Raw genomic sequence first — 56,818 nt, forward strand, 5'->3', positions numbered from 1 at the left:
GGCCGCTGGAGCCGGATCGTGCCGATGCCGTCGCCGATCTCCAGCTTCACGAACTCGCTCACGCGCACTGCCTCCTGATCGATCGTTCAAGTGCCGACAGCGTAAGCCTTGCTGCGCTGGGTAAGTATGGTGGCACCCGCGGAAGGAGGGACCATGGTCACGTACTACCGCGACCGCGACGTGCTGGTCACGTCGGCCGGGGTGCGGGCCGGCGGGCAGGACTACCGGCTGGGCGATTTCGTCCGGGTCTGGCACGAGCGCGGGCGCCGGCAGTGGAAGGCCGTCGCCGGGCGCGGCGTGCTCGGCCTCGCCATGGTGACCCCGCTCGTCGTCGGCGCGCTCGGCGTGGTCGTCGCGCTGGTCATCGACGCCTCGATCGCCACCACGATCGCCCTGGTCGGGGGCAGCATCCTCGTCGGCCTCGCCGCCGCGCCGCTGGCTGACGTGCTGCTCGAGCTGGTCGACCGCTCCTACGACCGGGGCAGCCGGCGGCTGGAGATCTGGGCCGACGTGCGCGGCACCCGGACTTTGCTCGTCCGGACGGAGGACGCGCAGCGCTTCGGGCAGATCTACCGGGCGCTTCAGCGAGCCCTCGACCACAGCGCCGTGCCGCGGTGAGGTCGGCCCGCGCCCTGGCCGGCCTGCTCGCGACCTCGGGTGTGCTGCATTTCGCGCAGCCGCGGCCGTTCGACGGCATCGTGCCCCGGTCGCTGCCCGGCAGCCCGCGCACCTGGACCTACCTCAGCGGTGCCGCCGAGCTGGCCGTCGCCGCTGCGGTGGCCCATCCCCGCACCCGGCGCCTCGGCGGGCTGGCCGCGGCCGGACTCTTCGCCGCCGTGTTCCCCGCCAACGTCAAGATGGCCGTCGACTGGCGGCACGCCTCCCCGGCCCGGCGAGCGATCGCGTACGGCCGGCTGCCGCTGCAGGTGCCCCTGGTGCTGTGGGGCCTGCGCGTCGCGCGTCAGGCGTAGCGGGCGTACAAAGCGTCGATGTCGGCACGGGCCGGCAGGGAGTTCGACGCGCCGACCTTGCGCACGCACGCGGCTCCGGCGGCGTTCGCCCAGCGCACCGCGGCCGCCAGGTCCCGCCCCTCACCCCACGCCACGGCCAGGGCGCCGGTGAAGGCGTCACCCGCCGCGGTGCTGTCCGCCACCTCCACGGGGAAGGCCGGGATGCGGTCGTCGTGGCCGTCGCGGTCGGCGTACCAGGAGCCGCGGGAGCCCAGCGTCAGCACGACCCGGGGGACCAGGGCCAGCAGGGCGGGCAGGTCGGGCTCGGGCGTTCCGGTGATGGCCGTCGCCTCGCCCTCGTTGACGACGAGCAGGTCGATGACCTCGAGCAGCTCCGGCGCCAGCACCCGGGCGGGAGCCGCGTTGAGGATCACCCGGGTGCCGCCCGCCCGGGCGGCCCGTGCCGCGGCGAGGACGGTGTCGGCGGGGATCTCCTGCTGGCACAGCAGCACGTCGCTGTCGGCGATGACCGTCGTCTCGGCCGCGCTCAGGCCGGCGAAGGTGTTGTTGGCGCCGGGGCTCACGAGGATGGAGTTCTCGCCCGTACGGTCGACCATGATGACCGCGACCCCGGACGAGCCGTAGCTGGTCCGCATGTTCCCGGTGTCCACTCCCGAGGCGTTCAGCCGGGCCTTGATGGTCACGCCGAACGCGTCGGAACCGATGGCGCCGAGCATCGTGCAGGCACCGCCCGCGCGGGCCGCGGCGATCGCCTGGTTGGCGCCCTTGCCGCCCGGCGTCATCACGAAGTCGTCGCCGAGCACGGTCTCCCCCGGGCGGGGCAGCCGCTCGGCCAGCCCGACGAGGTCCATGTTGGCGCTGCCCGCGACCACGATGCGCGGCGCCGACGGTTCGGCCATGTCGTGCTCCTCAGGCGGCCCGGGCCGTGTACCGGTCGCCCGTACGCTGCACCACGAGCGGCAGGCCGAACGTCTTGGACAGGTTGTCGTCGCTCAACGTCTCCCCGAGCAGCCCGGCGGCGACCACGGCTCCCTCGCGCAGCAGCATCGCGTGGGTGAAGCCCGGCGGGATCTCCTCGACGTGGTGGGTCACCAGCACCATCGCCGGGGCGTCCGGGTCCTCGGCGAGCTCGGTCAGCCGGCCCAGCAGGTCCTCGCGGCCGCCGAGGTCGAGACCCGCGGTCGGCTCGTCGAGCAGCATCAGCTCGGGGTCGGTCATCAGCGCCCGGGCGATCTGGGTCCGCTTGCGCTCGCCCTCGGACAGCGTGCCGAACTCGCGGTCGAGCAGCGCGCCCATCCCCAGCTGGTGCAGCAGCACGCGGGCGCGCGCCTCGTCTTGCGGGTCGTAGCTCTCGCGCCACCGCCCGACCACCGACCAGGCGGCGGTGACCACGACGTCGAGCACGCGCTCGTTCGGCGGCACCCGGTCGGCGAGCTGGCCGGTGGTGATGCCGACCCGGGTACGCAGCTCGCTGATGTCCGTGCGGCCGAGCCGCTCCCCCAGCACCCACGCGACCCCGCGGGACGGGTGCATCCGCGCGGAGGCGAGGTTGAGCAGCGTCGTCTTCCCGGCGCCGTTCGGGCCCAGGATCACCCACCGCTCGTCCAGCTCGACCTGCCACGAGACGCTCCGCAGCAGGAAGTTGCCGCCGCGGATGACGCTCACCCGGTCGAAGGAGATGACGGTGTCGTCGTCAGGGGGTGTGGGGGTCTCTGCCTCGAGCACGCACCCATCCAACCACGCAGGCTCCGAGCCGCCCGACGGCCCGCCGGGGCTCAGCCCGTGGTGGAACCGAACACCTCGTCGCGTACGGCGTCCAGCGCGGTCAGCAGGGCGCCGTTGAGGATCGGCTCCACGGCCACCTCGCTGATCACGACCCGCGGCGCGACCAGCGTGATCGAGGCGACCTCGGCCTCGACCCGCTCGGCGAGCGCGGCGCCGCCGGCCTGGCTCACCTCGCCCGCGAGCACCACCAGCGGCGGGTCGAGCACGACGCAGGTGGCGGCCACGCCGAGCGCGAGCCGCCGGGCCAGCTCGTCCAGCACCGGCTCGCCCGCCTCCCCGGCCTCGGCCGCCGCGCGCACCACGTCGGCCGACTCGGCGCCGCGGAAGCCGTACTGCTTGCCGATCGCCTTCGCGGCGTCCGAGGCGACCAGGGTCTGGAAGGCGCCCTTCACACCCCGCTTCGACGCGTTGTGCGGCACCTCGGCGCCGGCGACGGGCAGGTAGCCGATCTCGCCCGCGGCCCCGGTGCTGCCCTGGTGCAGCTTGCCGCCGATGACGGTGGCGAGGCCCACGCCCCGCCCCACCCAGATGAGCACGAAGTCGTCGACGCCCTTCGCGGCGCCCGTGTGCTGCTCGGCGATGGCGGCCAGGTTGACGTCGTTGCCGAACACGACCGGCGTGCTGAGGTCCTTGCGCAGCTCGGCGAGCAGGCCGCGGTGCCACCTCGGCAGGTCGAACGCGAAGGAGACCTCGCTGGTCTGCGGGTCGACCAGGCCGGGGGTGCCGAGCACGACGCGGCGGATCGACTCGAGGTCGGTGCCCGCCTCGGTGGCCGCCTGCATCACGGCGCCGTGCACCGCCCGTACGGGATCATCGCTGTCCGCCGTGGACTGTTCGCTGCGTCCCACGATCTCGCCGGTGATGTCGGCACACGCTGCGATCACCCGATCGGGCAGCACCTCGACGCCGATCACATGCGCGCTGCCGGGAGTGACCGCGTAGAGCTGGGCGTTGGGACCCCGGCCGCCGGCCTGCTCCCCCACGCGCCGGACCAGCCCGCGTTCCTCGAGCCGCTCGACCAGCTGCGAGGCGGTGACCTTGCTCAGGCCGGTCAGCTCGCCGAGCTGCGCCCGGGTCAGCGGCCCCCTGGCGAGCAGCAGTTCCAGCGCGGCGCGGTCGTTGAGCGCACGCAGCAGCCGGGGGGTGCCCGGAAGGCGGGTGGCGGCCATAACTACGTCCCCTAGTATTTAGGATTGTTTCCCATTACGGTGTTCGCCCACATCACGTAGCCGCAGCGTAACGGCCGCCTCACAGACTGACCGCGCGGCGCGTCCGATCGACACCCAGCGATCATGGCAGCCGGCCGCGGAACGATACAGTGGCTGAACCGAGGAAGGAAACCATGCCGATCGACCCGGGTCTCCGCCGCCTCGCCCTGGGCACCCTGCTTGCGGCTTTTGCGGGGGAATCGGCGCCCGAGTGGGCGGCCGCGCTGCTCGCGGAGGGCCTCGCCGGCCACACCCTCTTCGGGACGAACGTCGCGGACGGGGACCAACTGGCCCGCCTCACGGCCGAGCTGCGAACGGTACGGCCGGACGCCCTGCTCGCCATCGACGAGGAGGGCGGCGACGTGACCCGCCTCGCCCACCGCACGGGCAGCCCGTACCCGGGAAACGCCGCCCTGGGCGCGATAGACGACCCGCAGCTCACCCACGCGGTCTACACCGCGATCGGCACCGAGCTGGCCGCCGCGGGCATCAACCTCGACCTCGCCCCGACCGTCGACGTCAACACCGCCGAAGACAACCCCGTCATCGGTACGCGCTCCTTCGGCGCCGACCCGGCCCTCGTAGCCCGGCACGCGGCCGCCGCGACGCAGGGGCTTCAGACGACGGGGGTCGCCGCGTGCGCCAAGCACTTCCCGGGCCACGGCGCCACGACGACCGACTCGCACCTCGCGCTGCCGACCGTCGACGTACCGCTGAGAACGCTGCGCGAACGCGACCTGCCACCGTTCGCGGCAGTGATCGCCGCCGGCACCCGGTCGATCATGACAGCGCACATCAGGGTGCCGGTCCTGACCGGCGACGGCCCCGCGACCTTCAGCCCCGCAGCGCTGCACGACCTGCTGCGCAAGGAGTACGCCTTCCAGGGCGCGATCATCACGGACGCGCTGGAGATGGCGGGCGCCCAGGGGGCGGCGGGCGGGATCGGGCCGGCCGCCGTGCGGGCGTTGGCGGCCGGGGCGGACCTGCTCTGCATCGGCGCTCGGGTGGACCGTCAGCTGGTCGAGCAGGTGGCCGCCGAGATCGTGGCCGGGCTGGGCGACGGCCGGCTCGACCCGCCCCGGCTGGAGGACGCGGCGGCGCGCACGGCCGAGCTGGCAGCCTGGACGCGCCAGGCGGCCATGAACCGGAACGCCGGGGAGTCGGACAGCGGGACGACACTGGGATATGCGGCCGCTCGGCGGGCGCTGCGGATCGAGGGTTCGCCGGCCGGCTGGGCCGATCCGCTCGTCGTGCGGCTCGCGTCGGGGCACTCGATCGCCGAGGGGCGGGTGCCGTGGGGCCTGGCCCCGCATCTCAACGGCACGGAGCACATCACCGTCGTCGCGGCGGACACGTCGGCGGAAGGACTGGCGGAGCAGGCCGGGGCGCGGCCGATCGTCGTCGTCGGCCGGCACGCCCATCGCAGCGCGGCGGCGCGGGGGCTGATCGAGGCGCTTGCGGCACGCCATAATGTGGCCGTAGTGGAGATGGGCTGGCCGTCGAGGTGGCGGCCCGCCGGTGCACGGGCCTTCCTGATCACGTACGGCGCCAGCCATGCCAGCGGTCGCGCGGCGGCGGAGGCGCTGGGCCTGGCGCGCTGAACCCCACCGAGAGCTGAGGCAGCGACGGGCCGCCACCCGCCGCTGCCTCTTCCTTTGTGCTCCACGTCTCTCTTGAACACGTTCAACAACGGGTCTACATTGAGGCCGACATCAGTTGAACATGTTCAAGAAGGGGCGGAGGCTCATGGACCACAAGGTGTGGATGTACCTGGTCTACCTGGTGACCAGCGTGGGGCTGACGATCTGGGTCGCCACGACGCTGTCGCGCAACGGGCTGGTCTTCCTCGAGGACGTCTTCGCCGACAGCCGCCTCGCCAAAGCGGTCAACCACCTGCTCGTCATGGGGTTCTACCTGCTCAACCTCGGCTACGTGGCGGTGGCGATGCGCTCGGGAGCCCGGATCCCGGACGCCGCCCGGGCGCTGGAGACGCTCTCCTACAAGATCGGGTTCGTGCTGCTGGTGCTCGGGGTGCTGCACGTTCTGAACGTGTTCTTCCTGGGCCGGTACCGGCGCGGACGGCTGCGCCAGCAGCAGACGATGCCGCCGCTGCCGCCCGCGGGACGGTTGCCGATGTACCCGCCCGGCCCGGGACCGATGGGCCCGACCGGCGGCGCCGGCGCGGCGACCGGACGCGGAGCCAACGGACCGCACGCGACCGCGCCGGGCGCAACCGGACCGGGCGCAGCAGGACCCGGCGCGACCGGACCCGGAGCCACAGGAGCGGGCGCAACAGGACCCGGCCTGGCGGGACCCGGCGCCGGCGGCAGCTCGTTGTGGCCGGGGCAGGGCTTGAGCGGGCCGGTTCCGCCGCCGGCACGGGCATGAGCGAGGACGCCGATCCGGCCGGTTCCGGGGCCGGCCGGGTCGGGTTCCTCACCGTGCTCTTCGACGCCGGGTGCCCGATCTGCCGGGCGGCGCACCGGTGGCTCGAGAACCGGGCTCAGCTCGTACCGTTGGTGTTCGTGCCGGCCGGTTCCGCGGAGGCCCGGACGCGCTTTCCCGGGCTGGACCACGCGGCAACGTTGCGGGATATCACGGTCATCGCGGACAACGGACTGGTGTACGTCTCCGACGGCGCCTGGCTGGCCTGCCTGTGGGCGCTGGCGGACTACCGGGGCATGGCGGAGCGGCTCAGCACCCCGGCCCTGCTACCCGCGGCGCGGCGGTTCATCGCGGCGGCGGCTGCCGTCCGGGAGTCGATGCGCCCGGAAGACTACGGTGGCGGGTGTGACGACCGCTGCCGCTGACTCCGCCGACGAACCCGGCACCGATGTCGCCCCGGCCACCGCCGACGTCGCATCGGCCGCCGCCGACGAACGCCCGGCGACCCGCGGTGGGACCGGCTCGCGCGGCGGCCCCACCGAGGGTGGCGATGAACGCCCGCGTCGTGCGCGCGGCGAGCAGACCCGGCAGCTCATCCTCGAGACGGCCCTGCGGCTGTTCCGGGAGCGCGGCTACACCGAGACCACCATGCGGGCCATCGCCAAGGAGGCCGGCGTCGCGGTCGGGAACGCGTACTACTACTTCGACTCCAAGGAACACCTGATCCAGGGGTTCTACGACCGCAACCAGGCCGCCCATCGCGTCGCCGCCGAGCCGGTGCTGACCCGCGAGAAGGACTTCGCCGCGCGGTTGCGGGGGGTGCTGCATGCCGGGATCGACGTGAACGAGCCGTACCACTCGTTCGCGGCCACGTTCTTCAAGAGCGCGGCCGAGCCGTCGTCGCCGTTGAGCCCCTTCTCGCGGGAGTCGTCGCCGGCCCGGGAAGCCGCCATCGCGATCTTCCGGGACGTGGTGGAGGGGTCGTCGGCGAAGATCGATCCCGAGCTGCGCAAGGAGCTGCCGGAGCTGCTGTGGCTCGGCTGGATGGGCGTGGTGCTCTTCTGGGTGTACGACCGCTCGCCCGGGCAGCGCCGCACCCGGCGCCTGATCGACGGGATCGTGCCGCTCATCGACCGGCTCGTGGGCCTGTCCCGGCTGCGCGTGCTCCGGCCCGCCTTGCGGCAGATCCTGGCGCTGATCGACTCGATCCAACGCGATGACTGATCACGCTGCGCGACCATACAACAATCACGCAGCGTGCCTTCATGATCGCCTCAGCGACTGCAGACAGGCCGATAGCTCCCAGGCGATACCCGACTGTCCGGATCCGACGCCCGATCTCGGCAGGCCGAACGGTTGATTCCCGTACGCTGCGCTTCCGCTGTCCGCTGATCATCACGTAGCGTCATGTCCGCAGGTGGATCTGGGGATGCCGCCGCGGCACTTCGGGCTTCGGGACCAGTCCGAAAACGTTGCGGCGGTACAGATGGTGAGCCGGGCGCCCCGGAGGTTTCGGGAGCAACCGATGGGATCAAGCGCCCGGCTCACACTGCGTTCACGGCGTGGCGCGGAAGCGGCGCAGACGCAGGCTGTTCGCCACCACGAAGATCGAGCTGAGCGCCATCGCCGCGCCCGCGATCATCGGGTTGAGCAGGCCCGTCGCCGCCAGCGGGAGCGCCGCCACGTTGTAGGCGAAGGCCCAGAACAGGTTGCCGTGGATGATCTGCACCGTGCGGCGGGCCAGGCGTACGGCGTCGACCGCCGCCGTCAGGTCGTCGCGCATGAGCGTCAGGTCCGAGGCCTCGATCGCGACGTCCGTGCCCGCGCCCATCGCCACGCCCAGGTCGGCCTGGGCGAGTGCGGCCGCGTCGTTCACGCCGTCGCCGACCATCGCCACCGCGCGGCCGTCCGCCTGGAGCTGCTTGACCGCGTCGACCTTGCCGGCAGGCAGCACGCCGGCGACCACCTCGGCGATGCCCACCTCGGCGGCGACGCGTTCCGCCACCGGTTGGGCGTCGCCGGTCACCAGGACCGGGCGCAGGCCGAGGCGGCGCAGGCGGGCGATGGCGGCGGCGCTTGTCGGGCGTACCGGATCGGTCAGGGCCAGCCGGCCCCGCAGCGTGCCGTCGGCGCGTACCTCGACCCACGTCTGAGCGGTGTCGCCCGTGCCGCGCGAGATCTCGATCGTCGCGCCGTCCACCGTGCCGCGGACGCCGACACCCGCCGTGGCCCGGAAGTCCGTCACGGTGGGTAGCGGGCCCTGCTCGGCCGCCGCGCGGGCGATCGCGCGGCCCAGGGGATGCTCGGAGGCGGCCTCGACGGCGCCCGCGAGCCGCAGCAGCTCCGCGGCGTCGTGGCCCGGCTCCGGCACGACGTCGGTCACGGCCATCACCCCGGTCGTCACCGTGCCGGTCTTGTCCAGCACGACCGTGTCGATCCGCCGCGCCGACTCGAGCGCCTCGACGCCGCGGATCAGGATGCCGAGCTGGGCGCCGCGGCCCGTGCCGACCAGCAGGGCCGTCGGCGTGGCCAGGCCGAGGGCGCAAGGGCAGGCGATGATCAGTACGGCCACCGCAGCCGTGAACGCCGCCGTCGTCCCCCGCCCGGCGCCGAGCCAGTAGCCCAGCGTGCCCGCCGCCAGGGCGATGACCACGGGCACGAAGACGCCGGAGATCCGGTCGGCGAGGCGTTGCACGGCCGCCTTGCCGTCCTGTGCCTCCTCCACGAGCCGGGCCATCTGCGCGAGCTGGGTGTCCGCCCCCACGCGGGTGGCACGGACGATCAGCCGGCCGCCCGCGTTGACCGTGCCGCCGGTGACCGCATCGCCCACGGTCACCTCCACCGGCACCGACTCGCCGGTGATCAGGCTCTGGTCGAGGGCCGAGGCGCCGTCCACCACCTCGCCGTCCGTGGCGACCTTCTCGCCCGGGCGCACCTGGAAGAGGTCGCCCACCTGGAGCTGGTCGGCCGGGATCTCGCGGCCGTCGGGCAGGGTGACCGAGCGGGCGCCGAGCTCGAGCAGCGACCGCAGGGCGTCGCCGGCGCGCCGCTTCGCCCGCGCCTCGGCGTATCGGCCGGCGAGCAGGAACGTCGTCACGCCCGCGGCTGCCTCGAGGTAGATGGCGTCACCGTCGGACCCCGCTCGCAGCTCGAACGCGTGCGTCATGCCCGGCATGCCGGCGTCGCCGAGGAACAGCGCCCACACCGACCAGAGGAACGCGGCGAGGGTGCCGAGCGAGACCAGCGTGTCCATGCTCGCGGCGCCGTGCCGCAGGTTCACCAGCGCCGAGCGGTGGAAGGGCCAGCCGCCGTACGCGACGACGGGCGCCGCCAGTGTCAGCGACAGCCATTGCCAGTAGTCGAACTGCCAGGCCGGGACCATCGCCAGCAGCACGACCGGCACGGTGAGCGCGGCCGAGACGAGCAGGCGGGTCCGCAGCGGGTCGGCCGGCGGGTTCGCCGGGGCTTCCTCCTCGGCCCGCGGCTCGGCGGCGGTGTAACCGGTCTTCTCCACCACGGCGATCAGGTCTGCCGCGGTCAGGCCGGCCGGAACCGTGGCGCGGGCCTTCTCGGTCGCGTAGTTGACCGTGGCGGTGACCCCGTCGAGCCGGTTGAGCTTCTTCTCGATGCGGTTGGCGCAGGCCGCGCACGTCATGCCGCCGATGTCGAGCTCGATCTGCCGGGTCATGCCGACCATCATATACCCCATGGGGGTACCCGGCGACTAAGGTGACGATCCATGCACCCCCTGCGGCGGGCCCGGGCCGCCACCTCCGTGATCTTCGCCGTGCACGGGGCCGCGACCGGCACTTTCGCCGCCCGCGTGCCGTGGATCGCCGACCACGTCGGCACCGGCGCGGGCGGCCTGGGCGTGGCGCTGCTCATGCCCGGTATCGGCGCGCTGCTCGCGATGCCGCTCTCCGGCCGGCTCGCCCACCGGTACGACCTGCGCAGCCTCACCCGCGTCCTGATCCTGCTCTGGTGTGCCGCCCTGATCCTGCCCGCGCTGCCCACGTCGATCGTCGTCCTCTACCTGGTGCTGGTGGCGTACGGTGCGGCGGCCGGCCTCGCCGACGTGGCGATGAACGCGCAGGCCGTCGTCATCGAGGAACGGTACGGCCGGTCGGTGATGTCCAGCTTCCACGGCTTCTGGAGCGTCGGCGGCCTGGCGGGCTCGGCGGTCGCCGCGCTGGCCGCCCGTGCCGGCCTGGACGCCCGGGTCCACTTCGTCATCACGGCAGCGGTGCTGGCAGTCGTCACGCTGGTCGCCGCGCACTGGCTGCTGCCGCACCGGCCGGAGCCCGAGACCGACGCCCCGCCCGCGTTCGCGCTGCCATCGCGCGCGGTGCTCCCCATCGGCCTCGTGGCGCTGTGCGCGGTCTTCGCCGAGGGCGCCGGCCTGGACTGGTCGGCGGTGTACGTCCGCGACGTGCTCGGCAACGCCGCCAGCACCGCGGCGCTGACCGTCTCCGTGTTCTCGGTCAGCATGGCGCTGGCCCGCTTCGCCGGCGACCGGGTCATCCACCGCCTGGGTCCGGTGGCCACGGTCCGCCTCGCGGCGGCCGCGGCGAGCGTCGGCGCCCTCGTCGTGGTCCTCGCCGACGACCCGCTGCTGGTCATCCCCGGCTTCGGGCTGCTCGGCGTGGGGATCGCCGTCGTGGTGCCGCTGGTGTTCGCGACGGCCGGGCGCATCGGCGAGCACCCCGGGCGCAGCCTGGCGGGGGTGGCCGGAATCGCGTACGGGAGCGGCCTGGTGGCCCCCGGCGTCATCGGCGGAGTCGCCCACCTGTCGTCGTTGACGGTCTCGTTCGTGCTCGTCGCGGCGCTCACCGTCGTGATGGGCCTGGGCGCGCCCGTGCTGCGCCCGGATCCGGTACGGCAAGGGTGACGAAATGCCAGGATAAGGACATCGGCGGCACCGGGAGGGCGGAACCATGAGGGCGACGGCGATCGACAGGTCCGTGGCGGTGGCGATCGACGAGGGACAGGGCCGGCCCATCCTGGTGCTCCACGGCGGCATGGGCGACAGCACGGCGTGGTCCCGGGTCACCGACCGGCTGCGCGGACGCTTCCGCACCGTACGGCTGCACCGCCGCCAGTACCGCCTCGACCTGCCCCGCCCGATCACCATGGCGGACGAGGTGGAGCACGTGACCGCGGTCGCCGCGGAGCTCGACCGTCCGGTGCTCGTCGGGCACTCCTCGGGCGGGGTGCTGGCCCTGGAGGCGCTGCTCGCCGAGCCGGAGTCGTACGCGGGAGCCGTCCTGTACGAACCACCGGTCGTGATCGGCGAACCCCTCGACGCCGGCCCGGCCCGCGCGGCTCTCGCCGAAGGGAAGCCCGGCAAGGCGCTCACCGTCTTCCTGCGGGACGTGGTCGGCATGGCACCGGCCGCGTCGACGGTGGCCGGCATGATCGTGGGCCACAGCCGCTACCGCGACCGCGTGATCCGGCAGCTCGACGACAGCGACGCCATCGACGCCCTGGGCAACCGGCTCCCGCTGTACGCCAAGCTCGACGTGCCGATCCTGCTCATCGGGGGCGACCGGTCGCCGCGGCACCTGGCCGAACGGCTGGACGCGCTGGAACGGACGCTGCCCCGGACCCGGCGGCTGCTGATGCATGGACAGGGGCACAACGCTGAACGTCAGGCCCCGGACCGGCTCGCGGCGGCCATCGCGAAGTTCATGGACGAGCAGTGACGACGCGGTCCGGCCGCCCGGTTCGCATCCCCGCCATGGCCACGGGCTTCGTGCTGACCACAGCCGGCCTGATCGCCGGCCGGCTGATGGCGTAGCCGGGCGAGGGTGGCCGGGACCGGACCCGGCCACCCTGATCGACTCAGCTCGCCGCGGACGTCTTCACCAGCGTGCGGATCTGGCGCAGCAGCACCGACAGGGCCGCCAGGTCGGCCGGTGTCTCGTCCACGTTGCCCATGGCGTTGCCCGCCCGGGCGATCGAGGCGGCGTTGACCTGCTCCCACTCCGCGACCCGCTCCTCCGGTGACGCCTCCGCCGACGTCGACTGCAGCACCTCCGCGGTGAGTGCCGCCAGGGCCGCGTACAGGTCGTAGCGCAGCGCCATGCGGGCCAGGGTCTGCCAGCGGTCGCCGCGCGGCAGGCGGGAGATGTGGGAGAGCAGCAGGTCGATGTGGAAACGCTCGGAGAGGACGAAGTAGACGTCGGCCACCTCGGTCGCGTCCCTGCCCGTCGCCTTGGCGGTCTCCAGGATGTCCAGGACACCGAAGCCGTAGACCACGCGGGCGACCCCGCGGGCCAGCTCCTCGGGGATGCCGTGCTCCCCCAGCATCTCCACGAACGTCTCGACCTCGCGGCGCTCGCCGCCCACGACGACCTGTTGCAGCTGCGGGAGGAGGGCGCCGACGCCGGGACGCAGGCGCTCGATCTCGCCCGCCACGTCGATCGGCGAGCGGCGGTTGCTGACCAGCCAGCGGACCGCGCGGTCGAGCAGGCGGCGGGTCTCCAGGTAGACCAGCGTCTGCGAGGAGGTCGGCACCTCGTTGTCGAGCCGTTCCGCGCCCTCCCAGAGCTCGCGCAGGCCGAACACGTCGCGGATGACCACGTACGCCCGGATGACGTCGGCGGCCGAGGCGCCGCTCTCCTCCATGGCCCGGAAGACGAACGACGTGCCGCCCCGGTTGACCACCTCGTTGACCAGGGCCGTCGAGATGATCTCGCGGCGCAGCCGGTGGCCGGCCATGCGGGCGGCGAACCGGTCCCGCAGCGGCGTCGGGAAGTAGCGGGCCAGCACCCCGTTCGTCCACTCCTCGTCGACGATGACGTCGGCGAGGACCTGGCGTTCGAGCGAGATCTTCACGTACGCGAGGAGCACCGCGAACTCCGGTGCCGTGAGCCCGTCGCCGGCCTCGTACCGGGCGGCGAGCTCCTTGTCGGTGGGCAGCGCCTCCAGCTCGCGGTTGAGCTGCCCCGCCTGTTCCATCTCGTTCAGCATGCGGCGGTGGACCGGCAGCAGCGAGTGCGCCTGCTGCCGCGCGTTCCCGAGCGCTGTGGCCTGCTCGTAGTTGTCGCGCAGCACCAGCGCCGCGACCTCGTCGGTCATCGCGGCGAGCAGCTCGTCGCGGTCGGGGACGGTCAGTTCGCCGTCGGTCACCGCCCCGCCGAGCAGGATCTTGATGTTCACCTCGTGGTCGGAGCAGTCCACGCCGGCCGTGTTGTCGATGAAGTCGGTGAAGATCCGGCCGCCGACGGCGTTGCCCTCGTCGTCGCGGGGGCCGCCGCCGCGGGCGTACTCGATGCGCCCGCGCTGGGTGAGACCCAGGTTGCCGCCCTCGCCGACCACCTTGGCTTGCAGGTCGCGGCCGTTGACGCGGATGGCGTCGTTGGCCTTGTCGCCGACGTCGGCGTGAGTCTCGGAGGCCGCCTTCACGTAGGTGCCGATACCGCCGTTCCACAGCAGGTCGACGGGCGCGGTGAGGATCGCCCGCATCAGCTCCGTGGGGCTCACCGCCGCGGCCTCACCGAGGCCGAGCGCCGCCCGCACCTGCGGGGAGACCGGGATGGACTTCGCCGTCCGCGGATAGACGCCGCCGCCCTCGCTGATCAGCGCCGGGTCGTAGTCGGCCCACGAGGAGCGCGGCAGGTCGAAGAGCCGGCGCCGCTCGGCGAACGAGGCCGCCGCGTCCGGGTCGGGGTCGAGGAAGATGTGCCGGTGGTCGAAGGCGGCCACCAGCCGGATGTGCTCGCTGAGAAGCATGCCGTTGCCGAAGACGTCACCGGACATGTCCCCGATGCCGACCACGGTGAAGTCCTGCGTCTGGGTGTCGGTGCCCAGGTCGCGGAAGTGCTTCTTCACCGACTCCCAGGCACCCCGGGCGGTGATGCCCATCTTCTTGTGGTCGTAGCCGGCCGAGCCACCGGAGGCGAACGCGTCGCCGAGCCAGAAGTCCTTGGCCACCGAGATCTCGTTGGCGATGTCCGAGAACGTCGCGGTGCCCTTGTCCGCCGCCACCACCAGGTAGGGGTCGTCCGGATCGTGCCGGACCACGTCGCCCGGCGGGACGATCTTGCCGCTGAGGATGTTGTCCGTGACGTCCAGCAGGGCGGTGATAAACAGCCGGTAGCACTCCACCGCCTCGTCGCGGTCGCCCGGCTTCTGCTTCAGCACGAAGCCGCCCTTGGCACCCACGGGCACGATCACGGCGTTCTTGACCATCTGTGCCTTGACCAGGCCCAGGATCTCGGTGCGGAAGTCCTCGCGCCGGTCGGACCAGCGCAGACCGCCACGCGCGACCGCGCCGAAACGCAGGTGCACGCCCTCGAACCGCGGCGAGTAGACGAAGATCTCGAACTTCGGCCGGGGCTGCGGCAGGTCCGGGAGGGCCTGCGGGTCCAGCTTGAACGCGACGTAGGACTTGGGTCGCCCATGGCTGTCGCGCTGGAAGAAGCTGGTGCGCAGGGTCGCCTGCATGAGCGTCAGGTACGACCGCAGAATGCGGTCCTGGTCCAGGCTGTCCACGCCGTCGAGCAGGCCGGTGATCTGCTCGACCAGATCGTCCGAGCGGCGGGCGCGCTCCTCCTCGCCGATCTCCAGCCGCGGGGAGAACCGCGCCTCGAAGAGCTGCACGAGCAGGCGGGCGATCTCCGGGTAGGCGATGAAGGTGGACTCCACATAGCGCTGGGAGAAGACGATGCCGGTCTGCCGCTGATACTTCGCGTACGCCCGGAGCACCACGACCTGCCGCCAGGTCAGCCCGGCACGCAGCACCAGCTCGTTGAAGCCGTCGACCTCCGCCTCGTTCTGCCAGGCGGCGGCGAAGGCGTTCTCCACCTGCGGGCGCACCTCGGAGAGCTCCCGGTGCGACGCCGGGGGCAGCAGGCCGAAGTCGTACAGGTAGACCGTGCCGTCGGTGCGGCGTACCTCGTAGGGCCGCTCGTCGACGACCTTCACGCCGAGCGAGTGCAGCACCGGCAGCACCGCGGAGAGCATCATCGGCTCGCCGTACCGGAAGACCTTGAACCGGACGTCGTGGTCGTCGGGCTCGGCGCTGCCGTCGCGGTTGACCCGCCGCTTGCGATACAGGTGCATCTCGAGCTGGCCGGCCTCCTCGAGCAGCTCCAGCTTGGCGATGTCCTGCACCGCTTCGTACGGCGTGTGGCCGTCCTTGTAGCTGTCGGGGAAAGCGCCCGCATAGCGGTGGAACAGCTCCTTGGCCGGCTCCTCGCCGAGCTTGCGCTCCAGCACCAGCGAGAAGTCGTCGTCCCACATGCGGGTGGCGTCGGCGAGCAGCTCCGCGAGGGCGTTGGGGTCCACGGCGCCCGGCGGGGCGGCCGGGTCGGTACGCACGATGAAGTGCACGCGGGCGAGCATGCGCTCGGTGACCCGGGTCGTGTAGTCGACGCCGACGCCGTTGAGCTCGCGCAGCAGGATCTCCTGCATGGCCTGGCGGTTGCCGGTGGTGAAGCGGTCGCGGGGCAGGTAGATCAGGCAGGAGATGAAGCGGCCGTAGCCGTCGCGGCGCAGGAACAGCCGCAGCTGACGCCGGCCGGCCATCCGCAGCACCCCGATGACCGCTTCGTACAGGTCGTCGGTCTTGATCTGGAACAGCTCGTCGCGCGGATAGGTCTCGAGGATCTGCAGCAGGTCCTTGCCGGAGTGCCCGCGCGGGGACAGGCCGGAGCGGTCGAGGACCTCCATCACCTTGCGGCGCACCACCGGCAGCTCGCGCACGCTGGTGCGATACGCGGAGCTGGAGAACAGGCCCAGGAACCGGCGCTCGCCGCACACCTCGCCGCGGTCGTTGAAGACCTTGACGCCGATGTAGTCCAGGTAGGCCGAGCGGTGCACCGTGGCTCGCGAGTTGGCCTTGGTGATCACCAGCAGCCGCTTCTCGAGCGCGCGCTGGTGCGCCTCGGGCGCCATCGACGACAGCTGGCGGGGCGTGCTCTGGTCGCCGCGCAGGATGCCGAGCCCGGTGCCCGGGACGGCCGACAGCGTGTCCCGGTCGTCGCTGAGCTGGTATTCCCGGTAGCCGAGGAACGTGAAGTGGTCGTGCGCGAGCCACTTGAGCAGCTCGATGGAGTCGGTGACGTCCTTGTCGGGAACCGGCAGCTTGCGCTCCGACCCGCGCGCCGCGGCCAGCTCGTCGGCGATGACGAGGGCCCGCTGGCGCATCCGCGGCCAGTCCTCGACCGCGTCCCGCACGTCGGTCAGGATCCGGCGCAGCTCGTTGTGCAGCTGCTCGCGGGCCTCCTCGGTGCGCACGGGGTCGATCTCGACCCGGATCCAGCTCTCCACCAGGTCGCCGTCGATCGCATCGTCGGGCTCGACGTCGGCCTCCACCTGCGCGAGCGCACCGAGCGGCTCGCGGCGCACCACGATCAGCGGGTGCACCAGCAGATGGACCTGCAGCTGGTGGGCGGTGAGCAGGGCGGTCACCGAGTCGACCAGGAACGGCATGTCGTCGGTGACGATGGAGATCACGGTGTGTGGCTGACTCTGACACGGGGCGCTGATGTCGAGCTTCATCTCGCCGGGCAGCCGGGTGTGGGCCAGCTCCTGATGCTCCCGGGTGGCCTCGAACATCTCCGCGGGCGTGTAACCGACCAGCTCCTCGTCGGGCGCGAACCGCCAGAAGCGGTCGACCAGAGAGGCGGTGGAATGGTCCTCGCCCGCGAGGGCCACCGCCTCGGCGACCAGGCGTTCGGCATTCGGCAGCGGCTCGTCCAGCTCGTCGTCGGACGTGCCCAGCCGGCCCGTGAGGGCAAGCCCGGGGCCAGGCCCGAAGTCGAGCTCGGGATCGGATTCGGTGGCTGCCTCGTCGGTTACAGGCATGGCAGACGGCTCCCCTCGCCCACGACATTGTGGGTTCGACGTGTCGGCAACAGCCTAGTTCCTGGGTCGGACAGGACGGGCGGACCCGGGGTCCTCCAGGGGACGATCCGGCAACGAATTTGATACATCTCACGCAGGCCGGGTCATCGGAACGGGCACCGGGCGGTTACCGTTCCGTACGTTTCCAGATTCGTACCCGAGGAGGGGCAGCTCATGCACCCGAGCGGACGCGCTCGTCGAGCAGTCGCGGCGCTGGCCGGCCTGGCGCTCGCCGCTGCCGGCCTGGCAGCCTGCTCGGGATCGGACGGGCCCGGCAAGACCCTGGACGCCTTCCTCGACGGCTGGCGCGGCGGCGACCTGAGCAAGGTCGGCTTCGTCACCGCGGCCGGAGGCAAGATCTCCGCCGACGACGTGTACGGGCAGCTCCAGGATCTCGCCGGTGACCTCGCGAAGTCCTCCGTGCTGCTGTCGAAGCGGAGCGACCCCAAGGAGACGGGCGACATCGCCTCGGCACCCATCAAGATCGACTGGACCCTGCCCGGCGGCGCCGCGTGGTCGTACGAGAGCACCGTCCGGATGACCAAGGCCAACTCCGACGGCTGGCGCGTGGTGTGGGAACCGGCGGTGGTCCACAGCGAGCTCACCGACGGCGACCGCTTCGAGCTGCGCCGCAAGACCGCCGACCGGGCCGACATCCTCGGGCCCGACGACAAGCCCATCGTCACGCAGCGCGCCGTCACCGTCGTCGGGGTCAGCCCCGAACGGATCGAGGACCAGGACAAGCTCCTCGCGGACCTGACCGCCGAGCTGAAGAAGGTCAAGGTCACCATCGACCTCAAGGACCTGACGACCCGCATCGAGGGCTCCAAGCCGGACGCGTTCGTCGACGTCGTGACCCTGCGCCAGGCCGACTTCGAGAAGATCGCCGACAAGGTGCGCTCCCTCACCGGCACGGTCACCCGCGATGAGCAGCGCGAGCTCGCCCCCAGCCGGCCCTTCGCCCGGGCGACCCTCGGCATCGTCGACCTCGCCACCCGCGAGGACCTCGACGCCAACCCGGACACCCTCGCCCGCGGCGACCAGGTCGGCCACGGCGGCCTCCAGGAGCGCTACGACGCCCAGCTGCGCGGCACGCCCGGACAGTCCGTGGTGATCGCCCGCAAGACGCCCGACGACAAGATCGAGGACGCCCAGATCTACAGCATCGAGCCGGTGGCCGGGAAACCCGTCAAGACCACGCTCGACGTGCGGATCCAGAACGCGGCCGACCAGGCCGTCGCGGCGGAGAAGCAGCCCAGCGCCCTGGTCGCGATCCGGGTCAGCGACTCGTCGGTGGTGGCGGTGGCCAACGGCCCCGGCGGCGGCGGCGTCGACACCGCCATGACCGGCCAGGTCCCGCCCGGCTCGACGTACAAGATGGTCTCCACGCTCGGCCTGCTCGACAAGAAAGCGGTCACCCTCGACGGTGAGGTCGCCTGCCCGAAGACCAAGACGGTCAACGGCCGCGAGTTCAAGAATTCGCACAACATGGCGCTGGGTTCCGTGCCGTTCCGCACCGACTTCGCCAAGTCGTGCAACACGGCGTTCGTCAACCTGGCCCCCGCCCTGGGCGCCGACGGCCTCCAGGCCGCGTCGGCGAAGCTGGGCATCGGCGCCAAGTGGGACCTGGGCGCCGACTCGTTCAGCGGCAAGGTGTCGCCCGCCGACAGCCCGACCGAACTGGCGGCGGCCACCTTCGGCCAGGGCGCGACCGCGGTGAGCCCCCTCGCCATGGCGGGCGCGACGGCCGCGGTCGCCCGCGGGCAGTTCAAGCAGCCCCGCCTCGTCCTCGACCCGGCGCCGGCCAACCCGGTCCCGGACGGCGAGAAGCTCGCCGCCACCTCGATCGAGCCACTGCGGACGATGATGCGCGAGGTGGTCACCCGCGGCACGGGCACGGCGCTGCGGGACGTGCCGGGAGATCCGGTGCACGGCAAGACGGGTACGGCCGAGTTCGCCGACGGCTCGAAGGAGACGCACTCCTGGTTCGTGGGCTGGCAGGGCGACATCGCGTTCGCGGTGATGGTGCAGAAGGGCGGCGCGGGCGCGGACGCGGCGGTGCCGATCGCGGAACGGTTCCTGACCGCTCTCAGGTGATGTCGGCGGGCTTCTCGGGGCCGAGCTCGAACGCCGGGCGCTGAGCCGGCAGGGAGAACTCCTCCACCGGCCGCGGCCGCAGCATGCCGGGCATGGTCGCCGGGAGCGGCTCGGAGTCGAGCAGGGGCGCCGAGCCGAGCGGCCGCAGCGGCGGGTCGGCGTGCTCGTCCTCCACGAGCTCGGCGTCGACCGGATCCTCGTCCGCTTCAAGGTGGGAGTCGACCGGCTCACCGACGACGACGTCCACTGCGACGGGCTCAACGTCCGTGATGGCATCCCGGTCAAGGACGGCATCGGCGACGACTGCGGGGTCGGCGTGGACGGCGGAACCAACCCGGGCGTCATCGTCCGCGACGGCACCCGACTCACCGTCGAGGTCGGCGAGAGCCTCGGCGTCCAGGTCGGTGTGGGCCTCGGTGTCCAGGTCGGTAGGGTCGACGGCTTCCGAGCCGGCGCCGGCCGTCGCGTCGGCGTCCGAGTCGACGACGGGGCCGGTCTCCTCGACCGGCCTGGCATCCACTTCGGCAGCGTCCGCGACCGCGGAGAGGGTGGTTGCCGGCACCGCCGTCTGCTCCGCGCCGCCGACGCCTACGGAGGCACCGGCCGCAGCTCCGGCGATGTCCGCCGAGGCCGCCTCCGCGCGCCGCGCGGCGTAAGAGTCGGAGGTGTCCGGCTCGAAGGCAGCAGAGGAGTCCCCCACCACGGCGACGGACAACTCCGGGTCGACGGTGGCGGGCGAGTGTTCGTCGTGGGCGGCAGCCGGGACCCGCCTTCCCGGGGCGCTCGACGCCAGCCTTCCCGGCGCGCTCGGGGCCAGCAGGTCGGCGCGCGCCGCGATCAGGTCGGGTCGCAGGTCCACCGTGTGTGCCGACTTCAGGCCCGCCACGATCGCCGACGTGATCTCTTCCGCGTAGCCGCCGTCGGGGTCGTAGTCGGGGTCGAAGACGGTGATCTCGACGCCGAGGCAGTGCGGCGACTCGACGAGGCCGGCCAGGAGCAGTTCCAGCTCCGGGAAGGCGATCCCGCCCGGCTCCGGCGCGTCCACCGCCGGCATGACCGCCGGGTCCAGCACGTCCACGTCCAGGTGCACCCAGTAGCCCGCGCAGTCGACGAGCTGCTCGCGGGCCCACTGCGCGCTGCGTGCCGCGCCCTCGACGCGGAGGGTCGGGACCGGGCGGGTCACGATGCCGGCCGCTTGGAGGTCGAGGCGGTACTCGTCCTGGGCTCGGATGCCCATCACCACCACGTCGATGTCGCGGTAGTACGGGCGCCGGCCCTCGATCGACGCGAGGTTGGGCTGGCCGCGGCCGGTGACCAGGGCGAGGTCCTCCCCCGCGGCCGCGCCGACGTACGAGGCGTTGCCGGGGTGGCGGAAGTCGGAGTGGCCGTCGACGAAGACGAGCCCGATGCGGCCGCCGACCGCTTCGCCGAGGCGGTGCATCGCCAGGGCGGAGCCGAGCACGATCGAGCAGTCGCCGCCGAGGACGACCGGGAACTCGCCCTGGTCGATGATCGCGCCGATGCGGTCGGCCAGGCGGCGGGAGTAGAGAGCGATCTCCGGGGCGTGGCACACCCCGTCACCGGGGCGCCAGTCGCCGGGGTCGTAGCGCGGCGGGGTCAGGCAGCCGGCGTCCCGGGCGTTGAGCCGGCGCAGCAGTCCCTGATCGCGCAGGGCTCCAGGCGCTTTGGCGCAGCCCGGCACCGACGTCGCGGTCGGCGGGCGCAGACCGAGATTGGACGGTGCGTCGAGCACGGCTATGCGGCGCATGGAGCCCCCGTACCTTGCCTAGAAGAGCGCGCGGGCGAGCGCACGGCGGGCGCTCGCGACGGCCGGGTCGTCGGGTCCGGCGACGGCGAACAGGGACAGCAGGTGCTTGCGGACGGCGTCCCGGTCGTCGCCCGTGGACCGCTTGACGGCGGCGACCAGACGCTCGTACGCCTCAGGGGCCTGTCCGCTGAGGACCTGGATGTCGGCGGCGAGCTTCTGGGCCTCGAGGTCGTCGGGATCGGCGTCGGCGCGGGCCAGCACGGCTCCGGCGTCCACTCCGGTGATGCGGCGGTAGAGCTCGACCTGGGCCAGGCCGGACTCGGCCGCGTGGTCCTGCGGCGTCTCGGCGAGGATCTTCTTGTACGCCGCCTCGGCCGCGTCGAGGTCCCCGTTCATCAGCGCGTCGTCGGCCGCGTCCATCCGCGGGTCCTCGTGCGGGGCGACCTGGACGCCGCCGGCCTTGAGCACCGCGTCGACGTAGCGGCGTACCTCGGCCTCGGGCAGGACGCCGGTGAAGCCCTCGACGAGCTGCCCCCCGACCACCGCGACGACCATCGGGATGCCCTGCACGCGCAATGCCTGGGCGAGCCGCGGGTTGGCGTCCACGTCGACCTTGCCGAGCACCCAGCTGCCGCCACCCTCGGCGGCGAGCTTCTCGAGGACCGGGGAGAGCTGCTTGCACGGCTCGCACCAGTCGGCCCAGAAGTCGAGGATGACCGGGGTCGACATGGACAGCTGCAGCACCGTCGTCTGGAAGTTCGCTTCGGTCACGTCGATCACCGCGGCGGGGACGCCACCGGGGCCCGCGGGCGCCGGGGAGGCGGCGGGGCCGGGTGCGCCGGCGCCCGCGCTCGCAGCGGCGGGGCCGGAGGTTGCCGGCTTGCTCGCGGGGCGCAGTGCGCCGAGGTCGACCGCGCCGCGGGTGAAGATCGACGGAGTGGTCCGTGGGTCGCTCATGGTTATCTAGTCTCGCACGCACTCCGGCCTGTCCGCCGCGCCGCCGGGCAGGCGATATCGGACGTCACAGACCCGGCGGCGGCGACCGCGACTCAGAAGCGCGCGGGCTCCCGGTAGATGCCCCATTCCTCCTTGAGTACGCCGCAGATCTCGCCCAGCGTCGCCTCCGCCCGGGCGGCGTCGAGCATCGCGGGGATCATGTTCTCGTCGGTACGCGCGGCCTCGACCAGGCGCGCCAGCGCCTGCTCCACGCGTACCGGATCGCGGTGGGCCTTGCGGTCACCCAGCTCGCGCTTCTGCGCGACCTCGACCTCGTGCGAGACCCGGAGGATCTCGAGGTCCTTGGCGACCGTGCCGGTGTGCACGTTGACCCCGACGATCCTCTTGTCGCCCTTCTCGAGGGCCTGCTGGTAGGTGAAGGCCGCCTCGGCGATGTTGGCGGTGAACCAGCCGTCCTCGATGCCGCGCAGGATGCCCGACGTCATCGTGCCGTCGTGGCCGAGGTCGCGGATGCGGGCGAAGATCTCCTCGGCCTCCGCCTCGATCCGGTCGGTGAGCGCCTCGACGTACCAGGAGCCGCCGAGCGGGTCGGCCACGTTGGTCACGCCGGTCTCCTCCATGAGCACCTGCTGGGTACGCAGGGCGATCTCGGCGGACTCGTCGGTGGGCAGGGCGAGGGTCTCGTCCAGCGCGTTGGTGTGCAGGGAGTTGGTGCCTCCGAGGACCGCGGCGAGGGCTTCGACGGCCGTCCGCACGACGTTGTTGACCGGCTGCTGCGCGGTGAGCGACACCCCGGCGGTCTGCGTGTGGAACTTCAGCCAGAGCGCCTTCTCGCTGGTGGCGCCGTACTCGTCGCGCAGGTGCCGGGCCCAGATGCGGCGGGCGGCGCGGAACTTGGCGATCTCCTCGAAGAAGTCCACGTGCGCGTCGAAGAAGAAGCTCAGCCCGGGCGCGAACGTGTTGACGTCGAGGCCGCGGGACAGGCCCAGCTCGACGTACCCGAAACCGTCGGCGAGGGTGTACGCGAGCTCCTGCGCGGCCGTCGCCCCGGCCTCGCGGATGTGGTAGCCGGAGACCGACAGCGGCTTGTACTTGGGGATCTCCCGGGCGCAGTACTCCATCAGGTCACCGATCAGGCGCAGGTGCGGCTCGGGGGCGAAGAGCCACTCCTTCTGGGCGATGTACTCCTTGAAGATGTCCGTCTGCAGCGTGCCGTCGAGCTTGCTCAGGTCGGCACCCTGGCGCTCGGCCGCGACGAGGTACATGACGAAGACCGGGACCGCCGGTCCGGAGATCGTCATGCTCGTCGTGACGTCCTGCAGCTTGATGCCGTCGAAGAGCACGTCCATGTCGGCGGCCGAGTCGATGGCGACACCGCAGTGGCCGACCTCCCCCAGCGACTGCGGGTCGTCGGAGTCGCGGCCCATCAGCGTCGGCATGTCGAACGCGACGCTGAGCCCGCCGCCGCCGGCGGCCAGGATCATCTTGTAGCGCTCGTTGGTCTGCTGGGCGTTGCCGAACCCCGCGAACTGCCGGATGGTCCAGGTCCGTCCGCGATAACCGGTCGGATAGAGGCCCCGGGTGTACGGGAACTCGCCCGGCCATCCGATGCGCTCGAACCCCTCGACGGTGTCCCCGGGGGCGGGCCCGTAGACCGGATCGACGCTCGTCCCCGAGAGCGTGGTGAAGTCGGCGTCCCGTTTGCGGGCGTCGTCGTAGCGCTTCTGCCAGCGCTCGCGACCGGCGGCGATGTCGGCTGCGTCCATGGCGCACATCGTAGGCGCAAAAGCTGAACGATCGCTAAGCCCCGGTGAAAGCTATGACGTTTTCAGGATCTTCACACCAGTCCCTACCCATCGGTAGATCTACCTACGTGGCTACCGCCGCACCCCCCAAGGGTCAGGAGACCTCGTGAAACGATCTATCGCCGCCGTCGGTTCCGCCCTGCTCCTGGGCGGGCTGCTGGCAGGTGTCGACGGCGCCGCGGCCGTCGCGGCCCCGGATCCCCTCTCCCCGTCCGCCCATCGCGCCGCCGTCAAGGCGAGTGCCGCTGACGCGTTCGCCGTCCTCGCGACGGCGAAGGACGCCGACGGAACCACGCACGTGCGCTATGGCCGTACATATGAGGGTCTCCGGGTCCTCGGCGGCGACTTCATCCTGCACGGCGCGAAGGACGGGGCCCTGCGGAGCGCCTCCGTCGGCCTGGCCGCGCCACTGGCGCTGAGCACCACCCCGCAGCGCAGCGCCGCCTCGGCCGCCGCCGCCGCGAAGGCGCAGTTCGCCGGCAAAGTCAGCCTGCTGAGCAAGCCCGAGCTGGTCGTCGACGCGACGGCGGGCAGCGGCACGCTGGCGTACGAGACGGTAATCGAGGGCTTCGGCGCCGACGGCCAGACCCCGTCGCGGCTGCACGTGGTCACCGACGCGACCTCCGGCAAGGTGCTGAGCTCCTGGGACACCGTCGAGACCGCAGCCGGCAGCGGCCGGAGCCTGTACTCCGGAACGGTGACGATCGACACCACGCAGACGTCGAGCGGCTACAGCCTCAAGGACGCCGCGCACGGCAACGGCACGACCTGCGACATGAACAACCGGACGTCCGGCACCTGCTCGGTGTTCGCCGACACCGACAACGTCTGGGGTACGGGCAGCACCGGCAACCGCCAGTCCGCCGCGGTCGACGCGCACTACGGAGCCGCGAAGACGTACGACTACTACAACTCCACGTTCGGCCGGCGGGGCATCTTCAACAACGGCACCGGTGTGCCGTCGCGGGTGCACTACGGCAACGCGTACGTGAACGCGTTCTGGGACGGCGCGCAGATGACCTACGGCGACGGCTCGGGCAACGCCCGCCCGCTCGTCTCCCTGGACGTGGCCGCGCACGAGATGTCGCACGGCGTCACCGAGCGCACCGCCGGCCTGACCTACTCCGGCGAGTCCGGCGGCCTCAACGAGGCGACCTCGGACATCTTCGCCACGATGGTCGAGTTCTCCGCCGGCAACAGCGCCGACGCGGGCGACTACCAGATCGGCGAGAAGATCAACATCAACGGCAACAACACGCCGCTGCGCTACATGTACAACCCGTCGCTCGACGGCCGGGGCAGCCAGAACTGCTGGTCGACAAGTACGAAGAACGTCGACGTGCACTTCTCCTCGGGCGTCGGCAACCACTTCTTCTTCAACCTGGCGGAGGGCACCGGCGCCACCGCGTACGGCACCTCGCCGGTCTGCAACTCGGCACCGGCGGTCACCGGGATCGGCCGGTCCAAGGCGGCGGCGATCTGGTACCGGGCGCTGACCACCTACTTCACCTCGAGCACCACGTACGCCAAGGCCCGCTCGTACACGCTGTCCGCGGCCACCGACCTCTACGGCCGGTGCGGCACCGAGTACAAGGCCGTGCAGAAGGCGTGGACCGCGGTCAACGTGGCGGGCACCGACGCCGCCTGCTGACCGGCTGGTTACCCTCCAGTACGTGTACGCGAGGATCGTGAGGATCGCGGGCCTGGTGGCCGTCATCGCCGGTGTGGTGCTGACGGCGGCCGGGCCCGCCACCGTGACCGGCCTGCTCCCCTACTTCACGATCCAGAGCAACGTCGCATACGGCGTGTTCGCGGCCTGGACGGCGTTCCGCGACCGCCCGGCCCGGCCCGCGCTCAAGGGGGCCGTCACCCTCTACGTGACGATCACCGGGCTGGTCTACCACCTGGTGCTCGCGAACCCGGCGAGCGGCTTCTCGATGGGCCCGGTGCACCGTACGCCCGCCGAGGCCGTGGGCAACCAGCTCCTGCACACGGTGGTCCCGCTGCTCGCCGTTCTGGACTGGCTGGTGCTGGACGAACGCCGCCGGTTCCGCTGGCGGTACGCCGCCTACTGGCTGGCGTTCCCCCTCGGCTATCTCGCCTTCGCGCTGTTGCGGGGGCTGGTGACGGACACGTACCCGTACCCGTTCATCGACGTGGGCGACCTGGGCTACGGCGGCGTGGCGCTCAGCGCCGTCTTCTTCGCCGTCGCCTTCTGGCTGCTCGGCCTGCTCTTCGTCGGGCTGGACCGGCTGCCCCTCGGCCGGCGGTCTACTTGATGCCGTTCTCCACGCAGAGCGGGGCGAAGCGGCCCGCGCAGACCGCCTTCTTCTCCACGAAGCCGTCCTTGATGACCGAGTTGACGTCCTTCTTCAGGATCAGCTTCGGGGTCAGCAGCACGGACGGGACGTAGGCGCCGGACTCCGGATCCTTGATCCCCTTGTCATCCTTGGCGAACTTGGGCTGCTCGCCCTTGAAGAGCTTGATGGCGAGGTCGGCCGCCGCGTTGGCCTCCTGCTCGATCGGCTTGTAGACGGTCATGCACTGGTCGCCGGCGAGGATGTTCTGCAGGCCCTGCACGGTGGCGTCCTGGCCGGTGACCGGGACCTTGCCGTTCATCTTGTCCTTCTTGAGCACCGAGATGGCGGCGTTGGCCAGCCCGTCGTTCGCCGCGACCACCCCGTTGATCTTCTTGCCGGTCTGCGCCCACATCTCGCGGAAGATCACGGCCGCCTCGTCGTTGTCCCAGTCGGCCACCGACTGGTCCGGACCCTTGAGATAGGTGCCGCTGTCGTACTTCGGCTGCAGGACGGACTCGTAGCCCGCCTTGAACTGGGTGGCGTTGTTGTCCGTCGGCGAGCCGTTGAGGTCGGCGACCAGCGGCGTCGGGTAGCCCTTCTCGGTGAGGCACTTGACCAGGCCCTCGCCCTGCAGCTTGCCGACCGCCTCGTTGTTGAAGCTGACGTGGTAGTCGGCGCCGCCGTTGAGGGTCAGCCGGTCGTAGTCGATGGTCTTGATCCCGGCCGTCCTGGCCTTGTCCAGCACGGTCTTGCCGGTGGCCGAGTCCAGGTTGACGATCATGAGCACGCGGACGCCGCCCGCGATCATGCCGTCGGCGATGCGCTGGAACTGCGCCTTGTCACCCTGCGCGTTCTGGATGTCGACCGGCACCTCGGCCTTGTCGAAGGCCGCCTTCAGCAGCTTGGGGTCGTCGGTGCCCCACCGCTGCGAGGTGGTGGTGTCGGGCAGGATGACGCCGACCTTGCCGCCGCCCGCGGCGCGCGGGGCACCGGCGGGCGTGGCGCCCTTGTCACCGTCGTCGTCGGTGCAGGCGGACATACCGGAAAGGGCGATCAGCCCGACCGCGGCAAAGGCGAACAATCTGGTACGCATTGCATGTTCCTCCAGGCCAGAGGGCGGCAAGGCTACCAGGCAAAACCGCAGCGTAACCCTGGTACAAGGGGCGCCGAACGCAAGAGGAACCGAGCGGCTACGCGAGGTCGCTGTCGATCAGAGGGCGGGTCCGGCTCTTGTCGGCGTACATCGCCATGTCGGCCTCGTGCAGCAGGCTGTCCGGGTCGTGCAGCCCCGGCTTTCCGGTCGCCATGCCGATACTCGCGCGCAGCGGCACCTCCGTGCCGCCGAGGCGGACCGAGCCGCTCAGCGCCCGGGCCAGGCCGTCCGCCACCTCCGCCCGCCGATCGGCCGACAACCCCTCCACCAGTACGGCGAACTCGTCGCCACCCAGCCGCGCGACGGTGTCGCCGTCCCGTACGCAGCCCCGCAGCCGGTGCCCGACCTCGATGAGCAGCTGGTCGCCGGTGGCGTGCCCGTACCGGTCGTTGACCGGCTTGAACTCGTCGAGGTCGATGAGGAACACCGTGACCGGCCCGGCGGCGAGGGCGTCCTGCAGCCGCTGCATGAACAGGCCCCGGTTGGCCAGCTTGGTGAGGGCGTCGTGGAACGCCAGCTCGGTGAGCTGCGCGGTCAGCTCGTCGCGCTCGCGCAGCAGCTCGGCGATGTGCCGGAAGGCGGCCACCTGCCGGCCGATCACCAACCCGGTCGTCGTCATGGCACCGGCCACCACGACCCAGCCCCGGCCCGACAGGCCGTCCGCCGCGAGGACCCCGACCGCCAGGCCCCAGACCGCCACCAGCGCGAGGTACGGCAGCAGGCTGTACGGCCGCCGCGCCGCGCGCCTCCCGAGCGCCGGGGCGGCCTGAACGTCGCGCTCGTGCGCTCGGGCGCCGATGGCGATCAGCGCACTTGCCATCACGTTGGCCGCACACAGCCAGGACATGGTGGGCGGCTCGACGTAGAGCGGGATGGGCACCGCCTGGAGCAGAGCCTGCAGCACCGCCGCGACCCCGGCGAGCACCCCGGCCGTCCGGGTGAACGGCGATGCGCCGCTCAGGAGAACCTTGATGACCGCGAAGATCACCACGAGGAAAAGGCCGGGCTGCACCATCAGGCCGACCGCCGCGTCCAGCGCCCAGCCGGCGTCGTGCGGGCCGGACGGCAGGTCCGCGATCCACAGGCCGTACGTGACCGCGGCCGCCATCAGGGTCGCGACGTCGATGCGCATCCGGAGCCGCTCGGCCGCACCCATCTCTCCCATGGGGTGCCGCAGCATGCCGGCGACGATCAGGACCATGCCGACCGCGATCGACCCCACCTGCAGGTCCGTGCCGATGAGCGAGTCGACGGCGAGCGGGGCCCGCACCGCCGCCCCGAGCTGGACGATGTTGCCCAGCACCAGCACCACCCCAGCGGCCGTGAAGAACCGCCAGGTGGTCGCGTCGGCGCGGGCGTTCGGGGCCGGGACCGCGCGGGTGAACCGGACGACCTGCCGGCAGGAGCGGACGAAGCACACCTGCACCACGACCATGAGCACCCAGAAGGCGATGACCTGTGCGGCGTACGGGAAACGCTGCGACCCGAACCCGAGGAAAGCGGCGAGGACGAGAACGACGAGCCCGGCCGTCAGCGGATCGGCGCCCTTAGGGTGCGCTGCCTGCCGCCGAACCATCGGTACTCCGCTCCCGAGTTGCTACCCAACGGATCCACCCATCGGCGGCCGCGGCACGGGGTTGAGCAATTCACGCCACCCGATGCTCGAGTATCCATGCCTGTGGGTTGCCTTTGCGATAGAGCAGGCGCATCACCAGCGGCATCATCGCGTCGCGAACCCGGGCGCCGACCGGCCCCGCGGTCTTCGTCGAGCTGCTGCGCCGGCCGTACGCGACGACCTTCTCCACCCGGGGCCGCCGCACACGCTCGTACGCGGCGAGCGCCGCGGGCACGTCTGCGGAGCGGGCGAGGCAGCGGCCCAGGGTGACCGCGTCCTCGATCGCCATCGCGGCGCCCTGGCCGGAGGACGGCGAGACGGCGTGCGCCGCGTCACCGACCAGCACGATCCGGTCGTTGCGCCACACCGGCAGCCGGGGTACGTCCCAGGTGTTCCACGGGCCGAGCACGTCGGCGCTCGCCTCGATCAGCTCGGTGGCCGGGATCGGCTCATCGGCGAGCGCGTCCAGCAGGTAGGCCCGCCACTGCGCCGGGGTGAGCTCGCCCGGCTCGACCGGCGTACGGCGGGCCGGGTTGGCGAACCACCACACGGACCCGTCCGGCGCGGCGGCCCAGCCGAAGAAGGCCCGGCGGCCGAACGCCATCTGCATCACGCCGGGAGCGGGCCGCAGCGCGGGGTCGACCGGCCCCGAGGTGAACCCGCCCGCGTTGAGCAGGCCGAGGTAGCGGGGTCCGGGAGCGGCGGGGTCCAGCGCCCGGCGGGTTCGCGAGTGCAGCCCGTCGGCGCCCACGAGCAGGTCAGCGCCGGCCGAGGTGCCGTCGGCGAAGCGTACGGACACTCCCGGCCCGTCCGGAACGGCGTCGACCAGGCGCTTGCCGTAGACGACGGGGACGCCCCGGCGTTCGGCCTCGGTCCGCAGCGCGGTGTAGAGGTCGGCCCGGCGGATCGTCGTCGTAGCGGTGCCGTCGGGCAACGGCCCGCCGAGGGGCAGCTCGGCGAGCGCCTGGCCGCTCGCGCCGCGCAGCACCATCCGGGGTGTCGGGAACCCCGCCGCCAGCAGCGCCACGGGATCGAGACCGAGGTCGCGCAGGGCGTTGAGGCCGTTGACCGCGAGCGTGACGAACGCACCGCGCTCGTCGCTGTCGCGATCGTGCGCCTCGTGGACGACGGGGTCGTACCCGGCCTCGTGCAGGGCGATGGCGGCGACCGTGCCGGCGATGCCGCCGCCCGCCACGAGAACTCGTTTAGTCATGTCATGACTATGCATCGTATGACTATGAACCGACAAGACCTTTATGGTGTGGACCATGACCTCCGCATCGCCACGCCGTTCCCCGCTGGCGATGGTGCTGCTGGCACTCCTCGCCGAGGCACCCATGCACCCGTACCGGATGCAGCGCATGATCAAGGAACGCGGGCAGGACCAGCTGGTCAACGTCGCCCAGCGCAACAGCGTCTACCAGGCGCTGGACCGGCTGGTCCGGGACGGCCTCGCCCGGCCGGGCGGCACGGCGCGCGAGGCGGGCCGGCCCGAGCGCACCGTCTACGAGATCACCGAGGAGGGCACGGCCGCGCTGCGCCGCTGGCTGACGGACGCGCTGCCCGAGCCGGCCCGCGAGTTCCCCGAGTTCCCGGTCGCGCTGGCGTTCCTGCCGATCCTCGAACCGGACCGGGTACGCGAGCTGCTGGAACGCCGGGCCACCGCCCTCGACGAGAAGATCGCCGGCATCGTCGCGCAGGCGCCGCCCGGCCTCCCCCGGCTGTTCCTCATCGAGGACGAGTACCGCACGGCGATGCTGCGCGCCGAGCTGGCGTGGCTGCGCGCGCTGATCGACGACCTGGCCACCGGCCGGCTCGCCTGGGACGAGGCGCTGATCTCAGAGACGCTCGCCGAGTTCGGCGAGTAGGGCGTCCGCCGCCGCGTACGGGTCGGTCGCGCCGTCCGCCACCTGGGCCGCGAGCTTGCTGAGCGCCGTACCGTCGCGCAGGTTGCCCATGCGGGCCCGCAGCGTGCCCAGGGCGATCGCCTCGACCTCGACGGCGGCCCGCTTCTCCCGGGCGAGGCGCAACGTGCCGGACTTCTCCAGCCACTGGTGGTGCTTCTCGACGGCCGCGACGACGTCGTCGATGCCCTCACCCTTGACCGCTGTCGCGCGCACCACCTGCGGGCGCCAGTCGCCGGGCGCGCGCTCACCCAGGCCGAGCATCCCCTGGATGTCGCGGTAGGTCGCGTCCGCGCCCGGCCGGTCCGCCTTGTTGACCACGAAGACGTCGGCGATCTCCAGGATGCCGGCCTTGACCGCCTGGATGGCGTCGCCCATGCCGGGAGCGAGCAGCACCAGCGTCGTGTCGGCCAGCGACGCGATCTCCACCTCGGCCTGGCCGACCCCGACCGTCTCCACCAGCACGACGTCGCACCCGGCGCCCTCGAGCACGCGGACCGCCTGCGGCGTGGCGGCGGACAGGCCGCCGAGCTGGCCGCGGCTGGACATGGACCGGATGTAGACGCCCGGGTCGGTGGTGTGCTCCTGCATCCGGACCCGGTCACCGAGGATGGCGCCGCCGGTGAACGGGCTGGACGGATCGACGGCCAGCACGCCCACCCGGCGGCCGGTCCGGCGCAGGGCTCGGACCAGCTCGTTGGTGGTCGTCGACTTGCCCACGCCGGGCGAGCCGGTGAGGCCGACGACCTGGGCCCGGCCCGCGTACGGGGCGAGGGCCGCGGCGACCTCGGCCAGCCGGGAGTCGCCGTCCTCGACCATGCTGATCAGCCGGGCGACCGACCGCGGATCACCCTCACGCGCCCGGGCGACCAGCGTCGGAACGTCCCGGCCGGCCCTCATGCTGAGCTTCCCGTTGGCATGCTCCCCTGGCCCTCGCCGTCACGGTCACCGGCCGCCCACGCCAGGCGTCGCTCGGTGCACTCGATCATGCCGTAGGAACCTTGATGATCAGCGCGTCACCCTGCCCGCCACCGCCGCACAGCGCCGCCGCACCGGTGCCGCCGCCGCGGCGCTTGAGCTCGAGCGCCAGCGTCAGGACCAGCCGGGCGCCGGACATGCCGATCGGGTGACCGAGCGCGATCGCACCGCCGTTGACGTTGACGATGTCCTCGTTGACCTTGAGCTCGCGCATCGAGTGGATCACCACCTGGGCGAAGGCCTCGTTCATCTCGATCAGGTCGAGGTCGCCGACGGAGAGGCCGGCCTTGCCGAGCGCATGCTTGATCGCGTTGGCCGGCTGGGCCTGCAACGAGCTGTCCGGGCCGGCCACGTTGCCGTGCGCGCCGATCTCCGCCAGCCAGGTCAGCCCCAGCTCCTCGGCCTTGGCCCGGCTCATGACCACGACCGCCGCGGCGCCGTCCGAGATCGGCGACGCGCTGCCGGCGGTGATGGTGCCGTCCTTGGCGAACGCGGGCCGCAGCCCGCCCAGCGACTCGGCCGTGGCGTCGGGGCGTACGCCCTCGTCGGTGTCGATCACCTTGTCGACGTCGCGCAGGCCCGCCTTGACCGGCACGATCTCCTCGGCGAAGCGGCCCTCCCGCTGCGCCGCCGCCGCACGCTGGTGGCTGAGCGCGGCGAACGCGTCCTGCTCGGCGCGGGTGATGCCGAGGCCCGCACCGCTGCGCTCGGTCGACTCGCCCATGGAGATGCCGTCCCACGGGTCCATCAGGCCGTCGTACGCCGTGTGGTCGCGGACCAGGATGTCGCCGTACTTCTTGCCCTGGCGCTGCCCCAGCATCAGGTGCGGCGCGTTGGTCATCGACTCCATGCCGCCGGCCACGACGATGTCGAACTCGCCCGCACGGATCAGCTGGTCGGCCAGCGCGATGGCGTCGAGGCCGGAGAGGCACACCTTGTTGACCGTCAGCGCGGGCGTGGTCATCGGGATGCCGGCCGCGACGGCCGCCTGCCGAGCGGTGATCTGACCGGCGCCCGCCTGCAGCACCTGGCCCATGATCACGTATTGCACCTGCTCCGGGGCCACCCCGCCGCGCTCGAGGGCAGCGGCGATCGCGTAGCCGCCGAGGGTGGTGGCGGGGACGTTCTTGAGGTTGCCGAGGAGGCGGCCCATGGGGGTACGGGCGCCGCTGACGATCACCGAACTGGTCACGGAAGCTTCGCTTTCGAGGCTGCAGGGACGCGGACGACGCCCCTCGTGGAGATCCGGCCGCGACGCCTGAACGATGGTTAGGTCAGCGTAGCCGGATGAGCGCTATGTCACCCAGCGGGAGCAAGTGCGAGAATGTCACACTCTCCGGCATGGACAATCTTCCGGCCGTCGGTCTGCTGCGCGTCGACCACGTCGGCATCGCGGTCGCCGACCTCGACGAAGCCCTCGACTTCTACGCGCGCACCTTCGGGCTGCACTGCGTGCACCAGGAGACGAATGAAGAGCAGGGCGTCCGGGAGGCCATGGTCGCGGCAGCCGAGGACGGCACCGGCGCCCGCATCCAGCTGCTCGCCCCGCTGCGCCCCGACTCGGCGATCGCGAAGTTCCTGGACCGCAACGGACCGGGGTTGCAGCAGCTCGCCTACACGGTCGCGGACGTCGAGGCGGCGAGCGCCGCGCTGCGCGCCCGGGGGCTCCGGCTGCTCTACGACGAGCCGAGGCGCGGCACGGCGGGCTCGCGGATCAACTTCGTCCATCCCAAGGACGCCGGCGGAGTGCTCGTGGAGCTCGTCCAGCCGGCCTGATTCGTACGCCTTGAGGGTGAAACGTCCTGACGCCGCCGCTGCGGACTGGCAGGATCGTCGGCATCGAGGAGCGCCGCACGGCGCCGCTATGAGACGATCTTCCGGATCCGCGCTACACAGCAGGTAGCGGCGCGACAACGCTCCGCGGGCATCTCCGCGGCGGCGCCACCCGAACGGCCGACACACCCCCTCGGCGGGCAGGGCGAAGGTGATCTTAGGGCGGAATACCCGGCCCGTACGGTCTTGCGTAGCCCCCTGGGGGGTCTGCCAGTATGTCGCAATGCCCCAGCAGCAGGATGCCAATCTCGCGTTTTTCGAAACCGCAAATTCGCAGCACGACTTCACCGTTGTCCTGCGTGGATACGACCGTGGGCAGGTCGACGCCCACCTCGGCCGGCTGATCGCCGCCCTGAACCAGTCCGAGCAGGCCCGCGGCGAGGCCGAGCAGCGGATGAACGACGCGCAGCGCCGCCTCCGGCAGGCCGAGCAGCGCCTGAACGCCCTCGAGCAGAAGCTTGCGGACAGCAACAAGCTGCTCGAGGAGAACAACCGGCCGACCCTCTCCGGGCTGGGCACCCGGGTCGAGCAGATCCTGCGGCTGGCGGAAGAACAGGCGAACGATCACCGTAGCGAGGCCAAGCGGGAGTCCGAGGGCATCCTCTCCGCGGCGCGGCTGGAAGCGCGGGAGATCACGGACAAGGCTCGTGCCGAGGCGGCCGCCATGAAGGCGACCGCGGAGCGCGAGGCGGGGCAGGTCCGGACGCACGCCGAACGCGAGGCAGCCGAAGCCCGGGTGCAGGCCCGGCGCGAGGCCGACACGCTGCGCTCCGACGCCGACCGCGAGACCAAGCAGCTGCGTACGGTCACCGCCCACGAGGTCGCCGAGCTGAAGTCGACCGTGGAGCGGGAGGTGGCCTCGCTGCGGGCCACCGCCGAGCGGGAGATCACCCAGCTGCGCGCCAAGTCGGCCCGGGAGGCCGAGGAGAAGCGCGCCGAGGCGACCAAGCTGCTGACCGACGCCCGCGACAAGCGCGACAAGGACCTGCAGGCCTTGGCGCTGGAGATCGCCGAGCGCCGCGAGAAGGCCGAGCGCGAGGAGTCCGAGCGGCACGCCGCCCAGGTCAGCGCCACGCAGCGGATGGTGGCCGAGGCCGAGGAGCGCGCCCGCGCCGCCGAGGACCGCGCCAAGGAGATCGAGCAGCGCGCCGAGACCCGCCGGGTCGAGTCCGAGCGCAACGCCGTCGAGACGGTCGAGAAGGCCCGCGCCCACGCCGACAAGATGGTCACCGAGGCCCGCACCGAGTCGCAGCGCCTGCTGAGCGAGGCCCGTCAGGAGGCCGAGCTCACCACCCAGGCCGCCAAGCGCGAGGTCGAGGACCTGACCCGGCAGAAGGACCAGGTCACCAACCAGCTCGGCCAGATGCTCTCCGGCCTGTCCGGGCTGGTGCCCACGGTGGGCGCCGCGGCCAAGGCCGCCGAGACGGTGCAGAAGGCCGACGCCGGCAAGGCCGACACCCCGGCCCAGCGGGCTTCGGAGGACGATGCGGAAGAGGGCAAGTCCGAGGTGGCCGCGAAGACGAGCTGAGTCTTTCGCCACTCGGGACCCCGGTTGCGCCACCCCGACGGGTGGGCCACGGTTAGGAGACCGGGTGGGCTGTGTGCGAGACCTGCGTGCAGGCCGTGCCGGAGTGCTCCGGCACGGCCTTTTGCGTTCGCGCGTAGCCTGTTCCCAGACAATTTGCTTAGACGTAGCAGTCCGACCAGGCAGGTGTGTATCCGCCTTTGCCGGGACGATACGTATGTGAGGATGGACAGCATGTCGCACGGCGGGGAAATCTTCGGCCTGGGTGGAGAGACGCCACCGGAGCCCAGCTTCGAGACCGCCCTGCGGGGTTACGAGAAGAAACAGGTCGAGCGGTACGTCGCCCGGGCCGAGACCGAGATCGCCACGCTGATCAGCGAGCGGGACAACGCCCAGCTGCAGAACCAGGCGATGATGGGCCAGATCGACCGGCTCCAGCAGGAGCTGGCCCAGGCCCGCCGCTCGCCCGGCGTCGGCGCGGAGGTGTCGTTCCGGCACCTCGGCCCCAAGGTCGAGGAGATCCTCGCCAAGGCCGAAGAGGTCGCCGAGGACATCAAGAACTCCGCCACGGACGACATCGCAGCCCGCCTCGCCGAGGCCGAGCGCATCCGCGCCGAGGCCGAGGCCCACGCGCACAACGGCATCCGCGACTTCGAGATCGCCCTCGCCGCCCGCCGCGCCGAGGAGGAGAAGGCCGACGTCGCCCGCCGCGCCGCGGTCGAGAAGTCGCTGGCCGCCACCCGGCAGTCGGCGGAGCAGATGCGCGCCGAGGCCGAGTCCACCCTCACCCGCGCCCGCGCCGAGGCCCAGCAGCTCGCCGACCGCACCGCGCAGGAGGCGCAGCGGATCCGCTCCGAGGCCGACGGCTACGCGAAGTCCACCCGCGTGCAGGCCGACCAGGAGATCAAGGCGCTGCGCGACAAGGTGCAGCAGGACATCGCCAAGCTGCGCGCCGACGCCGAGCGCGAGGTGGCGGAGCTGAAGGCGAAGGTCGAGCGCGAGGTCGGCGAGCGCCGCCAGGAGGTCGTCCAGGAGCTCGGCCAGATGCGCGCCGCCGTCGAGAAGCAGTGCGCCGACCTGCGCAGCGAGGCGGACAAGTACGCCGAAGAGGTGCTGCGCCGCTCCGACGAGCAGGCCACCGCGGTCCGCAAGGAGATCGCCGGCCAGCAGGACAAGATCGCGGCGGCGGCCCGGGACCTCGAGGCGGCTCAGGCCAAGGCCACGGCCGCGGAGAAGAAGGTCACCGACGCCACCGAGCGCGCGGCCGCCGCGGAGCGCGAGACCGAGCGGGTGCAGCAGCGGCTGGCCGAGGTGAAGCGCGAGCTGGACGCCGAGCTGACGCGGGTCGCGGACGCCAAGCGGGCCGGCGAGGCCGCCGAGCGGCACGCGGCCGACGTGCGGCGGCAGGTGCAGAAGGAAGCGAAGCGGGTGGCCGAGCTGGCCGCCGCGGCGGTGCTGGCCGCGGCCGCGTCGCCCGACGACGACAACGACGCCGAGGACGCCGACGAGCCGCAGGCCGCTCCGGCTCCCGGCCCGGCGACCTCACGCCCGGCGAGCGCCGGCCCGGCAACCTCCGGCCCGGCAACCTCCGGACCGGCAACCTCCGGCCCGGCGACCTCTGCCCCGGCGTCCCCCGGACCGGCGAGCGGCTCCGGACCGGCGGCAACCTCCGGACCGGCCGGCGGCTCCGGACCGGCCGGCACGGTGACCGGGACGGCGAGCGCCCCGGCAGCGGCCACCGCCCCCGCGCCTGGCAGCACCGCGACGCCGGGAACCGGCGCGGTGGCGACCGGGACGGCGGCGGTCACTCCGCAGCCCGCGCCGGGCAAGCCGTCGCCGGCTCAGCAGGCGGCGGACAAGTCCCCGGCACCGGCCGGCACCAGCACCGGCAAGATCACGGCATCGGCCAAGGTGACGACCCGGCCCGCCAGCCGCGTCGGCGTCGACGCCGACTGACCCGCCGAGCCGCCGAGCCGCCGAGCCGTCGAGCCGCCGACCCCGCCGACCCCGTCGACCCCACGGAGTGGATCACCGGCAGGGCCTCGGCCCGGCGGGTGGCGGGCATGTGCGCGTACCGATACATTGCCCGCCGGGATGTCGGGTCGCCGCGGGTGACCTCCCTGGTCAGCGTGGAGGTACAAGGTGACGGACGAGGCGCCCGCCGGCTCGGCGCAGCCGGCCGCTCCCGGCTCGTCCGGTGCGGAGACCGCGGCGCCCGCGGTCGCGCCGCCGCCCGACGCCAGGCCGGACGAGCCCCGCGATGCGGCCGAGGAGGCGCATCACAGCGGTGAGTTCGGCACTCCCGGGCCACCGCTGAACCGGCGCAACCCGTTCCTGGTGGGGCTGCTCGGCGGGCTCGGCTTGCTGGGCGCGTACGGGATCTTCCTGGGGTTGCAGAACGCCGCCTCGATCCTGGTGCTGATCTTCATCGCGCTGTTCCTGGCCATCGGGCTCAATCCGGCGATCGTGCGGCTGCGCAGCTGGGGGCTGCCGCGCTGGCTGGCTGTCACGGTGATGGCGCTGACCGTCGTGCTGCTGCTCTGCGGCGGTGTCTTCGCGCTCATCCCGCCGCTGATCACGCAGACCGGCGAACTGATCAAGAACGTTCCCGGCTTCATTCAGGCGCTGCAGCGCAACGAGACGATCAACGAGCTGATCCAGCAGTACGACATCGTCAACAAGGTGCAAGGCGCGATCGACGCCGGCACGGTAACCAACGCGTTCGGCGGCGTGGTGGGCGGCGCGAAGCTGCTGTTCGGCACGATCTTCAACGTGCTGACCGTACTGGTGCTGGTCATCTACTTCATGGCGGCGTTCGACCGGATCAAGGAGGGCGCCTACGCCCTGGTCCCGGCCACCCGGCGGACGCGGGTACGGCTGCTGACCGACGAGATCCTCTCCAAGGTCGGCGCGTACATGGTGGGTGCGATCGCCATCGCCGTGCTGGCCGGCATCTCGACGTGGGTGCTGGCGCTGATCATCGGGCTGGCGTACCCGTTCGCGCTGGCCGTGGTGGTCGCCGTCTGCGACCTCATCCCGCAGATCGGCGCCACCCTGGGCGCGGTGATCGTGACCCTGGTCGGGTTCGCCGACTCGCTGACGAACGGCATCGTCTGCCTCGTCTTCTTCATCGTCTACCAGCAGATCGAGAACTACCTGATCTACCCGAACGTGATGCGGCGCTCGGTGAAGGTCAGCGATGTGGCGGCGGTGACGGCCGCGCTGCTGGGCGTGGGCCTCTTCGGCGTGCTCGGCGCGCTGATCGCGATCCCGATGGTGGCCGCCGTGCAGCTGATCATCCGGGAAGTGGTCAACCCCAGCATGGAACGCAAGTAGCTCAGCCGTCGGCGAGCGGCTTCGGGACGGGGACCTCGGCGAAGGCGGCGACCGTGCGGTCGGCGTACGCGTTCATGTCGCCCGCCTCCATCGGCCCGTCCCACTCGCGCGGCAGCGGCACCGGCACGTCCGGGGCGACCCGGCGCACGATCTCGTCCAGGACCCGCTCCGCGTCGCCGACCCACAGATGCTTCGCCCCCGGCACGCCGACCACCTCCGCCTGCGGGATCGCCCGGAACCGCTCCACCGCGGCGTCCGGTCGCAGGTAGTCGTCGAACTCGGGGACCAGGGCGGTCACCGGCTTGCCGGACGCCGCCCAGGCCGCCAGGTGCTCCTCCGCGGAGAAGCGCAGCGGTGGCGACAGCAGGATCGCCCCCGCGACGGCCGGGTCCAGGCCGTGCATGAGGGTCAGGTCGGTGCCGAAGGACCAGCCGAGCAGCCAGACGTTCGGCAGGTCCTCGAACTCCGCGTACTCGATCGCGGCGGCCACGTCGTACTTCTCGTCGACCGCCGACGAGAAGGTGCCCTCGCTGGTGCCGCGGACGCTGGACGTGCCGCGGGTGTTGAAGCGCAACACCGCGATGCCGGCCAGCGCGGGCAGGCGCCACGCGGCCTTGCGGAAGACGTGGCTGTCCATCATGCCGCCGTGGGTGGGCAGCGGGTGCAGGCAGACCAGCGTCGCGACCGGGTCACGGTCGAGCGGCCGGGCCAGCTCACCGACGAGGGTCAGCCCGTCGGCCGTGTGCAGGTCGATGTCCTCCCGGCGGGCCGGCAGGACGGAGTTGGCTCGGATCAGGTTGCTCACGTCGTTGATTTTCACCCATAGCGGGGAGCGTTGCGCGAGCGCTCCACCACCGGGCCGCGCCGGTCACGGGCCCGCCAGCAGCCGGTGTGCCAGTGGCGGCGGTCGGAGGCGTCGCCGCGGTCGTCGGCCGGCCATGCCACGACGTGGGCGACGCCGGGCCGGATGTCCTGCAGGCAGCCCGGGCACCGGTACGTCTTCACGGCAGCCCCGCCGAAGATCGACCGCACCAGCCACTCGCCGTCCTGATACTGCTGGACGCCCTCGACGCCCTTGCGGACCCGCTCGTCCGGCATCAGGGACGGCGCATCGCGGCGCGGGCGATTACGGCGGGGGCTCACGATATCCAGCCTACATGGAGCCCTGAACACGACCTAAACTCACGTTCATGACGGCTACGCGTACGCCCGGAATGCCCGTGGTCGAGGACGGCGTCCTCATCTCGACCAGCCCTGCGACCGGGGCGGAGGCGGGCCGGGTGCCCGTCGCCGACGCCGCCGCCGTGGCCGCCGCGGTCGAGCGGGCCCGCACGGCGTTCGTCTGGTGGGCCGGCCTGGGCTTCGACGGGCGCAGGACCCGACTGCTCCGGTGGCGGGCCCTGCTGGCCGAGCGGGTGGAGGAGCTTGCCGCCCTCACCCACACCGAGACGGGCAAGCCGGTCGCCGACGCCGTCGTCGAGGCCAGCGCCGCGATCGAGCACACGGACTGGGCCGCCCGTAACGCCAAGCGCGTCCTCGGCCCGCGCCGGGTGAAGTCGCGCCTGCTGCTGGCCGAGCACGCCGGACACCTCGAGTACCAGCCGTACGGGGTCATCGGCGTCATCGGCCCCTGGAACTACCCGATCCTCACGCCGCTGGGCCCCATCTCCGGGGCGCTCGCCGCGGGCAACGCCGTGGTGCTCAAGCCCAGCGAGTACACGCCCGCCGTGGGCCAGTGGCTGGTCGACACGTTCGCCGAGGTCGTACCGGAGCAGCCGGTGCTGCAGGCCGTGCACGGCCTCGGCGACGTGGGCGCCGCACTCTGCCGCTCCGGGATCGGCAAGCTGGCCTTCACCGGGTCCACCGCCACCGCCAAGAAGGTCATGGCGGCCTGCGCGGAGACGCTGACGCCGGTGCTGATCGAGGCCGGCGGCAAGGACGCGCTCATCGTCGACGCCGACGCCGACGTGAACGCGGCGGCCGAGGCCGCCGTCTGGGGTGCCATGACCAACGCCGGGCAGACCTGCATCGGCATCGAGCGCGCGTACGCCGTGGCGCCCGTCTACGACGCGTTCGTGGCGGCCGTGGTGGCCAAGGCCGGCAGGCTGAAGGTCGGCGAGGAGATCGGCCCGATGACCATGCCCGGCCAGCTCGACGTGGTCCGGCGCCACATCGAGGACGCGCTCGCCAGCGGCGGCAGGGCGGTGCTCGGCGGGGCCGGGGCCGTGCAGCCCCCGCACGTGGCGCCGACCGTGCTGGTCGACGTACCGGAGGAGTCCGCCGCCATCCGCGAGGAGACGTTCGGGCCGACGCTGACCATCACCAAGGTCGCCGACGCCGACGAGGCGGTCGCCAAGGCCAATGCGCTGCCGTACGGGCTGGGCGGCGCCGTCTTCGGCAAGGCGAACGCCATCCGCATCGCCCGCCGGCTGCGCACCGGCATGGTGGCGGTGAACTCGACGCTGAGCTTCGTCGGCATGGCCAACCTGCCGTTCGGCGGCATCGGCGACTCCGGCTTCGGCCGCATCCACGGCGAGGACGGGCTGCGGGAGTTCGGCATCCCCAAGGCGATCACGGTACGCCGGGCGCCCTCGCTGCTGCCGGCCATGACGTTCGAGCGCACCCCCGCCCAGGTCCAGCGCATCGTCAAGGCGCTGAAGCTGCTGTACGGCCGCCGCCCGTGACGGCCCTTGCTAGCGTCATGTGGTGGATCAAACCGCTGTCGAGGTCCGCGGCCTGTCGGTGAGCTACGGCTCGACCCCGGTGCTCGTCGACGTCGACCTGACCGTGCCGGTCGGTGCCGGCGTCTGCATCACCGGCGAGAACGGCATCGGCAAGTCCACCCTGCTGCGCTGCATCGCCAGCCTGCAGAAGCCGGACGCGGGCGAGATCGAGGTCTTCGGCGGCCCGCCGGGCTCCACACCGGAGTTCTGGCGCGCCGTCGTGACCACCGTGGAGCCGCCGACCTGGTATCCGGGCCTGACCGCCCGCGAGCACGCCGAACTGGTCTGCCGCGCGCACGGCCTGGACCCTGACGAGGCCGGAGTGGACGAGGCCCTCGACCGCTTCGGCATCGCCTCGCACGCCGACGCGATTCCCCCGTCGCTCTCGTCGGGCCAGAAGCAGCGGCTCACCCTGGCCCTGGCCCTGCTGCGCCCGAGCCGGCTGATGATCCTCGACGAGCCCGAGCAACGCCTCGACCCGGAGGGCCGCGCCGCGGTGGCGGCGATGCTGGCCGCGTACCGGGAGGGCGGGGGCACCCTCCTCATGGCCAGCCACGACGACGCTTTCGCGGCGGCATCGGGAACCACCGTGACCGGCATGGCCGATCTGGTCGCCGTATGACCACTGCGGTCAGCGTCGCGGGCGTACGCCGATGGGTACGCCGGACGCAGTCGGCGCACAAGGAACGCGGCGAGACCCTCGGCAACTTCTACTTCGCCGTACTGTTCGTCGCGATCGTCGGCGGCATGGTGCACCGGCAACTGGCGGCGGTCTTCTGGCCCGCCTCGCCGCACGCCTCGGCCCTGGCCGGCGCGGGTCTCGCGCTGGCCGTCACCGGCGCCCTGTACCTGGTCCTGCGCCGCCTCGGCCCGCTCAGCCTCAGCCGCCCGGCCACGTCCTGGCTGCTCACCGCCCCGGTCAGCCGCCGCCGCCTGCTGCTGCCCTCGCTCTGGTGGGCAACGGTGGCCGCGGCCGCGGCGGGAGCCCTCGGCGGCTTCGCGATCCTGGGCCACACGGTCACCCGGCCGGTGCCCGACGCGGCGGCCCTTCTGCCTGCTCTGGGCGCGCTGACCGGCGGCGGCCTGCTCCTGGTGGCGCTCGGCGCGCAGGCGGACCGCTGGTGGTCGGCCCGCTCGGACGACCTGGCGTACCTGCTGCTGGCCGCCGGCCTCGCCGCCCTGGTGACCGACGCGGCCGGCGCGGCTCTCCCGGCCATGTCCGGGTGGCCACCGGCTCCCACCCTGGCAGCGGTCGTGACCGCCCTGGCCCTGGTCGCTGTGGTCTTCTGGCTCCTCGCCGCCCGCCGGCTCGAGTGGACCCCGAACGACCGCATCGTGGAGGCGTCCAAGACCGCGGGCACCCTCGCCGACTCGGCCTTCGGCGTGGAACCGTCGTTCGTCACCGAGATGATGGAACGACGCTACTGGGCCCGCCGCAGGCTCCGGTCACGGCGCTTGTCGCCCCGCATCCCCGTCCTGACAGCGCAGGACCTGCTCATGGTCCGCCGACGCCCCCGGCGGATGCTGTGGCTGGCCGGGGCCACCACCCTGCCCGCCCTGCTGAGCAACGCACCGGGCTGGGTCCTCGCCTCAGCGGTGCTGGTCGGCGGTCTGGTGGCGGGCGGGGTGACCACGGCGAGCGTGCGTACCGACGCGGGCAACCCCTGGATGCTGCGCATGCTGGGGCTCAGCTCCCGCAAGGCCGTCCTGCACCGGCTCTGGGTGCCGGGCGTCCTCGCTGCCCTCTGGTACGCCGCCGCGCTCATCCTCCTGCGCAGCCTCGGCGACCTGCCGGCAGGCCCGTGGTGGGCGCTGGGGCTCGCGCTCGGCCCGGTGGGTGCCGTGGCGGCGGTCCGCAAGGCGCGTACGGGGTTCGTCGACAACTCGCTCCTGCCGCTGGAGACGCCGATGGGCTCACTGTCCACCGGACCGTTGCTCGCCGCGATCGCCGGCGTCGACGTGCTGCTGCTGGGCCTGCCGACCGTCGTGCAGATCGCCCAGAGCGAGCCGCTGACCTGGACGGGCGTCGTCGTGCAGGCAGGCGTGGGGATCTTCGGCGCCCGCGCCTACCTCAGCGGCACGACCGCGACGGACCGTGTGGAGCTCAGCGACTAGAAGAGCGTGAGCTCATTGCGGTCCATGCCGCGCAGCTTGTCGTAGTCGACGACGACGCATCGGATGCCCCGGTCCGTCGCCAGCACCCGGGCCTGCGGCTTGATCTCCTGGGCCGCGAAGACGCCCTGCACCGGGGCGAGCAGCGGGTCGCGGTTCATCAGCTCCAGATAGCGGGTGAGCTGCTCGACGCCGTCGATCTCGCCGCGGCGCTTGATCTCGACCGCTGCCGCCGCGCCGTTCGCGTCCCGGCAGAGAAGGTCGACCGGGCCGATCGCGGTCATGTACTCGCGGCGGACCAGGGTCCATCCCTCGCCGAACGTCTCCGGGTGGGCCGCCAGCAGCTCCTGGAGGTGCGCCTCGACGCCGTCCTTGACCAGGCCCGGGTCGACGCCCAGGTCGTACGAGGTGTCCTGGAAGATCTCCTCGAGGGTGATCCGCAGCTCCTCGCCGGCCTTGTTCACCACCTTCCAGACGCCCGGTGCCTCCTGGAGCTTGCACGGGGGGCTCATCCAGTTGAGGGGCTTGTAGGCGCGGTCGTCGGCGTGGATCGACACCGAGCCGTCGGCCTTGACCATCAGCAGGCGTACCGCCGGGGGGAGGTGGGCGGAGAGGCGGCCGACATAGTCCACGGAGCACTTCGCGATGACCAGACGCACCGCACGAGGGTAGCTTCCGCCTCCGGGCGGGGCGAGCGCGGCGGTGCCATGCTGAGATCGTGCTCGAAGCCCTCACCGGTAGTGGCCTGGCGGCGTCCGCCGGGCTGAATGCGTACATTCCCCTGCTCATGATGGGTCTGCTGGACCGGTTCACCGGCACGATCGACCTGCCGGCGGGGTGGCAGTGGCTCTCGAACGGGTGGGTGCTGGTCATCCTCGCGGTGCTGCTGACCGTCGAGGTGGTCGCGGACAAGGTGCCCGTCGTCGACCACGTGAACGACGTCGTGCAGACGGTGGTGCGGCCGACCGCGGGTGGCCTGGCGTTCGGGGCCGGGTCGTCGTCGGAGACGGTCACCGTGTCGGATCCCGGTTCGTTCTTCGGGTCGCATCAGTGGGTCCCGGTCGCCGCCGGTGTGGTGATCGCCCTGTGCGTGCACGGCGTGAAGGCGGCTTCCCGGCCGGTGGTGAACGCCTCCACCGCCGGGATCGGCGCTCCCGTCGCCAGCACGGCCGAGGACTTCACCAGCGTCGTCCTGTCGCTGCTGGCGATCCTGGTGCCGGTGCTCGTCCTGCTCGGACTCGTTCTTCTCGTGCTCACCGCGGTGTGGGTGATCAGGCGGCGCCGGCGGCGCAGGAGGGAACGGCGGGCGCCGGAGGGTGTCGGGACGCAGCGACTCTTTGGTTGACTTTCCCGGTGCCCGCGATAGCCGTACCCGCCTTCGCCCTGACCTGGTGGCTGGGGTGCTACCTCGTCGCCCGTGATCCGGCCCGCGTGGTGCTGTGGCGCGCCGGTGGGGCTCTGGGGTCGTACGCCGTCGCGGTGGTCGCCTGGAGCGTCGCGCCGGGGTCGACGGCCGCCAGGGTGCTCCTCTGTGTTCCGGCGCTGTGCTGGTCGGGCGTCGCGACGGCTCTGCTGCCCCGCGGTGTCCCGGAGCGGCGGCAGGTCAACCGCGGGTGGGCGTACGCGTCGGGGTTGTTCCTGCTCCTGGCGTTGCTGCTGCCCGGGGTGGGCAAGCTCGTCGCGCTCGCGCCCCTGGCCGGCGCCACCGTCCTGCTCGTCCGCTACCGGGACCGGGTGCGGCCGGCGTCGTTGCCGGCCGCTCTCGGCGCCGCCGCCGCCCTGTACGCGGCCGGCCTGGTCGTCATGCTGGCACCGATCGACCTCGGGTCGGCGGAGGTCGTGCTCGCGGCGATCGGCCTCGACCTGCTGCTGCTCGGCTTCCTCGTGGCCGTGGCGGACGCGACGGAGGCCGGCGAGCGGCTGGTGCCCGACCTGCGCCGGTCCTCGGTCGCCGCCGTGGTGGCGACGCTGCTCTGCGGCGGCCCGGCCGCGCTCACGATGCTGGCCGTCCCGGCGTCGCGCACTGTCACGGTGTTGCAGTTCGTGCTGGTGGCGGCGGTGATGGGGGCCGTCGGGCTGGCCGTGCCGCTGCGCTCGGGCCTGGACCGGCTGGCTTTCCTGCAGGACGAGCGGCTGCGGCAGGACCGGTCCGCGCTGCTGCTGGCGGCCGAGGCGTTGCCGCGTCGCCGGGAGCGGCACCGCATGATCGCGATGGACGAGGAGGAGTTCCGCCGGCTGACCCGCCGGGCGCTGGACGACTTCGGCGACGTCGGCCGGCTGCTGCGCAACCCGCTCATCGACCTGCCCATGGTGGACCGGCGACTGCACACGCGCGGGCCGGGGGTGGCCGAGCAGCCGCTGGTACGGGCGGCCGAGCTGCGGACCGTGCTGGCCGAGCACGTCGCGAAGCTGCGGCCCGCCGCCGGGTTCGGCACCACCGACGAGTGGCGGTGGTACAACGCCCTGCACTACTGCTGCGTGCTGGGGCTGCGGCCGTACGACCGGGCACCGCAGACCGACGGCCTCGGCCGGGACGCCCGCCAGGCCCTGGACTGGTTCCGCCGGCACGTGCCGCGCAGCACCCTGCGCCGCTGGACGGCCGAGGGCGCGGACAAGGTGGCGGCGCGGCTCTGGCGTGATCTCCTCAGCACCGACCCGCGCTGGCTGACGCGGGCCGACGCCGTACGCCCGGGGCGCTAGAGACCCGACACGCCGCCCAAAAGGTCTGTAAAACCCCCAAAGCGGTTAAAATCCCCCCACGTGGATTCCGGGGGGTTGAGTGGGTAGCCACCGCAACGCGCTGGTCGCCGTCGTCCGGCAGGAGCTGGCCGAGGCACGCGGCACCGCCCGGGCCGTGCTGGCCGCCGCCGAGTCGGCCCGCAACGAGGCCCAGCGCCGGAAGAAGCTGATCCGGGACGCGTACGCGACCTGCCTCGCCCAGCTCGCCGAGGCCCGCGACGCCGCCCGCCAGGACATCCTGCGCCGCACCCAGGCCGAGGCGGCCGCGCTGACCCGCAACGTCGAGTCCCTCGCGGCCCTCACCGCGTCCGGGGCGGCCGGCACGTCGTGGCGCTACTGGACGCCGACCGAACCCGACCGGGTCGGCCGGCCGGGGCTGCTGCGGATCGGAACGGTCGCGTACGAGGCCGGCGAGGAGCGGACCAAGCTGCCCGCCCTCGTACCGTTCCTGGACCACGCGCACGTCAACGTCCTCGGCGACCAGCCGGCCGTCGACGGCGTGATCTCCGGGCTGCTGCTGCGCGCGCTCGGCACCACCCGCCCGGGCGACGTCCGGCTCAGCGTCTACGACCCCGAGCAGCTCGGCGGCACGCTGGCCGCCTTCGCGCCGCTGGGCAACGCCGGCCTGCTGTCGTTCGTCAGCCCCGGCGGGCTCGGCGCCACCCTCGACGAGCTCGTCGAGCACATCTGCCGGGTCAACGAGAGCGTGCTGGCCGGCGAGTACGTCTCGCTGGCCGACCTGACCGCCGCGACACCCGGGCCGCGCCCCGAGCCGTGGCGGGTGGTGGTGCTGCTGTTCGACCCCGCGCGCGCCGGAGACCTGTCCGAGGCACAACGGGCCCAGCTCGACCGGGTGGTGCGCACCGGCGTCGCTTGCGGCGTACATCTGGTGGTCCGGGGTCTGGAGCTGGCACCGCACCCGACGGTGGAGCGCGTCGCCGTGCGGGGGGAATCCGCGACCTGCGACACCACCGGCGCCCTTGTGGTCGGCCTCGACGCGGCGCCCCCGGCCGAGCGGATCGCCGGGTTCTGCCGGGCCACCGCCGAACGCCTGCGCGAGGGACCGCCGCCGGCCCGCTTCGCCGACCTGGAGCCGGAGAAGCTCTGGACCGAGTCGTCCACGCACGGCCTGGCCGCCCCGATCGGTGACAGCACCGACGGCTCGCTGGTCGAGGTGCCGCTCGGCGACGACCCGCCGCATGCGCTGATCGGCGGGCCGTCCGGATCCGGCAAGACCAACCTGATCTACGCGTGGATCGGGTCGCTGGCCGCCCGGTACGGCCCTGAGGAGCTCGCGCTCTACCTGCTCGACTTCAAGGAAGGCGTGTCCTTCGCCCGGTTCACGCCGGGCCCGCGGGACCAGAGCTGGCTGCCGCAGGTCCGGCTGGCCGGCATCAACGTCAACGGCGACCGCGAGTTCGGCCTGGCGATGCTGCGCCACCTGAGCGAGGAGCTGCGGTCCCGGGCCCAGGCCGCCAAACGGTACGAGGCCACGAAGCTGGCCGAGCTGCGCGCCGAGGACCCCGGCGGCCACTGGCCCCGCATCGTGGCCGTCATCGACGAGTTCCAGGTGCTGCTCTCCGGCCGCGACCCGCTCGCCGACGAGGCGGTGACGCTGCTGGAGGACCTCGCCCGGCGGGGCCGCTCGCAGGGCATCCACCTGGTGCTGGCGAGCCAGGACGTGTCCGGCATCGAGGCACTGTGGGGGCGTTCCGGCCTGATCGGACAGTTCACCCTGCGGATCGCGCTGCCCAAGGCGCGGCGCATCCTGGCCGACACCAACCTCGCCGCCGCGGTCATCCCCCGCTTCCACGCGGTCGTCAACGCCGACTCCGGGGTCGCCGGGGCCAACCAGGTCGTGCGGTTGCCGGACGCGAGCGACCGGTCGGTGTGGCGGGCGCTGCAGCGCAAGCTGTGGCAGGAACGGCCGGAGTCGTGCGTACCGCCGCGGCTCTTCGACGGTGACGCGGTGCCGCGGCTGCCGGACGCGTACCGGCCCGCCGGGCGGGTGCCGGACAGCACGGCGGACGTCGGGTCGTCGCCGGGCGCGGTGCTGGGTGAGCGCATCGACGTGGCGGCGCGGCCGGCGCGGCTACGGCTCGGCCGGATGCCCGGGCGCAACCTCGCGGTCCTCGGGACCCGGGTGGACGAGGCGTGCGACGTGCTGGCGGCGGCCGCCCTGTCGCTCGCCGCCCAGGGACCCGCCCGCTTCAGCATCGTCTGCCTCGACCCCGGTGCGGAGCGTCCGGCCGCCCGGCTGGTCGCCGAGCTGCCCCAGGCCGACTGGTACGGCCCCGGCGACCTCGACGACCTGTTCGCCACGTTCAGCGGGGACGGGATTCCGCACTACGTCCTCGGGTACGCGTGGGACGCGGCCGGACCGGCGTACCGTGACCGGCTGCGCGCCCTGCTCGCCGACGGCCCCGAGCAGCGGATGCACGTGCTGGGCTGGTGGCGCTCGGTCGCCCGGCTGCGCGACGACCTCGGCGGGATCGGCGCCCGGCTGGACACGATCGGCGCCTGGGTGGCGCTCGACGTGCAGGGCCCGGAGCTGAGCCCGCTCTCACCCCAGCCGGGCGGCCCGCTCTGGTATCCGCGGCGGCGCCGCGCCCTGTTCTTCGACCGCTCGGTGCACCGCCATCCGGAAGTGATCATCCCATACGAGGTGAACAGTGACCACACGTGACCGCGACTACCAGCTGATGATGAGCGCGCTGGCCGAGGTCGCCCGGCGGCGCGACGACGAGCTGCGGACCGCCGAGGAGGCGTACCGGGACAGCGCCGCCCAGGCCGCCGGGGAGCTGGCCCGGGCGGAGGGGGACGCGGCGGCCGCCGACCGGTGGGCGGGTGCGGCGGCCGCGCAGGTGCTCGATGTCGACCGGGAGGCGGCGCGGCTCTGGGACCAGCTGCGGCGGGCGCCCGGCATGCGGGTGCGGGCGCTGGGCGAGGTGCCCGAGCCGGCCGCGGTGGAGGCGCTGCCCCGGGTCGCGCTGGAACGCTCCCCCGGCTCGCAGGCGATGGCACCGGCGCCACGCCAGTCGGCCCGGACGCTGCTCGCCCGGGCGGCGGAGCGCATCGACGTGACCGTACGCCCGGCCGAGCGCCGGTCCCTGCCCCGCTGGGCGCTACCCCTGCTGCCCCTGCTCGGCGCCCTGGTCGCCGGCCTGACCGGGCTCGTGGCGGCCGGCCTGGTCACGGTCGGCAGTACGCCCATCGCCGGCGGCACCCTGCTCCGCGGCCTGGGCTGGCTGGCGTTCCTGGTGGCGCCGTCGGCGGGCGTGCCGGTCGGCGCGGTGATCGCCCACCGGCGGCTGCGCGCGCGCCTGGACATCGGCGGCATCGGGCTGACCCTGCTCGGCGGCATGCTCGCCGCCACGATGCTGTCCATCACCTTCGCGGCGAGCAGGTGAGCTAAGTTCCCTCCATGGGGGACGATGCCATCGAAGTCCGCGGGCTTCGCAAGGTCTACGGCGACACGGTCGCGGTCGACGGCCTGGACCTCACCGTCTCACGGGGTGAGATCTTCGCGTTGCTCGGACCGAACGGCGCCGGCAAGACCACGACAGTGGAGATCCTCGAGGGCTACCGCCGGCGGGACGCGGGCGACGTCCGGGTGCTCGGCGTCGACCCGGCCGTGGAGGACGCGGCCAAGCGCCGATGGCGTACCCGGGTCGGCATCGTCCTGCAGGGCACGGGCGAGTTCGACGAGCTGACCGTCGGCGAGGTGGTCACCCACTTCGCCCGCTTCTACCCCGCCCCCGACGACCCGGCCGAGGTCATCGCCCGGGTCGGGCTCACGGACAAGGCCCGATCCCGGACGCACACGCTCTCCGGCGGCCAGAAGCGGCGCCTGGACGTGGCGCTGGGCATCATCGGCCGGCCGGAGCTGCTGTTCCTCGACGAGCCGACCACCGGCTTCGACCCGGAGGCGCGGCGCGAGTTCTGGGCGCTGATCCGGGACCTGGCCGGCACCGGCACCACCATCGTGCTGACGACGCACTACCTCGAGGAGGCGGAGACGCTCGCCGACCGGGTGGGGGTGATCGCGGCGGGGCGGCTGATCGCCGTGGACACGCCCCGGCGGCTCGGCAACCGGGACTCCGCGCTGGCGACCGTCTCCTGGCGTACCCCCGAAGGGGCCTGGGAAAGCACCCGCAGCGCGACGCCGACGGCCGTGGTCACCGACCTGGCCGCGCGCTTCGACGGCGAGGTGCCCGGCCTGACGGTGACCCGGCCCACGCTGGAGGACATCTACCTCGACATGATCGGAGCGGCATGAGCCTCGGGTTCCGGCAGGGGGTGCTGGAGATCCGGCAGTTCCTGCGCAGCCGCGAGCAGGTCATGTTCACACTGGCCTTCCCGGCGATCCTCATCCTGGTGTTCGGCTCGATCTTCAAGGGCGAGATCGGCGACGGGGTGAAGTTCACCCAGTACTTCGTGACCGGCATGATCGCGACCGGGCTGATGACCGCCGGCTTCCAGGCCCTGGCGATCCAGATCCCGATGGAGCGCGACCGCGGCGTCCTCAAGCGCCTGCTCGGAACGCCGATGCCGCGGTGGGTCTACTTCGCCGGCAAGGTCATCATGGTCGGCTTCGTCGCGGTGCTGGAGACCGTCATCCTGCTCACCGTGGCGACCCTGCTGTTCGGACTGAACCTGCCGGACACCGCCGGGAAGTGGCTGACGTTCCTCTGGGTGTCCGCGCTGGGCATCACGGCGTGCACGCTGTGCGGGGTCGCGTTCTCGTCGCTGGCCCGTACCGGACGCAGCGCCCCGGCCGTGGTCACCCCGGTAGCGCTGATCCTGCAGTTCATCTCCGGGGTCTTCTTCGTGTTCACCAGCCTGCCGGGCTGGATGCAGGACGTGGCGTCGGTCTTCCCGCTGAAGTGGATGTGCCAGGGGCTGCGCTCGGTGTTCCTGCCGGCGTCCTTCGGCCCGCGCGAGCCCGGCGGCTCCTACGACCTGCCGATGGTCGCGCTGGTGCTGGGCGCGTGGTGCCTGGTGGCCCTCGTCCTGTGCCTGACCACGTTCCGATGGACCACCAAGCGCGACGGCTGACGATGAAGCGGATCACGGGGTTCTTCAAGCGCTTCTTCGGCCAGATCGGCGAGCTGCGGGAGATGGCCAAGGCCGACGTGGTGGCGTCCCTGGTGCCGGCCGACGCCCTGTACGTCTCCATCGGGCCCATCGCCGTGCTCTCCGACGTCTGGGCCTTCAACGGAGGCAAGCCGGGTGCCGTGTACGGCCAGGACCTGGGCTACCTGCCGGCCAGATACCGCCAGGAGATCGCCTTCCTGGTGCATACCCCACATCGGCTGGCAGTGATCGAGAGGTCCGGGCCGCGCTGGTCCATCCCCATCAGCCAGATCACCGACCTGGACGGGCACCGCCGCGGGGGCTTCCTCGTGTGGACGAACAGCCGGGAAGGACTCGCGGTCGGGCCGCAGACCCCGGTCGAGGTGCCGCCCGGCGCCTCGTTCCGAACCCCGGGCGGGATGATGAACCTCTTCATCGGCTGGGACGCGGAGCTGATGCCGTACGGCGTCCGGCGGCACTTCTGAGGAGCGAAGCTCCCGGCCGGTGACCGGGAGCTCCGCATGCCCTCAGGCCTCGTACGTGTAGAAGCCCTTGCCGGTCTTGCGGCCCAGGTCGCCGGCGGTGACCATGCGCTGCAGCAGCTCCGGCGGGAAGAACTTCTCGTCCGCGGTGTCGCGGTAGATGTTGCTCGTGGCATTCAGCATGACGTCGAGGCCGGTCAGGTCGATGGTGGCCAGCGGGCCCATGGCGTGGCCGAAGCCGAGCTTCATGACCGTGTCGAGGTCGGCGGCGGAGACCACGCCCGACTCGACCAGGCTGATCGCCTCGACCAGCAGCGCGGAGAAGAGCCGGTTGGAGACGAAGCCGGCCACGTCGCGCTTCACCTCGACGCAGGTCTTGCCCACCTCCTCGGCGAAGTTGCGCGCCGCCGCGAGCGTCTCGTCCGAGGTCTGGTAGCCGCGGACCAGCTCGACCAGCTTCATCATCGGTACGGGCGAGAAGAAGTGGATGCCGACCACGGCCTCGGGGCGCTCGGTGACCGCCGCGATCTGGGTGATCGGGATGGCCGAGGTGTTGGTGCCGAGCACCGCGCCGGGCTTGCAGATCTTGTCGAGGGCCCGGAAGACCTCGTGCTTGGCCTCCACCTTCTCGAAGATCGCCTCGACCACGACGTCCGCGTCGGCGGCCGCCTCCAGCTCGGTCGTGGTGGTGATCCGGGCGACGGTGGCGTCGGCGTCCTCCTGGGTGATCTTGCCCTTGGCCGCGAAGCGCCCGAGCGAGTCCCGGATCGCCGAGACCCCCCGCTGCAGCGAGGACTCGTCCAGATCCCGCATGGTGACCTGCCATCCCGCCTGCGCCGCGACTTGAGCGATACCGGAACCCATCAGACCGGAGCCGATGACCGCGAGCCGACCCGCCATGTGTTGCCTCACCTTCTCTGTGTCCCGCTCATCTTTGAGGGTGGTCCCAGACTAGCGGGCTCCCTTAACGCAGGCTCAGGGCCTCTATCGGGGCAAATCCCCGGAAAACCGGTCCCACCTTTGCCAGACTGTGCGCATGCCACCAAGCGACGGCTGGTACCTCCTAGGGCCCTTCATAGCCGTCGCGCTGGTCGGTTTCCTCGGCGCGATCTTCTGGCGGATGGGCCTGCAGTGGACGCGGGCGGCCGACGACCCGCTCCGCGACCTGTACGCCGGCCTCGCCATCTTCGACTGCGGCGACGACTACGGGCTGCTCTGCCCGGCCGCGGCCACCGACGACCCGCTCATCGCGGAGGAGATCCGGGCGCTGCTGCGGGCCGCGGGCATCCGCTCGACCTCCGCCGTACGCCCGGACGGCCGCCTGCTGGTCCTGGTGTTTCCGGAGGAGGTCGACGAGGCCCGCCGCCTGGTCGGGGGCTCCCCGGCGCTCTGATGCGCCCTCAGAAGTCGTAGGTCGGCTCGGTGACGACCGCGCGCTCCACGTCCACGCCGAGGCGGGCCAGGTCCGCCACGAAGTCCGGGTAGCCGCGGTCGATGTGGTGCACCTCGCCTACCTCGGTAACCCCGTCCGCGCACAGGCCCGCGATCACCAGACCGGCGCCGGCCCGGATGTCCGTCGCCCGGACCGGCGCTCCGGAGAGCCGCTCCCGGCCGTTCGTCACGGCGTGGTGCCCATCGGTACGGATGTCCGCACCGAGCCGCACCATCTCGTTCACGAACATGAACCGGCCGTCGAAGATGTTCTCGGTGATCAGCGACGATCCCGAGCTGACCGCCGCCAGGCCCAGCGCCATCGGCAGCAGGTCGGTGGCGAACCCCGGATACGGCAGCGTCACGATGTCGACGGCCTTCGGACGATCATCCATCCGTACGCGGAAAAGGTTGTCGCCCGGCTCCACGACCCCACCGGCGGAGACCAGCTTGTCCAGCGCGATCTCCAGATACTCCGGCCGTACGCCGTGGACGGTGACGTCACCACGGGTCATCGCCGTGGCGAACGCCCACGTGCCGCCGACGATCCGGTCGCCGACCGTGGCGTGCCGGACCGGCTTGAGCGCGTCGACGCCCTCGATGGTGAGCGTCGACGTGCCGGCACCGTCGATGTGCGCGCCCATCTCGGTGAGCATCTCGCAGATGTCGACGATCTCCGGCTCCCGCGCCGCGTTGTCGATCTCCGTGACGCCCTTCGCGAGAACGGCCGCCATCAGGATGTTCTCGGTCGCGCCGACGCTCGGGAAGTCCAGCCAGATCTTCGCGCCCCGCAGCCCCGCCGGCGCCGACGCGATGACGAAGCCGTGCTCGCCGGAGATTTCCGCCCCCAGCCGCGCCAGTCCCGAGACGTGCATGTCCAGCCCGCGGGAACCGATCATGTCCCCGCCGGGCAGCGCCACCCGTACGTACCCGCGGCGCGCCAGCAGCGGCCCCAGCACACAGATGGACGCCCGCAACCGGCGTACGAGGTCGTAGTCGGCCTCGCTCCCCGGCTCGGCCGGCACGTCGATGGTCGCCTCACCGCCGTCGAACGACACGTCACAACCCAGCCGGCGCAGCACCTCGCCCATGATCGCGACGTCGGTGATCCGGGGAACGTTCGCCACGACACTGCGCCCCTCGGCGAGCAGCGCGACAGCCATCAGCTTGAGCGCCGAGTTCTTGGCACCGCCCACCGTGACATCACCGGAGAGGCGTGCGCCGCCCTTTACCCTGATCACATCCACGCGGGCCATCGTATGGGGCGCGTCCAGACGGCCTCCGTAGGGTGGGGGCCATGGCCGTGCATCTCACCCGCATTTACACCCGCACCGGCGACGCCGGCTCCACCCGCCTCGGCAACAACGAGGTGGCCGCGAAGACGGATCCGCGCATCGTCGCGTACGCCGACGTCGACGAGTGCAACGCCGCGCTGGGCGTGGCGCTGGCGCTGGGCGCCCTGGCACCGGACGTCCGCAGCGTCCTGACCGCGGTCCAGAACGACCTCTTCGACGTGGGCGCCGACCTGTGCAACCCCCTGATGGAAGACCCGCCGTACCCGCCGCTGCGCATCCAGGAGTCGTACGTGACCCGCCTGGAAGGCTGGTGCGACGAGTACAACGAGCAGCTCCCGGCACTCGACTCCTTCGTCCTCCCGGGCGGCACGCCGGGCGCGGCACTGCTTCACGTGGCCCGCACCGTGGCCCGGCGCGCGGAACGCTCGGCCTGGGCGCTGGTCGAGCAGGACCCGGAGCGCACCGGGCCGCTGCCGGCGAAGTACCTGAACCGGCTCTCGGACCTGCTCTTCATCCTGGCCCGCACGGCGAACGGCACGGCGGGCGACGTGAAGTGGGTCCCGGGCGGCACCGCGTCCTGAACCGCACGTGGAAGGGCTCGCCTCCCGGACCGCAGCCCGGCCCGGCGGCGAGCTAGGCCCGGCGGTGAGCTCCGCGGTCCCGTGGCGAGCTGCGCGGTCCGGCGGCGCATGCCGACTGGCTTGTGGCGGGTCAGTTCTCGGCGGGGCGGGGGCTGATCGCCGGGCGTGGGGCCACGCTGCCCGGCTGGCCCGGCGGTCCCGCCTCGAGCCACGACAGGAAGCCCGTCACGGTGGACTCCGCCATCGCGATCTCGATCTCCGTGTCCGGCTGGCGGCAGAGGAGGACGACCCAGTGGCCGGGCATGGTCAGGCGCTCGGGGCCTTCGGGCAGCCGGCGGCGTTCCACGGCCAGCGTGCGGCGGTCGAGGACGCGCTTGGGGCGGACGGCGAAGCTGAAGAAGCGGTGGAAGCGCAGCTCGTCGCCGACGAACTGGCCCAGGCCCGCCGACCAGCCGCGGCCCGGGACGATGGTGTTGACGCGCACCTGGACGCGGATGGTGCCGCCGCCCTGCATGAGCAGGCGGCGGCGGAAGAAGATGGCGAAGAGGACGACGAGCAGCGCGGCGATGCAGATTCCGACGATCTCCAGAATCCGCATCGCGGGGCGTCAGTGCGCGTCGGGGGTGGCGGGGGTCGCGCTCTCGGCGAGGACCGTCACGCCGTCGGCGTCGATGGAGAGGAAGCCACCGGCCACGTCGTAGGTGAGCTGCTCTCCGCCGGCCAGCTTGACGCGCACCTGGGAGGGCTCCTTGAGCAGGCCGAGGAGCGGCGAGTGGCCGGGCAGGACGCCGAGCTCACCCTCGGTGGTGCGTGCGACGACCATCTCGGCGTCGCCGGACCAGACCTTCTCCTCGACGGCGACGACCTGGACGTGCAACTGCTTGGCCACGCTGTCTCCTTGTAAGCCTGCGGAACCTTGCGGGTCCCTCTTCGGTGAAGTCTAAACGGCCGGGTGACACACCGTTGCCTCGGGTGGCGATCGCCACTCTGCGGAAGGACGGGGCTACAGCTTCTCGATGAAGCTCGGGTTGTCCACGAGGAAGGACGCGATGGAGTCGGTGTTCACCGACGCGAAGAAGTCCTCGGCCGACGGATCGAGACCCTCCCCGATGTACGCCCGGCCGCTGAACAGCGACTTGCCCGGCAGCTTGACGAGGGTCATGTCGTTGGAGCTCACGCCGCGCAGCGCCAGACCCCAGTCGACCACGTTGTGCCCGTTGCCGTCGAAGATGAGGGCGTCGCCGGCGGCTCGCAGCACGTGGTCCAGCTTGATCGGGTTGGTCACCAGGTCCTTGCTCAGCGCCTGCTCGGCCATGGCCTTGATGAACTGGCGCTGGTGGCGCTGGCGGTCGTAGTCGCTGCGGGGCAGACCGTAGCGCTGCCGGCAGTAGTCGAGCGCCTGCCAGCCCTCCAGGTGGTAGGTGCCCTTCTTGTACTCCGCCTGGGGGCCGATGTACGGGTGGGCGCAGGAGTTGTCGGCGCACTCGGGGCGGCGCGGGCGCGGCTTGCCGTTCGGCTGCAGGTGTTCCGACTTGACGTTCTGGTCGATGGTCATCGTGACGCCGCCCATGGCGTCGACGATCTCCTTGAAACCGTTGAAGTTGATGATCGCGCCCGCGTCGAACCGCTTGATGCCGGTGAGCTTGCCGACCGTCTTGGCCAGCAGGTCGAAGCCCTGGGCCACGTCGTGCTTGCCGTTGCCGATGCTGCTGCCGTACGACATCGCGGCGTTGATCTTCGAGGTGCCGCCCTGGAAGCCGGTCTTGGCGAACGGCGGGATCTCGACCCGCAGGTCACGCGGGATGGAGAAGAGGTACGCCTGCTTGAGGCCCTTGGGGATGTGCACGACGATGATCGAGTCGGACAGTGGCGCGGAGGTGGCGTCGCGCGGGTCGATGCCGACGAGCA

The 56,818-nt window shown here is 72.3% G+C and carries 50 protein-coding genes (2 of these 50 running past the window's edge); 28 read left to right on the forward strand and 22 right to left on the reverse strand.

Going from position 1 to position 56,818, the window contains the following annotated elements; genetic code table 11:
• On the reverse strand, positions 1 to 62 hold the start of the coding sequence (locus AB0J80_RS15205) for an enoyl-CoA hydratase-related protein (RefSeq protein ID WP_364704898.1). The gene continues 712 nt to the left of window position 1, outside the view; 62 of the gene's 774 nt are visible here — the first part of the coding sequence; it begins with the start codon at positions 60 to 62; its stop codon lies beyond the left edge, outside the window.
• A 91-nt stretch (positions 63 to 153) separates the two neighbouring features.
• Between AB0J80_RS15205 and AB0J80_RS15210 the strand changes: the two genes are divergently transcribed.
• Positions 154 to 618 carry a DUF6232 family protein gene (locus AB0J80_RS15210; protein WP_364704900.1) on the forward strand — a complete coding sequence of 155 codons (465 nt, stop codon included), beginning with the start codon at positions 154 to 156 and terminating at the stop codon, positions 616 to 618.
• Entirely contained in the window at positions 615 to 971 is a 357-nt protein-coding gene (locus AB0J80_RS15215) for a hypothetical protein (protein WP_364704902.1), read from the forward strand. The genes AB0J80_RS15210 and AB0J80_RS15215 overlap by 4 nt, the downstream gene beginning before the upstream one ends.
• On the opposite strand, the gene AB0J80_RS15220 is transcribed toward AB0J80_RS15215, so the two are convergent.
• The 3 genes from AB0J80_RS15220 to AB0J80_RS15230 are packed head-to-tail and all read right to left on the reverse strand — an operon-like array spanning position 962 to position 3,925.
• A complete protein-coding gene (locus AB0J80_RS15220) occupies positions 962 to 1,870 on the reverse strand; it encodes a ribokinase (RefSeq protein ID WP_364704904.1) in 909 nt (302 codons plus the stop codon). The genes AB0J80_RS15215 and AB0J80_RS15220 overlap by 10 nt on opposite strands.
• 10 nt (positions 1,871 to 1,880) lie before the next feature.
• Positions 1,881 to 2,696: an ABC transporter ATP-binding protein gene (locus AB0J80_RS15225; RefSeq protein ID WP_364704906.1), complete on the reverse strand. Its 816-nt coding sequence runs from the start codon at positions 2,694 to 2,696 to the stop codon at positions 1,881 to 1,883.
• A gap of 50 nt (positions 2,697 to 2,746) precedes the next feature.
• Entirely contained in the window at positions 2,747 to 3,925 is a 1,179-nt protein-coding gene (locus tag AB0J80_RS15230; RefSeq protein ID WP_364704908.1) for an ROK family transcriptional regulator, read from the reverse strand.
• Positions 3,926 to 4,098: 173 nt separating this feature from the next.
• Here AB0J80_RS15230 and AB0J80_RS15235 point away from each other — a divergent pair, with 173 nt between their 5' ends.
• The 4 genes from AB0J80_RS15235 to AB0J80_RS15250 all read left to right on the forward strand — a co-directional run bounded on the left by AB0J80_RS15235 (position 4,099) and on the right by AB0J80_RS15250 (position 7,573).
• Complete coding sequence (locus tag AB0J80_RS15235) at positions 4,099 to 5,565, forward strand: glycoside hydrolase family 3 N-terminal domain-containing protein (protein ID WP_364704910.1); 1,467 nt, start codon at positions 4,099 to 4,101, stop codon at positions 5,563 to 5,565.
• A 145-nt stretch (positions 5,566 to 5,710) separates the two neighbouring features.
• A complete protein-coding gene (locus AB0J80_RS15240) occupies positions 5,711 to 6,352 on the forward strand; it encodes a hypothetical protein (RefSeq protein ID WP_364704912.1) in 642 nt (213 codons plus the stop codon).
• On the forward strand, positions 6,349 to 6,774 hold the full coding sequence (locus AB0J80_RS15245; protein ID WP_364704914.1) for a DCC1-like thiol-disulfide oxidoreductase family protein: 426 nt from the start codon (positions 6,349 to 6,351) through the stop codon (positions 6,772 to 6,774). Before AB0J80_RS15240 ends, AB0J80_RS15245 begins: the two co-directional genes overlap by 4 nt.
• Before the next feature lie 169 nt (positions 6,775 to 6,943).
• Positions 6,944 to 7,573 (forward strand): TetR family transcriptional regulator, encoded by a 630-nt coding sequence (locus tag AB0J80_RS15250; RefSeq protein WP_364705080.1) that lies wholly within the window; start codon positions 6,944 to 6,946, stop codon positions 7,571 to 7,573.
• A gap of 331 nt (positions 7,574 to 7,904) precedes the next feature.
• On the opposite strand, the gene AB0J80_RS15255 is transcribed toward AB0J80_RS15250, so the two are convergent.
• A complete protein-coding gene (locus AB0J80_RS15255) occupies positions 7,905 to 10,037 on the reverse strand; it encodes a heavy metal translocating P-type ATPase (RefSeq protein WP_364704916.1) in 2,133 nt (710 codons plus the stop codon).
• Between the two features lie 51 nt (positions 10,038 to 10,088).
• Between AB0J80_RS15255 and AB0J80_RS15260 the strand changes: the two genes are divergently transcribed.
• On the forward strand, positions 10,089 to 11,237 hold the full coding sequence (locus tag AB0J80_RS15260; RefSeq protein WP_364704918.1) for an MFS transporter: 1,149 nt from the start codon (positions 10,089 to 10,091) through the stop codon (positions 11,235 to 11,237).
• A 46-nt stretch (positions 11,238 to 11,283) separates the two neighbouring features.
• The gene (locus AB0J80_RS15265; protein WP_364704920.1) at positions 11,284 to 12,051 is read left to right on the forward strand and encodes an alpha/beta hydrolase; all 768 of its coding nucleotides are present in this window, start codon (positions 11,284 to 11,286) and stop codon (positions 12,049 to 12,051) included.
• A 139-nt stretch (positions 12,052 to 12,190) separates the two neighbouring features.
• On the opposite strand, the gene AB0J80_RS15270 is transcribed toward AB0J80_RS15265, so the two are convergent.
• Complete coding sequence (locus AB0J80_RS15270) at positions 12,191 to 17,161, reverse strand: NAD-glutamate dehydrogenase (protein ID WP_364704922.1); 4,971 nt, start codon at positions 17,159 to 17,161, stop codon at positions 12,191 to 12,193.
• Positions 17,162 to 17,374: 213 nt separating this feature from the next.
• On the opposite strand from AB0J80_RS15270, the gene AB0J80_RS15275 reads away from it, so the two are divergent.
• Entirely contained in the window at positions 17,375 to 19,297 is a 1,923-nt protein-coding gene (locus AB0J80_RS15275; RefSeq protein ID WP_364704924.1) for a penicillin-binding transpeptidase domain-containing protein, read from the forward strand.
• Here AB0J80_RS15275 and AB0J80_RS15280 read toward each other — a convergent pair.
• The 3 genes from AB0J80_RS15280 to AB0J80_RS15290 form a co-directional block, all read right to left on the reverse strand.
• Positions 19,290 to 21,065: an arginase family protein gene (locus tag AB0J80_RS15280; protein WP_364704926.1), complete on the reverse strand. Its 1,776-nt coding sequence runs from the start codon at positions 21,063 to 21,065 to the stop codon at positions 19,290 to 19,292. The two genes, AB0J80_RS15275 and AB0J80_RS15280, sit on opposite strands and share 8 nt — an antisense overlap.
• A gap of 18 nt (positions 21,066 to 21,083) precedes the next feature.
• On the reverse strand, positions 21,084 to 22,022 hold the full coding sequence (locus tag AB0J80_RS15285; protein WP_364704928.1) for a tetratricopeptide repeat protein: 939 nt from the start codon (positions 22,020 to 22,022) through the stop codon (positions 21,084 to 21,086).
• Between the two features lie 92 nt (positions 22,023 to 22,114).
• Positions 22,115 to 23,788 (reverse strand): methylmalonyl-CoA mutase family protein, encoded by a 1,674-nt coding sequence (locus AB0J80_RS15290; RefSeq protein ID WP_364704930.1) that lies wholly within the window; start codon positions 23,786 to 23,788, stop codon positions 22,115 to 22,117.
• Between the two features lie 145 nt (positions 23,789 to 23,933).
• Between AB0J80_RS15290 and AB0J80_RS15295 the strand changes: the two genes are divergently transcribed.
• Together AB0J80_RS15295 and AB0J80_RS15300 are read left to right on the forward strand one after the other, a co-directional pair.
• The gene (locus AB0J80_RS15295; RefSeq protein ID WP_364704932.1) at positions 23,934 to 25,478 is read left to right on the forward strand and encodes a M4 family metallopeptidase; all 1,545 of its coding nucleotides are present in this window, start codon (positions 23,934 to 23,936) and stop codon (positions 25,476 to 25,478) included.
• 22 nt (positions 25,479 to 25,500) lie between these two features.
• Positions 25,501 to 26,106, forward strand: a complete 606-nt coding sequence (locus AB0J80_RS15300; protein ID WP_364704934.1) for a Pr6Pr family membrane protein — start codon at positions 25,501 to 25,503, stop codon at positions 26,104 to 26,106.
• Here the strand turns inward: AB0J80_RS15300 and AB0J80_RS15305 are convergent.
• The 3 genes from AB0J80_RS15305 to AB0J80_RS15315 all read right to left on the reverse strand — a co-directional run bounded on the left by AB0J80_RS15305 (position 26,099) and on the right by AB0J80_RS15315 (position 30,108).
• Entirely contained in the window at positions 26,099 to 27,220 is a 1,122-nt protein-coding gene (locus tag AB0J80_RS15305) for a substrate-binding domain-containing protein (RefSeq protein WP_364704936.1), read from the reverse strand. The genes AB0J80_RS15300 and AB0J80_RS15305 overlap by 8 nt on opposite strands.
• A 97-nt stretch (positions 27,221 to 27,317) precedes the next feature.
• The gene (locus AB0J80_RS15310; RefSeq protein WP_364704938.1) at positions 27,318 to 28,856 is read right to left on the reverse strand and encodes a GGDEF domain-containing protein; all 1,539 of its coding nucleotides are present in this window, start codon (positions 28,854 to 28,856) and stop codon (positions 27,318 to 27,320) included.
• Between the two features lie 70 nt (positions 28,857 to 28,926).
• Positions 28,927 to 30,108 carry an NAD(P)/FAD-dependent oxidoreductase gene (locus AB0J80_RS15315; RefSeq protein ID WP_364704940.1) on the reverse strand — a complete coding sequence of 394 codons (1,182 nt, stop codon included), beginning with the start codon at positions 30,106 to 30,108 and terminating at the stop codon, positions 28,927 to 28,929.
• Between the two features lie 55 nt (positions 30,109 to 30,163).
• Here AB0J80_RS15315 and AB0J80_RS15320 point away from each other — a divergent pair, with 55 nt between their 5' ends.
• Positions 30,164 to 30,763: a PadR family transcriptional regulator gene (locus AB0J80_RS15320; protein WP_364704942.1), complete on the forward strand. Its 600-nt coding sequence runs from the start codon at positions 30,164 to 30,166 to the stop codon at positions 30,761 to 30,763.
• Here AB0J80_RS15320 and meaB read toward each other — a convergent pair.
• Complete coding sequence (gene meaB / locus AB0J80_RS15325; RefSeq protein WP_364704944.1) at positions 30,734 to 31,699, reverse strand: methylmalonyl Co-A mutase-associated GTPase MeaB; 966 nt, start codon at positions 31,697 to 31,699, stop codon at positions 30,734 to 30,736. The two genes, AB0J80_RS15320 and meaB, sit on opposite strands and share 30 nt — an antisense overlap.
• A gap of 85 nt (positions 31,700 to 31,784) precedes the next feature.
• Positions 31,785 to 32,969 (reverse strand): acetyl-CoA C-acetyltransferase, encoded by a 1,185-nt coding sequence (locus AB0J80_RS15330; RefSeq protein ID WP_364704946.1) that lies wholly within the window; start codon positions 32,967 to 32,969, stop codon positions 31,785 to 31,787.
• Positions 32,970 to 33,118: 149 nt separating this feature from the next.
• Between AB0J80_RS15330 and mce the strand changes: the two genes are divergently transcribed.
• From mce to AB0J80_RS15350, 4 genes are all read left to right on the forward strand, one after another.
• Positions 33,119 to 33,553: a methylmalonyl-CoA epimerase gene (mce, locus tag AB0J80_RS15335; RefSeq protein WP_364704948.1), complete on the forward strand. Its 435-nt coding sequence runs from the start codon at positions 33,119 to 33,121 to the stop codon at positions 33,551 to 33,553.
• A gap of 280 nt (positions 33,554 to 33,833) precedes the next feature.
• Entirely contained in the window at positions 33,834 to 35,138 is a 1,305-nt protein-coding gene (locus AB0J80_RS15340; protein WP_364704950.1) for a DivIVA domain-containing protein, read from the forward strand.
• Positions 35,139 to 35,360: 222 nt separating this feature from the next.
• Entirely contained in the window at positions 35,361 to 37,091 is a 1,731-nt protein-coding gene (locus AB0J80_RS15345; RefSeq protein WP_364705082.1) for a Laminin subunit beta-1, read from the forward strand.
• A gap of 186 nt (positions 37,092 to 37,277) precedes the next feature.
• Positions 37,278 to 38,471 (forward strand): AI-2E family transporter, encoded by a 1,194-nt coding sequence (locus AB0J80_RS15350; RefSeq protein ID WP_364704952.1) that lies wholly within the window; start codon positions 37,278 to 37,280, stop codon positions 38,469 to 38,471.
• 1 nt (position 38,472) lies between these two features.
• Here the strand turns inward: AB0J80_RS15350 and AB0J80_RS15355 are convergent, their stop codons facing one another.
• On the reverse strand, positions 38,473 to 39,276 hold the full coding sequence (locus AB0J80_RS15355) for an alpha/beta hydrolase (protein ID WP_364704954.1): 804 nt from the start codon (positions 39,274 to 39,276) through the stop codon (positions 38,473 to 38,475).
• Between the two features lie 11 nt (positions 39,277 to 39,287).
• Positions 39,288 to 39,569: a hypothetical protein gene (locus AB0J80_RS15360; protein ID WP_364705084.1), complete on the reverse strand. Its 282-nt coding sequence runs from the start codon at positions 39,567 to 39,569 to the stop codon at positions 39,288 to 39,290.
• A 92-nt stretch (positions 39,570 to 39,661) separates the two neighbouring features.
• Here AB0J80_RS15360 and AB0J80_RS15365 point away from each other — a divergent pair, with 92 nt between their 5' ends.
• Genes AB0J80_RS15365 through AB0J80_RS15375 form a run of 3 tightly spaced genes read left to right on the forward strand, consistent with a single transcriptional unit; the run spans position 39,662 to position 43,309 of the window.
• Positions 39,662 to 41,155: an aldehyde dehydrogenase family protein gene (locus tag AB0J80_RS15365; RefSeq protein ID WP_364704955.1), complete on the forward strand. Its 1,494-nt coding sequence runs from the start codon at positions 39,662 to 39,664 to the stop codon at positions 41,153 to 41,155.
• A gap of 19 nt (positions 41,156 to 41,174) precedes the next feature.
• Positions 41,175 to 41,816 (forward strand): ATP-binding cassette domain-containing protein, encoded by a 642-nt coding sequence (locus AB0J80_RS15370; protein ID WP_364704957.1) that lies wholly within the window; start codon positions 41,175 to 41,177, stop codon positions 41,814 to 41,816.
• On the forward strand, positions 41,813 to 43,309 hold the full coding sequence (locus tag AB0J80_RS15375) for a DUF6297 family protein (RefSeq protein WP_364704959.1): 1,497 nt from the start codon (positions 41,813 to 41,815) through the stop codon (positions 43,307 to 43,309). Before AB0J80_RS15370 ends, AB0J80_RS15375 begins: the two co-directional genes overlap by 4 nt.
• Here AB0J80_RS15375 and nucS read toward each other — a convergent pair.
• On the reverse strand, positions 43,306 to 43,965 hold the full coding sequence (gene nucS, locus AB0J80_RS15380) for an endonuclease NucS (protein ID WP_364704961.1): 660 nt from the start codon (positions 43,963 to 43,965) through the stop codon (positions 43,306 to 43,308). The genes AB0J80_RS15375 and nucS overlap by 4 nt on opposite strands.
• A gap of 59 nt (positions 43,966 to 44,024) precedes the next feature.
• Between nucS and AB0J80_RS15385 the strand changes: the two genes are divergently transcribed.
• The 7 genes from AB0J80_RS15385 to AB0J80_RS15415 all read left to right on the forward strand — a co-directional run bounded on the left by AB0J80_RS15385 (position 44,025) and on the right by AB0J80_RS15415 (position 51,606).
• A complete protein-coding gene (locus AB0J80_RS15385) occupies positions 44,025 to 44,651 on the forward strand; it encodes a DUF4126 domain-containing protein (protein ID WP_364704963.1) in 627 nt (208 codons plus the stop codon).
• 8 nt (positions 44,652 to 44,659) lie between these two features.
• The gene (locus AB0J80_RS15390; protein WP_364704965.1) at positions 44,660 to 46,006 is read left to right on the forward strand and encodes a hypothetical protein; all 1,347 of its coding nucleotides are present in this window, start codon (positions 44,660 to 44,662) and stop codon (positions 46,004 to 46,006) included.
• A gap of 79 nt (positions 46,007 to 46,085) precedes the next feature.
• On the forward strand, positions 46,086 to 48,731 hold the full coding sequence (locus tag AB0J80_RS15395; RefSeq protein WP_364704967.1) for an FtsK/SpoIIIE domain-containing protein: 2,646 nt from the start codon (positions 46,086 to 46,088) through the stop codon (positions 48,729 to 48,731).
• Entirely contained in the window at positions 48,718 to 49,455 is a 738-nt protein-coding gene (locus tag AB0J80_RS15400; RefSeq protein WP_364704969.1) for a hypothetical protein, read from the forward strand. Before AB0J80_RS15395 ends, AB0J80_RS15400 begins: the two co-directional genes overlap by 14 nt.
• Positions 49,456 to 49,469: 14 nt before the next feature.
• Positions 49,470 to 50,324, forward strand: a complete 855-nt coding sequence (locus AB0J80_RS15405) for an ABC transporter ATP-binding protein (RefSeq protein ID WP_364704971.1) — start codon at positions 49,470 to 49,472, stop codon at positions 50,322 to 50,324.
• Positions 50,321 to 51,103 carry an ABC transporter permease gene (locus AB0J80_RS15410; protein WP_364704973.1) on the forward strand — a complete coding sequence of 261 codons (783 nt, stop codon included), beginning with the start codon at positions 50,321 to 50,323 and terminating at the stop codon, positions 51,101 to 51,103. The genes AB0J80_RS15405 and AB0J80_RS15410 overlap by 4 nt, the downstream gene beginning before the upstream one ends.
• Entirely contained in the window at positions 51,079 to 51,606 is a 528-nt protein-coding gene (locus AB0J80_RS15415; protein WP_364704975.1) for a hypothetical protein, read from the forward strand. Before AB0J80_RS15410 ends, AB0J80_RS15415 begins: the two co-directional genes overlap by 25 nt.
• Positions 51,607 to 51,648: 42 nt before the next feature.
• Here AB0J80_RS15415 and AB0J80_RS15420 read toward each other — a convergent pair whose 3' ends face one another.
• On the reverse strand, positions 51,649 to 52,503 hold the full coding sequence (locus AB0J80_RS15420) for a 3-hydroxyacyl-CoA dehydrogenase family protein (RefSeq protein ID WP_364704977.1): 855 nt from the start codon (positions 52,501 to 52,503) through the stop codon (positions 51,649 to 51,651).
• A gap of 136 nt (positions 52,504 to 52,639) precedes the next feature.
• On the opposite strand from AB0J80_RS15420, the gene AB0J80_RS15425 reads away from it, so the two are divergent.
• Positions 52,640 to 52,996, forward strand: a complete 357-nt coding sequence (locus tag AB0J80_RS15425; protein ID WP_364704979.1) for a hypothetical protein — start codon at positions 52,640 to 52,642, stop codon at positions 52,994 to 52,996.
• Between the two features lie 7 nt (positions 52,997 to 53,003).
• Here AB0J80_RS15425 and murA read toward each other — a convergent pair whose 3' ends face one another.
• A complete protein-coding gene (gene murA / locus AB0J80_RS15430) occupies positions 53,004 to 54,290 on the reverse strand; it encodes a UDP-N-acetylglucosamine 1-carboxyvinyltransferase (RefSeq protein ID WP_364704981.1) in 1,287 nt (428 codons plus the stop codon).
• 41 nt (positions 54,291 to 54,331) lie between these two features.
• Here murA and AB0J80_RS15435 point away from each other — a divergent pair, with 41 nt between their 5' ends.
• Positions 54,332 to 54,910, forward strand: coding sequence for a cob(I)yrinic acid a,c-diamide adenosyltransferase (locus AB0J80_RS15435; RefSeq protein ID WP_364704983.1), 579 nt, complete (start codon positions 54,332 to 54,334; stop codon positions 54,908 to 54,910).
• A 130-nt stretch (positions 54,911 to 55,040) separates the two neighbouring features.
• On the opposite strand, the gene AB0J80_RS15440 is transcribed toward AB0J80_RS15435, so the two are convergent.
• The 3 genes from AB0J80_RS15440 to AB0J80_RS15450 form a co-directional block, all read right to left on the reverse strand.
• A complete protein-coding gene (locus AB0J80_RS15440) occupies positions 55,041 to 55,508 on the reverse strand; it encodes a DUF2550 domain-containing protein (RefSeq protein WP_364704985.1) in 468 nt (155 codons plus the stop codon).
• Positions 55,509 to 55,517: 9 nt separating this feature from the next.
• Complete coding sequence (locus AB0J80_RS15445; RefSeq protein ID WP_364704987.1) at positions 55,518 to 55,799, reverse strand: F0F1 ATP synthase subunit epsilon; 282 nt, start codon at positions 55,797 to 55,799, stop codon at positions 55,518 to 55,520.
• 114 nt (positions 55,800 to 55,913) lie between these two features.
• A protein-coding gene (locus AB0J80_RS15450; RefSeq protein ID WP_364704989.1) for an LCP family protein crosses the window boundary here: on the reverse strand, positions 55,914 to 56,818 show its 3' portion. 148 nt of this gene lie beyond the right edge of the window; the window shows 905 of its 1,053 coding nt (coding positions 149–1,053); its start codon lies off the right edge, out of view; its stop codon occupies positions 55,914 to 55,916.

Origin of the sequence: Actinoplanes sp. NPDC049548, assembly GCF_040676695.1 — a bacterium.
Taxonomy (GTDB): Bacteria; Actinomycetota; Actinomycetes; order Mycobacteriales; family Micromonosporaceae; genus Actinoplanes.

Coding starts and splice junctions, on each gene's coding strand:
- AB0J80_RS15210 (WP_364704900.1), top strand. CDS start 154: ATGGTCACGTACTACCGCGACCGCGACGTGCTGGTCACGTCGGCCGGG.
- AB0J80_RS15220 (WP_364704904.1), bottom strand. CDS start 1,870: ATGGCCGAACCGTCGGCGCCGCGCATCGTGGTCGCGGGCAGCGCCAAC.
- AB0J80_RS15230 (WP_364704908.1), bottom strand. CDS start 3,925: ATGGCCGCCACCCGCCTTCCGGGCACCCCCCGGCTGCTGCGTGCGCTC.
- AB0J80_RS15235 (WP_364704910.1), top strand. CDS start 4,099: ATGCCGATCGACCCGGGTCTCCGCCGCCTCGCCCTGGGCACCCTGCTT.
- AB0J80_RS15240 (WP_364704912.1), top strand. CDS start 5,711: ATGGACCACAAGGTGTGGATGTACCTGGTCTACCTGGTGACCAGCGTG.
- AB0J80_RS15245 (WP_364704914.1), top strand. CDS start 6,349: ATGAGCGAGGACGCCGATCCGGCCGGTTCCGGGGCCGGCCGGGTCGGG.
- AB0J80_RS15255 (WP_364704916.1), bottom strand. CDS start 10,037: ATGACCCGGCAGATCGAGCTCGACATCGGCGGCATGACGTGCGCGGCC.
- AB0J80_RS15260 (WP_364704918.1), top strand. CDS start 10,089: ATGCACCCCCTGCGGCGGGCCCGGGCCGCCACCTCCGTGATCTTCGCC.
- AB0J80_RS15265 (WP_364704920.1), top strand. CDS start 11,284: ATGAGGGCGACGGCGATCGACAGGTCCGTGGCGGTGGCGATCGACGAG.
- AB0J80_RS15270 (WP_364704922.1), bottom strand. CDS start 17,161: ATGCCTGTAACCGACGAGGCAGCCACCGAATCCGATCCCGAGCTCGAC.
- AB0J80_RS15275 (WP_364704924.1), top strand. CDS start 17,375: ATGCACCCGAGCGGACGCGCTCGTCGAGCAGTCGCGGCGCTGGCCGGC.
- AB0J80_RS15280 (WP_364704926.1), bottom strand. CDS start 21,065: ATGCGCCGCATAGCCGTGCTCGACGCACCGTCCAATCTCGGTCTGCGC.
- AB0J80_RS15285 (WP_364704928.1), bottom strand. CDS start 22,022: ATGAGCGACCCACGGACCACTCCGTCGATCTTCACCCGCGGCGCGGTC.
- AB0J80_RS15290 (WP_364704930.1), bottom strand. CDS start 23,788: ATGGACGCAGCCGACATCGCCGCCGGTCGCGAGCGCTGGCAGAAGCGC.
- AB0J80_RS15305 (WP_364704936.1), bottom strand. CDS start 27,220: ATGCGTACCAGATTGTTCGCCTTTGCCGCGGTCGGGCTGATCGCCCTT.
- AB0J80_RS15310 (WP_364704938.1), bottom strand. CDS start 28,856: ATGGTTCGGCGGCAGGCAGCGCACCCTAAGGGCGCCGATCCGCTGACG.
- AB0J80_RS15315 (WP_364704940.1), bottom strand. CDS start 30,108: ATGACTAAACGAGTTCTCGTGGCGGGCGGCGGCATCGCCGGCACGGTC.
- AB0J80_RS15320 (WP_364704942.1), top strand. CDS start 30,164: ATGACCTCCGCATCGCCACGCCGTTCCCCGCTGGCGATGGTGCTGCTG.
- meaB (WP_364704944.1), bottom strand. CDS start 31,699: ATGAGGGCCGGCCGGGACGTTCCGACGCTGGTCGCCCGGGCGCGTGAG.
- mce (WP_364704948.1), top strand. CDS start 33,119: ATGGACAATCTTCCGGCCGTCGGTCTGCTGCGCGTCGACCACGTCGGC.
- AB0J80_RS15340 (WP_364704950.1), top strand. CDS start 33,834: ATGCCCCAGCAGCAGGATGCCAATCTCGCGTTTTTCGAAACCGCAAAT.
- AB0J80_RS15345 (WP_364705082.1), top strand. CDS start 35,361: ATGGACAGCATGTCGCACGGCGGGGAAATCTTCGGCCTGGGTGGAGAG.
- AB0J80_RS15360 (WP_364705084.1), bottom strand. CDS start 39,569: ATGCCGGACGAGCGGGTCCGCAAGGGCGTCGAGGGCGTCCAGCAGTAT.
- AB0J80_RS15365 (WP_364704955.1), top strand. CDS start 39,662: ATGACGGCTACGCGTACGCCCGGAATGCCCGTGGTCGAGGACGGCGTC.
- AB0J80_RS15375 (WP_364704959.1), top strand. CDS start 41,813: ATGACCACTGCGGTCAGCGTCGCGGGCGTACGCCGATGGGTACGCCGG.
- AB0J80_RS15405 (WP_364704971.1), top strand. CDS start 49,470: ATGGGGGACGATGCCATCGAAGTCCGCGGGCTTCGCAAGGTCTACGGC.
- AB0J80_RS15410 (WP_364704973.1), top strand. CDS start 50,321: ATGAGCCTCGGGTTCCGGCAGGGGGTGCTGGAGATCCGGCAGTTCCTG.
- AB0J80_RS15415 (WP_364704975.1), top strand. CDS start 51,079: ATGGACCACCAAGCGCGACGGCTGACGATGAAGCGGATCACGGGGTTC.
- AB0J80_RS15420 (WP_364704977.1), bottom strand. CDS start 52,503: ATGGCGGGTCGGCTCGCGGTCATCGGCTCCGGTCTGATGGGTTCCGGT.
- AB0J80_RS15425 (WP_364704979.1), top strand. CDS start 52,640: ATGCCACCAAGCGACGGCTGGTACCTCCTAGGGCCCTTCATAGCCGTC.
- murA (WP_364704981.1), bottom strand. CDS start 54,290: ATGGCCCGCGTGGATGTGATCAGGGTAAAGGGCGGCGCACGCCTCTCC.
- AB0J80_RS15435 (WP_364704983.1), top strand. CDS start 54,332: ATGGCCGTGCATCTCACCCGCATTTACACCCGCACCGGCGACGCCGGC.
- AB0J80_RS15440 (WP_364704985.1), bottom strand. CDS start 55,508: ATGCGGATTCTGGAGATCGTCGGAATCTGCATCGCCGCGCTGCTCGTC.